Source organism: Pilosibacter sp. NGB245, from assembly GCF_057397225.1.
Window position 1 is genome coordinate 1,984,022 of the sequence record NZ_CM171584.1, and the last position, 56,788, is coordinate 2,040,809.

Here is a 56,788-nt window from a genome sequence, read left to right on the forward strand (position 1 = left end):
TAAAGTGAAGACCTGATGCCTCCTCCACTGCCGGTTTTCCGAACGTGGTGACCACCGCCATCTCCTCCTCGGAAAGAGTATAGAAGCTGTCAAAGGAAAGCACTGCCGCCGCAAGGACGATCACAACCGCAGTCACCGCAAGACCTGTGTGCTTCGGAACCCGGATCCCCGGCCCCTTTTTCTTCTCCTTCTTCCCGGAGCCTTCCTCCGGCTGTTCGTACACCACGCGCTCTGCCTGATTTTCTTTCCGCTTCTTTGCCCCCGCAAAGAGTTCGTCCAGTGTCCCGTTCTGTTTTAACGCCCGGAACACAAACACCGCGATCACAACGAGCCATATGACCATCTCAATCATTCGCCGTCTCCTCCTTTTTCTTCCTTCCGGTCAAGATCCTGCTGGATCCCTTCCAGGTAATGGACATACATGTCCCGGTGGCTTCGGATCCTGTACGCCTCCGGCACCACCTCATCATAGGTAAAGCTTTTTCTTCCGCCCTTTTCCATCCGTTCCCAGAAACGGTTCACCACATCAAAAGGAACATAATAGATCTCGTTCTCCGCTGTAAAGGAGAGGATAATGAAGGCAACTCCGCCCTGGGCTTCAAATTCCTTCATGAACGCGATCTGGTGCGGGTGGATGTTCTGAAGTGGGAACGTCCGCACCGCGCATTCCTTCGCATCAAAGCATACCGGAATCCCCTGAACCGCGCCGATATAGTCGACTGTACTTTTCATATCGAAGTACGCCAATGTGATATGGCGGCTCTTTTTGTCGATCTCGATGGGCGTGATCGGGGTCGGGATCTTCTGGATCAGGGCCAGCTTCTTTTCCCGGTAACTGTCATTGGTCCGGTTGATCAGATCTTCCAACGTGGAACCACGAAGGCCCCTGGTTTTCCATGTTCCCATAGCTGTTCCTTATCATCAATGCAAATATTTTTGAATGATTTACATAAGTTTTTTATGTCAACCATTCGCTTGCCACATTCCTGTCCGGCGCTGCCAAGTTTTACAGCCTGATCCCGGTCTCTTTCAGCACCGAAGCAAAATATCCCGGCATCGGCGCCTCAAATACCCTCCCGGAAAGATAGGCAAACGGTTCCGCAAGCTTCGGAAACTCCAGACGGTAAGAATGCAGGAGCTGATACTTCACGGTCCGCCCTGAGGGGTTCACCTTCGAAACTCCGCCGTACTTGGAATCTCCCACGATCGGATGCCCAAGAGACGCTAAATGGGCGCGGATCTGATGGGAACGTCCTGTCAGAAGTGTCACCTTGAGCAGCGTAAACCTTCCGTCCGTCGCGATCGGCTCATATTTTGTCCGGATCCGTTTCGGCTCCTCGTCTCCGTCTCTTCCTCCAAATCGCTTTGCCTCCGCCTCCGTGAGGATCCGCACCTGATTCTTCTTCTCATCCTTTAAAAGCCAGCCGTCCACCGTCTTCACATCCCGGATCACACCGGATACAAGACACTGATAATACTTGTGGATCGAGCGGTCTTTAAACACGCCGGAAAGCATCTGAAGACCCGCCAGAGACTTTCCTGCTGCCACGATACCGCTGGTATTCCGGTCCAGACGGTTGCAGACCGAAGGGCGGAACGCGCGGAGTCCGTTCTCCGTGAGCTTGCCGCTCCCCAAAAGATAATCGATCAGATACTCCACCAGAGACTCATCGGTCTCCTTAGCCTTCTGCGACAGCATCCCCGCCGGTTTGTTGACCAGAATGATCTCGTCATCCTCATAGAGAATATCGAGATCTACTTTCTTTACCTCCTGCACCTGAACACTGGAAAATTTTTCGATGGTGTCCTCCGCAAGAAACAGCTTCACGACATCGCCTTCGGCGAGTTTTTCATTTCCCTCACACTTTTTCCCGTTCAGCGTGATGTTCTTCTTGCGCATCATCTTATAGAAAAAGCTCTTCGACGCCTCATTCATGTACTTCGCGAGAAATTTATCCAGTCGCTGTCCCGCCTCGTTCTTTTCAATCACGATCTCTCTCATCTTTTATTCCCCTACATGGAAAGACTCTTTAATAACTTTAAAACATGTGGAGCACTTCCGTCATCCTCTTCCTCTGTGACGGTCTTAAGCTCAGAAAGCCTCCGTAGGAACTTTTTCTCCTCGTTCATGACCTTCGCGTTTCCGTCCAGCTTCCAGCCGACTAACATCTCGTTTAAAAATTTCTCCGCTTTCTTCCGGTCCACTTTCGGGTTCGTGCAGTAGAGATACACTCCGGTCGGATGAACGACCGCCGCATCGACCGGCATGATCAGATCGTTGGAGGTGATGACCAGATCATATAAGATCGGGAATTTGTCCTCGTACGGGAGACACGCCTTGTGGAGTTCCTCCGGGACCTCCGGGATCCTCAATGCGACGACAAGCGGTGATGCCAGGTTCGCCATTGGGAGTACCGTGAGGATCGCACTGATCGTGACGAGATTCTTATAGATCTGCTCCGTGACAAAATTTCTTAAGATAAGCTGTGCCACGATCGCCAGGATGAACAGGACAACGAAGAAAAGCTGACGCTTTTTGTAGGCAGTCCTGTATCCATAGGTTCCTTTTTCCAGTCGTAATTTCAAATCTTTTTCCTCTTTTCCGAGAACTGCTCAGATGTCCGCAGTCCCTTTTTCTATTGCTGTATGTGATGCGTAAGACCAGCCCGCATGCGGTGTGCGGTCCGGCAGTTACCAGTTGATAAACCCCATTAAGATCTCGTGGGGAACGATCCGGCAGAGAACGTAAAACGCCTTCATCCAAGGTCCGTACACTGAGATCCGTTTGCCTTTCATGCTGTCCATGAGTGCCTTTTTTACTACCTTTTTCGGCTCCGCCATCGTGATCTTCTTGATCGGAGCGAGTTTTCCCCCGTCCAGGGCGATCCCGAAGAATTCCGTCTCCACCGGCCCCGGACATACTGCCGTCACATAGATATTTTTCTTCTTCAGCTCCACGGCCAGCGCCCGGCTGTAGCTTAACACAAAGGATTTTGATGCCGCGTAGACAGCAAAGCCCGGCTGGGGCATAAACGCCGCCGCGGAGGCAAACTGGATGATCCTGCTGTTCTTTGAGATATACGGAAGCACCATCTCCGTCACGGCAACCAGCGCCTCATCGTTTAAGCGCACCATGCCGACCGAGAGGTCCCGCCGGATCGTTCCGACCGCCCCGGTCTTTCCGTATCCTGCGCCGTTTACCAGGATCTTGACGTTCGGCTGCTCTCTCTTTAAAAGGACGGAGAGTGCGCCGAGGTCCTCCTCACTCGTGAGATCAAGCGGCAGGATCCGAAGACGGACCGGAACCTTTCCGACAAGCTCCTCGAGTCTCTCTTTTCTCCTCGCGACTACCCAGATCTCCTCCAGCGCTGCGAAATGATCCGCGAGAAGATACACCATCTCCCGTCCCATTCCCGATGACGCGCCGGTCACGATCGCAATTTTCTTTCCGCTCATGTGATCTGCCTTTCTGAATGAAATGTTGACCGGTATCTGTTCTGATATGATCCCGGACCGTTCTTTATTTCCTGTTTCTTCCCTGCTGCGGTCTTGGTTTCGGCTTCCTGCCGCCGGTCTGGCCTGCCATCCCTTTCGCCCTGCCTGATACGGTCTGACGGCTGTCATTTCTGGTTTTTCCGGCCTGCGATGCGAAGCGGCTGTCATTTCTGCTCTTCTCGGACCGTGACGCAGCGCGGCCGTTATTTCCGCCATGTCTTTCGCCATCTCTCCGGGCGGAACCGCCTCTGCCGGAAGCCGCTTTTCCCGAATGACCGGAATGGCCTCCGCCCGCCATGTCTTTCGCCATCTTCCGCGGCTTGATCAGGCATTTCTGGTCGAATCCGATCAGATCCTCTCGTCCGGCCTTGATCAGTGCCTCTTTCACAAGATCATAGTTGTCCGGATTCCGGTACTGGATCAGGGCACGCTGCATCGCCTTTTCATGCGGGTTCGTCGGCACATAGACCGGCTCCATCGTCCGCGGATCGAGTCCCGTGTAGTACATACAGGTCGATATCGTCGAAGGTGTCGGGTAGAAGTCCTGTACCTGCTCCGGCATGTAGCCGAGGTCTCTCAGGTGTTCCGCAAGCTCCACTGCCTCTTTCAGCGTGGAACCCGGGTGGGAGGACATGAGATACGGGACAAGGTACTGCTTTAACCCGAGCTTCTCATTCATCTTTTTATATTCCTGCGCGAACTTCTCGTAGACCGCATTTTCCGGCTTTCCGAGAAGGCGGAGGACCTGGTCGGAGACATGCTCCGGCGCGACCTTCAGCTGTCCGCTGACATGGTACATGCAGAGTTCCCGGAGGAAATCCTTCTTTTTATCTGCGAGCACATAATCGAAACGGATTCCGGAACGGATAAAGACCTTCTTGACCTTCGGAAGCGCCCGGAGTTTCCTGAGGAGTGCGATATAATCCGTGTGATCCGCGATCAGGTTCTCGCATGGCTTCGGGAACAGACACTGTTTTCCCGGACATGCTCCGTATTTCAGCTGTTTTTTGCAGGCCGGGAAGCGGAAGTTCGCCGTCGGACCGCCGACATCATGGATATAGCCTTTGAAATCCGGCTCGTTTGTCAGATATTTGGCCTCCTCGATAATAGACTCATGGCTCCGAACCTGGATGATCCTGCCCTGGTGGAAGGTCAGCGCACAGAAGCTGCAGCCGCCGAAACAGCCGCGGTTGCTGATGAGGCTGAATTTCACCTCAGAGAACGCCGGGATCCCGCCCGCCGCATCGTAGGACGGATGCCATTTTCTCATATACGGGAGCGCGTAGACATCATCCATATCCTGGACGGAGAGCGGTTTTGCCGGTGGGTTTTGGACCACATATAAATTGTCGCGGTACGGCTCCACCAGGCGTTTTCCGGAGAACGCATCCGTATTCTTATACTGGATCCCGAAGCTCTCCGCATACCGTCTTTTATCCGTTTTGATCTCATCATAGGACGGCAGGATCACCGCATCGTAGACGGAATCCAGACTGTCCGTTTTATAGACGGTTCCGTCGATGAATGTGATGTCCTTCACATCAAGCCCGGAATTTAAGGCGTCCGCGATCTCAACGATCGACTTTTCTCCCATTCCGTAGGAGATCAGATCCGCCTGAGAGTCCACGAGGATCGAGTGTTTTACTTTGTTTGACCAGTAATCGTAGTGTGCGAGACGACGTAAGCTCGCCTCGATCCCACCGATCACGATCGGGATGTCTTTGTAGACCGAGCGGATCAGGTTGCAGTAGACAACCGCCGCGTAATCCGGCCGTTTTCCCATCACACCGCCCGGCGTGTAGGAATCTTTATCGCGCCTTCTTTTCGAGACGGAATAATGGTTTACCATCGAGTCCATGTTTCCGGCGCTCACGAGGAAGCCGAGTCTCGGTCTTCCGAGGATCTGGATGCTCTCCTTATCCTTCCAGTCCGGCTGGGCGATGATCCCGACTTTATATCCGTAGGATTCCAGCACACGGCTGATGATCGCCGATCCGAACGACGGATGATCCACATAGGCGTCCCCGCACACATAGACGAAATCGCACTGATCCCAGCCTCTTTTTTCCATATCTGCCCGGCATACCGGGAGAAAATCATGTATCATATTCTATGTCCTTCATATATTGTTTCCAGCCACCGCCAGTCTGACATATTTGTTCCGAACTTACCGTGGTCTGCCGTAGGCGGAGAACCCAAACTTTCATCCCCCGCCGTTATTATGTTTTTGTATTTCTTTCTGCATCTCCAGCGAATTTCCAGCTTAGGAAAGTCACTGTTTTCACTGAAATATTTGCAGCTTTATAAAAGTTCTCTGTAATCCGCAATCACCGCGTCCGCGAGTGCTCGTTTCTCGTCCATCAGGTCTTTTGAGAAATCATCCTCCACGGCGATCACCGGCATTCCTGCCGCTTTGCCCGCCATGATCCCGGCCGGGATATCCTCAAATACGAGGCACTCCTCCGGCTTTACGCCAAGGCGCTTCGCCACTTCCAGGTAAATATCCGGCTCCGGTTTTCCGTGAGCCACCTCGCAGGCCGTCACCACCACGTCGAAATATTCCTTCACATTTAAGGAAGTCAGGACCGCGTCCACAATCTCGCTTCCGTTGCTGGTCCCGATCCCCGTGCGGATCCTGTTCTCTCTGCAGTATTTTAAAAACTCCGGCACACCCGGCTTCAGCGGGACCTCATAGCGGTACTTGTCGATCGACATCTGAACCCAGATTGCCTTGATCTCGTCCAGGCTTAACGGAAGCTTAAACCGTTCCTTAAAATACACGGCCGTCTCCGAAAAGCTCATTCCTTCAATGGCTCTCTGAAGATCCTCCGGGCACTCGTAACCATACGCTCCAAGGAATTCGATATCGATGGCTTCCCACATCCACATGGAATCCACCAGGGTCCCGTCGAGGTCAAAAAGCATCGCTTTTTTATGATCCAAAAAATTTTTTATCATAAGTTTTCCAACAACTCCCGTTCTTTATCCGTCAGTTTCCGGTACTCACCGGGTTTTAATGTCGCATCCAGCTTCAATGGTCCCATGGACAGGCGTTTCAGGTGGACAACCGGACAGCCGACTTCCTCCATCATACGCTTTACCTGATGGAATTTTCCCTCATGAAGAGTCAGACTCACCAGACTCTCCGCCTCCGTCCCTGTCTCCGGATCCCCGGCCTTCCTCTCCAGGATCTCGAGTTCCGCCGGCATGCAGGAAAGTCCGTCCGAGAGTTCCATCCCGTCACGGAACTTCTGTACCGCTTCATCCGGGACAAGTCCCTCACATCTCGCCTCGTAGACCTTATCTACATGGTGACCCGGGGCAAGAAGGCGATGGGCAAGCGCCCCATCGTTTGTGATGAGGAGCAGACCTTCCGTATCGATATCAAGACGTCCCACCGGGAAGAGATCTTTCCTCTGCTTTTCATCGATCAGGTCCACGACCGTCTCCCTGCGGCGGTCCTCCGTCGCCGAGATCACGCCCTGCGGTTTATTCAAAAGATAATATTCCAGTTCCACGTACTCCACCGGCGCATTGTCGAGCAGGATCGTATCTTCGCCCTTCCGGATCTTTGTCTCCGGTTTTTTCACGACCTCGCCGTTCACCTTGATCCGTCCTTTCCGGATCATCTCCTTGAGCTCCGTTCTCGTACCTTTTCCCATATCAGCCAGATATTTGTCCAGCCGGATTGCTTTTTCCAAATATTTCTCTCCTTCCGATCACGCGCTCTCCGACATTTCCACAGCCGCACCCGCAGACTTTTCAGGTTTCGGACTTTATCCCGGAAATGCATTTTAAACAGAAAAGCGCACTATATTTATCATATCAAAATTCCGGGAAAAGTACAATGAAAATAATAGAAAGAGTTCTGCAGCATCGGCGGGCAGGTTACAGTACGCGGGCAGTGCTTTTTTCGCAAGATCCGGATGCGGCCATGAATCCTGAAGAAATTCTGTAAAAAGGAGTATTTATGATAAAACGAGCTTTTCTGATCTTGCTCTGCCTGATTTTTATGATCTTTCACGCGGATCTCGTAACAAAAGGGGCTGTGTCTGGACTTCTTTTGTGGTATTCCTCCGTCGTCCCGGCGCTTTTTCCGTTTATGGTACTGTCTTCCGTTCTATCCGCCTCCGGCGGGGTCCAGGCACTCATGCGTCCGTTCCCGGTAGTCTTCCGCTTTGCCGGACTGTCGGCGGACGGCTGGTATGTTCTCCTCACCGGTCTTCTCTGCGGCTGCCCCATGGGAGCAAAGACATGTGCCAATCTTTACGCGGAAGGGCGGATCAGCTCCGGGGAGGCGAAATTTCTCTTTGCACTCTGCAATCATCCAAGTCCCATGTTTCTCGCAGGTTTCGTCTGTCCCATGTTTGCTTCCCAGGTCCCTTTGTCATATTTTGTCTTTTCTATCTACGCGCCTCTGCTCCTTCTCGCGGTCCCGGCCAGCCTGATCTACCGGAGAGAACACGCCCGGACCTCCTTTCCGGCCAGCTTTACCGCAAGGGCACAGACGAAGTATTCCGCGATCACTCTCAACGCCGCGATCATGACTCCTGACGACCCATCTGTCAACAGGCTGAGCAGACCCACGATCACATTCGACGCCGCGATCATAAATTCCGCGGAGATTCTCGTAAAGATCGGCGGATATCTTATCTTTTACTCCATCCTGATCCTCGTTGTCCGGAACACTCCCCGGATCCCTGCCCCGGTCCGGCTGTTTCTCTGCGGCAGTCTGGAGATCACCACAGGGATCCGGACGGTTCATGACTCCCTTCCGTATCCGGTTTCCGCCGTCGCCGCAGCTGCCATCTTTTCCTTCGGAGGCTTTTCCGCCCTGTCGCAGACAAATGCGGTGATCCAAAGTGGGAAGTCCCATCAGAACTTTCCGGCAGATAAAGAAGAAAGTTCTCCGGTGCATGGAAATTTCCCGTTAAACAATAAGCGAATAAAAAAAACTGCCGGACTCTCCATCCGGCAGTATCTTCTCTGGAAAATTGCCCATTCCGCCCTGGCTGCTGCATTTATGGCAGCTCTCACCGGCATTCTGGGATTTCACTTTTTTTAAATATCGGTTCTCATAAAATACCACTCCCGCATCCTCTCGCAGATCCGGTCCGGTCAGGCTGGTACGCCGTCGACAGCGTTTCCGCAATCAAGCCTCAGTGGAATCCTGTTTTTCCGGCTCAGCGCTCTCCTCTTTCTCAGTGATGATCCCGGAGGAAAGCTCCTTTCTGTTGGAGGAGACGATATCGTAGCTGGACTTCATGGAATTCATGAATGCGTCGAAGCGGCCCTGAGCGCCCTCCATCGTGTGGTTCATGATCGTCTGGAGACTCTTTAACATATCATCGGTATACTGGATCGAACCCTGACGGACACTGTTCGCATCAGCGACCGCATTGTCAACGATCGTCTGAGCCTGCGCCTGCGCCTGCTCGATGATCTCATTTGCCTGGGCATAGGCTCTCTGCATGATCTCGTGTTCATTTACAAGCTCGTTTGTCTGAGCAGTTGCCTCTGCGAGCATCGCATCCGCTTTGCTGTGAGCATCGGAAAGGATCGCGTCCTGATTGCTGATGATCTTCTGATACTGCTTGATCTCATCCGGGATTCTTAAACGGAGCTCGACTAAAAGCTCGTCCAGTTCCTCTTTATTTACGATGATCTTTGATGTAGATAACGGCTGAAATTTACAGCTGTCGATGTATTCCTCAATTTCATTGATTAACTGTTCAATTCTGCTCATGTTGTTTCCTTTTCCTTTCCCTTACGCCTGACTGCCCTGTCTCTCACGCAGTCTCTTATGTACTTCATCCGCCACATAAGGCGTTACAAAATTTGAAATATCGCCGCCGTAAGCCGCTACCTCTTTCACGGTACTGGAACTTAAATACGCGTACTCGAGACTTGTCGTCAGGAATACTGTATCGATACTCGTATCCATCACGCGGTTTAACTGGGCGATCTGGAGCTCATATTCAAAGTCAGTGATCGCGCGGAGTCCGCGGACAACGGCGTTCGCGCCGCATTCTTTCGCGAAGTCAACGGTAAGACCCGCAAAACTTTTTACCTCCACGTTCGGAATGTCTTTTGTGACCTCTTTTAACATCTTAACACGTTCTTCCACGGAAAACAATGGCGTTTTCGCACGATTATTAAGAACGCCGATGATCAGATGATCAAACAGCTTTGACGCACGTCTGATCACGTCGATATGTCCCAGTGTAACCGGGTCAAAACTTCCCGGATAAATTGCTTTTTTCATAATTTCTGTCTCACACCGCGAAAACCCGCGGTTTTTCTCCTCGTTTTATATCGTTCCGTTTTTGTATTTTGACCCGGCTTCAGCCTTCAGTCTCTGACCGCCGGATCTGTCTTCCCTTTTTCAGTCCCCTGAACAGATGATTCTTAATTTTTTCTCAGGAATACATGCTTATTCGTCTTATATTCCTTACTCTTCTCAATCTCATACCCGAGCGCTCCGGCCCAGGAAAAATCAGTATCGAGAGCTTCCTCGACGATGATCAGCGTCTCCTCATCCGCAAGAGAAGTGTCCCTCAGCGCTTCCAGCACCTTCTTCGGAAGATCCATCCGGTACGGCGGATCCATAAAGATAAAATCAAACGCCTTTCCTTCCCGGTCAAGCTTCCGGATCGCCTCTGTCACATCCGCGGACATCACACGAGCCCTCTCTTCCAGATGGGTCGTCTTCAGATTATCCCGGATACAGGAAATCTGTCCGTCTCCCTTGTCCACAAAGACCGCTTCCTTCGCCCCACGGCTCAGCGCCTCGATCCCGATCGCCCCGCTTCCCGCAAAAAGATCCAGAAATCTCGCCCCGTAAAGATCATTCTGAAGCATATTAAACAGAGTCTCCTTGATCCTGTCCGTAGTCGGTCTCGTCTCCATTCCCTCGACCGTCTTTAAAAGCAGCCGTCTCGCACTGCCTGCGATTACTCTCATATCTCAACCTCTAACTCATAAAATACCACTGCAATTTTTATTCTCCGCCCCATTATAATCGTATTTTTTCTATTATACAAGTGTTTTCTGAGCCTTTTTCAGACATTGCATAAACCAGCGATAAACTTCCTCCCCGCTGTCACACCCCCACTCTTTTCGCCCCACCATCCCACAGCGGTGAGTTTCCGCCTGGGAGCGCCTTGATCCGGGGATCTGGCTTCCTCTTAGCTCGCGGGTGACTGCGTTGGAAAAAAGATGATACTTGTTTGAGCGCAGCGAGTTGTATCATCTTTTTTCCGCCTTTAGCAATCTCCCGCAAGCTTAGAGGAACCATCCCCGCATCCCCGGGCGCTCCCAGGCGGAAGCTCACCGCGTACCCCTCGCCAACCAATTTTACACAGAAAAAAGCCCCCGCGATCAGATAGAATCTCTGAAATCCCATCCCATCGCGAAGGCCTCTCCCTCAGATGCTCAGGCTCTAACCCTTATTTGCCCGCCATCTTCTTCTCCTGCTCCTCGATCATCTTCTTAACCATATAGCCGCCGACGCTGCCGTTCTGGTAAGAAGTCAGATTGCCGTTGTAGCCGTTTGTAAGCGGCACTCCGAGCTCATCCGCGATCTCCATTTTGAATTTGTCCATCGCTTCCTTTGCTTCCGGAACTACTACACGGTTAGAAGAAGAACTGCTTGTGTTAGACATAAGATACGCCTCCTTTTAGTGTAATGCCTTTCCTGCTCTCGCATCGGGCATGTTTGATGGTACGTTCCTAGTATGATCGTCCTGAAAAATAATACACTGGAAGGTTTTTCGTCAAATGTCATTTTTTGCGAACCCCCGCATTCTCACACGCCTAATTCTCCTTAAGCGCAAGAAACGCGCAGAGATTCCCTCGCTTCTCTCCCATCGCCCGGTGGGAAAACAACTTATCCGGATTGCATCTCGTGCAGATATCAGTGACGGAAATATTTTTTTCCGTGACTCCGGCCTCCAGAAGGATCCGTCGGTTCGCCTCCCAGAGATCCAGCTGCCTCTTTCCGATCATGCCCGTCTTCGACGGCAGAACGATCGCCCTGCAGTCTTCCTTAGAAAACGCGTCATAAAACTTGTCCGCAACATCCTCTCCAACCTCGTAGCAGTCACTGCAGATACTCGGTCCCACACAGCAGACAAGGTCCTCCGGCCGGCTTCCGTATTCCCGCTTCATGGCCGCCACCATCTTTTCTCCCATACGGTTCACGGTTCCTCTCCAGCCCGAATGGGCGAGTCCGATCGCACGATGCTTCGGATCCACAAAGTATAACGGCACACAGTCTGCAAAAAACGTCACGAGCGTCACACCCGGCATATTGGTCAGGAGACCGTCAATATCCCGGTAATCCCGTTCCTTCACAACTCCCTTTCCAAGATCATCTTCCGATACAACGCGGATATTTGTCGTGTGCGTCTGCCAGGTTAAGACCATCTTTTCCCGCTTTACGCCGAGCGCCGCCGCCATCCTGCTGTAATTTTCCAGCACATGTTCCCGGTTGTCACCGCGTGTGAAAGAGAAATTCATGGTCGAATACCAGCCTTCGCTGACACCTCCCATCCGCGTGGAAAACGCGTGAGTGACGATCCCGGTTGCATCAAGTGCCGGGAATGTCAGGTAGGTGACACCGTTATTTGTCACTTCCTTCATATGATCCGCCGCATCTGTTTTTCTGATCCACTGATCCATAATTTTCCCCTTTCCGAGATATCTCATGCAGAATTTTTTCATTCAACGATATGCGCCGTTCTCAGCCATGCGGAAAGTACGCGTGCTTGTTCCGGATACACGATCAAAAGCATAATGGATTTTTGCGAGTCCCACGTACATTCGGCCTGAACCTTAAAATGCATCCCTGATATATGTGATCTCATCCCCATCGATCCCCGCCGCATCAAACCGGCACGGTGTCTCCTCCGGAAGCTGGTGGGAATACAGATAATAGACTGCCGCATTCCGGATCCGAAGAGCCTTTCTGTGGTCGATCGCTTCCAGCGAAAACCCAGCTGAACCACTGGCACGGTATTTCACCTCGATAAACACGAAATAGCTTCCATCTTTCGCAATAATATCGATCTCGCCCTGTTTACAGCGGTAATTCCGCTCCAGGATCACAAATCCGTTCTGTTTTAAAAAGGCAGCGATCTTTTCCTCATAGATGCTGCCCACTGCCCGATTATTTCTTGTCACAAAAATCCCCCATCGATGACTCGCTCAGCTTTGTTTCTCTGATACCGCATTGCTCCGCACTTCGTGCTCCCGCAATGCTCAAAAGCATTCATAATCCGCTCATTTTTCTTCGAAAAATGGCTGCTTATCACACAAACTTCGTAATAAATGTCCGTCTGTGGATCGGGGTCGGTCCGAACTCTTTCAGCGCCGCGATATGTGCGGCAGTTCCGTATCCCTTATGCTTTGCGAACCCATACTCCGGGTATTCCTTATCATACTCTTCCATCATGTGGTCCCTGGTGACCTTTGCGAGGATGCTTGCCGCCGCGATGGAAACGCTCTTCGCATCGCCCTTGATGATCGGCACCTGCGGGATCGCAACCTGCGGGATCGTCACCGCATCGTTTAAAAGGATCTGGGGCGCCGGGTCAAGTTTCGCGATCGCCTGGCGCATCGCCTCATAAGTCGCCTGCAGGATGTTGATCTCATCGATCCGCTCAGGGCCCACAATCCCCACCGACCAGGCGATCGCTTTCTCCTTGATCTCCAGGAACAGTTCCTCTCTCCGGCTCTCAGAGAGCTTTTTCGAGTCGTTTAAATAAAGGATCTGGCAGTCCTTCGGCAGGATCGCCGCACCGGCCGCAACCGGCCCTGCAAGAGGTCCGCGGCCCGCCTCATCGATCCCGCAGATAAACGCACAGTCCTCATACTGTCTCTCGAACTCCCGCATGAGGGAGAGGCGTTCCAGCTCCTTTTCCAGTTTTTCTCCGGTCAGCACACGTCTTGCCATATCTCTTTACTCCTTATCCCTGCGTATTCATGTTCCACACTTTATTCCGCCGGCATCTCCAGCGTGATCCTTCCGAGCTTTCCGCCGCGGAATTCATCAAGAAGAAGTCTCGCCGCCTTTGTCAGATCATTCACGCCTCCCTTTGTCAGGCATGCACGCGCCGTTGCAATCTCATCGAGGAGCTCATACGGCTTCTTTCCTTCCTCCTCGATCCCGTAACGCTCTTTTAAGAGACCAGGAGTGATCTCCTTAAGATATCCCGCAAGTTCGGAAGCCAGTTCATCTTTCTCCAGGATCTCATCGTTGATGGAGCCTAAAAACGCCAGTAAAAGACCAACTTTCTGGTCCTCAAATTTCGGCCATAAGATACCCGGAGTGTCGAGAAGCTCCACCTGCTTATTTAAACGGATCCACTGATTTCCCTTTGTGACGCCAGGTTTGTTTCCCGTCTTCGCAGCTGCTTTTCCGGCAAAGCTGTTGATGAACGTGGATTTTCCGACGTTCGGGATCCCGACCACCATCGCACGCACCGGGCGGTTTAAGATACCGCGCCTTCTGTCGCGCTCGATCTTCTCCTTACATGCCTCCTGGATCAGGGCATTCAGCTGTTTTAACGTCGCTTTCGCTCTTGCATCGATCTTCATGACCTGGAAGCCCTGTCCCTCAAAATAGGAGATCCATGCGGCATTTGCCTTCTCAGAAGCAAGATCCGCCTTATTTAAAAGGATCACACGGCCTTTTCCGGCTGCGAGGCTGTCAATATCCGGATTGCGGCTGGCAAGCGGCGCTCTCGCATCCACAAGCTCGATCACGAGGTCTACAAGTTTCACGTCCTCTTTCATGGCGCGTTTCGCCTTTGTCATATGGCCTGGATACCACTGTATATTCATAGTAATCGTCTCCGTCCTTTCCTGCTACCGGACGAAACCAAGTCTGGAAAATGGCTGAAACCGCAGCCAGACGCGTCCGATGAGATTTTCCCGTTTTATATTTCCAATGCCGGAAAACCGGCTGTCTTCACTTGATTCACGGTTGTCACCCAGGAGAAAATATTCATCATCCCCGAGCTCGACCGGATACTCGGCTGCCCCGGCGATCGTCGCCTCGGCAAGTCCGTTTTCCGCTTTTAAGAGTTCCCCATTGATATAGACGGATCCATTTTTGATCTGGACCGTCTCACCGGGAAGTCCGATGATCCTCTTGATCCCCGGCTGCTGTCCTTCCCGTTCAAAGACGACAACATCAAATCGTATCGGTTTCCCGACATCATATGCGAGCCGGTTTATCAGCACCACATCTCCGGACTCCAGCACGGGTTTCATGGAACTTCCATTCATCTCAACCCTGCTCCCAAAACAAAACACGAGATAGCACGCAAGAGCGATCATGACTGCGCAGTCGACCGCCCATTCCGTGATCCAGTGAAGTCTGTTCGGTTCCTTTTTCTCAAAAAATTCCATGAAGGGACCTCCTGAATCCATGACAGAACATCTGTACTTTATGCAAGGGGAATTCCTGCTGTTTTAGTAAAAACAAAGGGACAATTTTCATTGCCCCTTTGATCTACTGACTCTCTGTACAGTTGTTATGAATTATTTTACTAATTCTTTAACCTTTGCAGCTTTACCTACTCTTGTTCTTAAGTAGTAAAGTTTCGCGCGGCGAACTTTACCTCTTCTTACAACCTCAACGTTCTCAACAGACGGAGAATGAAGCGGCCATGTCTTCTCAACGCCGATACCGTTGGAGTTCTTTCTTACTGTGAAAGTCTCTCTAACGCCGCCGTTCTGTCTCTTGATAACAGTTCCCTCGAAGATCTGGATTCTTTCACGGTTTCCCTCTTTGATCTTAGCGGATACCCTTACAGTGTCACCTACGTTGAAGCTCGGTACAGACTCTTTTAACTGTGCAGCTTCGATATTCTTGATAATGTCGTTCATTGATATGAACCTCCTTAAAGTATTCGATGTTCTTACCCGCATCTTCTTTTCCTGCGGCAGCGGAACATCTCTTATGATTTAAGTCTCCGTATTGACAGGGTTCTCCCGTCTTTCGGATACCACAGTTTTGTATTTTATCATACCGCAAGCCAAAATGCAAGCGGTTTTCTCATATATCGTGCAATTTTTTAGTCACGGTTTTTCGGTCTCCTGCTGTCTCAGCAATTCATCCAGGAACTTCTGCTCCTTTTTCGAAAGGACAGCGTCCTCCAAAAGTTCCGGGCGATTCTTCAGTGTGCGGATGATCGACTGCTCCCTGCGCCATTTCTCGACATTTGCATGATGCCCGGAAAGAAGGATATCCGGCACTTTTTTGCCCATGAACACTTCCGGGCGCGTGTACTGCGGATACTCCAGAAGGTTATCGTGGAATGTCTCGAACTCCGCAGACACATTGTTGTTCAGCACTCCCGGGACAAGTCTTGAAATACAGTCGATCATCATCATCGCCGGAAGCTCTCCTCCTGTGAGGACATAATCTCCTGCGGAGAGGTAATCTGTCGCGATCATCTCCAGAACGCGCTCATCGACCCCCTCATAGTGACCGCAGAGGAACACCAGATCCTCCTCCTTCGCGAGATCTTCCGCAATATTCTGATTGAAAGTCTTTCCCTGGGGAGTCATGTAGATCACACGCGGTTTCTTTCCGATCTTCTCGACAAGTGCCTCATAAGCGCGGTAGATCGGCTCCGCCTGCATGACCATCCCGGCGCCGCCGCCGTAAGGATAGTCGTCCACCTTTCCGTGGCGCTCCAGCGTATAATCGCGGATATTCACCGCCTCAAACGATACGATCCCCTTCGCTGCCGCGCGGCCGAGAATGCTGGTCTCCAGACCGTTCATGATCATCTCCGGGAACAGGGTAAGTACATGAAAATTCATCGTGGCCTCCCCTTACAGATCCAGAAGTCCCGGAAGAACATGGACAAGCATCTCTTCCTTATCAAGATCCACATCGAGAATGCAGTCGTGGATCGCCGGGAGAAGAAGTTCCTTTCCCTCCGGTGTCTTTACACAGTAGACATCGTTTGCTCCTGTCTCCATCACATCCGTCAGCGTTCCGAGCGTATCCCCTTCGTCCGTGACAACAGTAAGTCCGATGAGGTCGGTGATAAAGAATTCGTCCTCCTGAAGAGGCACTGCCTGGTCTCTTGTGATCAGAAGGTCCTTCTGGCGCCATCCTTCCACCTCGTTCATAGTGTCAACCCCGTCGAATTTCAGGATGACCATGTTTTTGAAGAATTTTACCTGACGGATCTTTAACTCCCGGCTTTCTCCTCTTCCGAGGTCCAGGATCACATGATCTAATTTTTTAAAGCGCATCGCGTCATCGGTGGTCGGATAGACCTTCACCTCGCCGCGCACGCCGTGCGGGGAGGTAATGACGCCTACACGAAGATATTTTTCCATATTTGTCTCCTATCGTAACTGTGAGGGAACCCGGGCAGTCAGCTCCTGTCATTCTATCAAGCACGGCACGGCTGATACCTGCCCGCAGAAACCGTCTCTGATAACAGAAAGGGGACTGCAGCCGGGAAAAATCCTGTCCACAGTCCCTCACGATTACTGAATTTCAACAATCACTTTCTTATCCATCTTGGAAGAAGCCGCCTTCACAACGGAGCGGATGGCTTTCGCGATCCTTCCCTGCTTTCCGATCACCTTTCCCATATCGGTCGGGGCAACCTTGAGCTCAATGACGATCTCTTCTTCTTTTTCAGATTCCGTAACAACGACTTCATCTGGATTATCAACCAGCGCTTTGGCGATAACTTCTACCAATTCCTTCATTGAATCCACCTCGATTACTGGATACCGGCTGCCTTTAAGAGCTTAGCAACAGTCTCAGTCGGCTGAGCGCCTGTTCCTAACCACTTCTTAGCTGCTTCCTCGTCGAATTTGATGGTGCTCGGCTCTGTGTTCGGATCGTAGTATCCAACCTCTTCGATGAAGCGACCGTCTCTCGGGGAGCGGGAATCTGCAACGATAATTCTATAGAAAGGAGCCTTCTTCTGACCCATTCTTCTTAATCTCATCTTAACTGCCATGACAATTTCACCTCCTTGGTTTTTTCGTTTATCAGCCATGCGGGAATCGCATTTGCCTTCTTATCATAATGCGGTACTTAGAATGGTAATTTCATCTTTCCAAGCATACCGCCCAGTCCGCCAAGCCCTTTCCGCTTTCCGCCTCCCATCATTCCAGGAAGCTGCTTCATGAGCTTTTTCGACTGTTCAAACTGTTTGACGATCCGGTTCACCTCGGCAATATCTACTCCGGCGCCCTTCGCGATCCTCTGTTTTCTCGACGGATTCAGGAGTGACGGGTTCGCCCGCTCTTCCTTCGTCATTGAGAGAATGATCGCCTCCACTTTATCCATGGATTTCTCGTCTATTTCAACATTTCCCTTCATCTGGGCCATTCCCGGCATCATGTTCAAGATGCTGTTCATTCCGCCCATCTTTTTGATCTGGCGCATCTGATCCAGGAAATCGTTAAAATCAAATTCTGCTTTGCGAAGTTTCTGGCTCATTTCTTTTGCCTTCTCTTCGCTCACCTCAAACTCGGCTTTCTCAATCAGGGAAAGGATATCACCCATTCCAAGGATTCTCGAAGCCATACGGTCCGGATAAAACTGTTCCAGGTCAGAGAGCTTCTCGCCCATACCGACGTAGAGGATCGGTTTTCCCGTCACGGCACGGATCGATAACGCCGCACCGCCTCGTGTATCACCGTCAAGCTTTGTTAAGATCACGCCATCGACGCCGATCTTGTCATTAAAGCTTCCGGCAACATTCACTGCATCCTGACCGGTCATCGCGTCGACAACGAGGATCGTCTGGTCGACATTGACTGCTTCTTTGATGTTGACGAGCTCATCCATCATAGACTCATCGATCTGAAGACGTCCTGCCGTATCGAGGAATACAAGATTCATGCCTTCTTTTCTGGCATGTTCCACAGCGGCTTTTGCGATATTCACCGGATTCTGGTTATCTCCCATTGTGAAGACCGGAACTCCGACTTTCTCACCGTTTACCTGTAACTGCTTGATCGCAGCTGGTCGGTAGACGTCGCAGGCCGCAAGAAGCGGCTTTCTGCCTTTTGCCTTGAACTTTCCGGCAAGTTTTGCCGTAGTCGTTGTTTTACCTGCGCCCTGAAGACCGATCATCATGATGACCGTGATCTCATTCTGGGGCTTTAAGGCAATCTCTGTGGTCTCGGAACCCATCAGTTTTACGAGTTCTTCGTTTACAATTTTTATTACCATCTGTCCCGGAGTCAGGCTCTCTAAGACATCCTGTCCGATCGCTCTCTCCTGTACAGAACTGATAAACTGTTTAACAACTTTAAAACTTACGTCGGCTTCCAGGAGAGCCATCTTGACTTCCTTCAGGGCAGCTTTTACATCCGCCTCTGTCAGTCTTCCTTTGCCTCTTAAGTTTTTAAAGACATTCTGTAATTTATCGGCTAAACTTTCAAATGCCATGAAAACTCTCCCTCTGGCTTACAGCTTCCCGATCTCTTCGGAAATCGCTTCGATCCTGTCGATCAGGGATCGGTCGCCGTCCTTTTTATATTGGCCAGCCAGTTCCTTAATCTCTTCTACCATTTTCTTTGTCTGGTTGAATTTCTCGACAAGCTTCAGTTTTTCCTCGTATCCGGAAAGAATCTTGTCACAGCGCTTCACCAGGTCATGCACGCCCTGTCTGCTGATTCCCTGTTCTTCGGCGATCTCGCTGAGGGACATGTCATTAAATACCACATCTTCATATACACGCCGCTGGTGCTCCGTCAGGAGCTCTCCATAGAAATCATACAGAAGACCCTGTGCTACAATTTTTTCCATATCAGGTCACCTGCGATATCATACTATAAACGGTGATGGTTGTCAAGTGTTTTTGCTTGACATTTTATTTATTTTTTTCGCAGCGTAGAATTTCCGGCTTATAAAACATAAACACCCGCCATCAGGCAGGTGTTTATGTACTCTTACTTATAGGAAGGAGCGATTGTTTTATAATGCTACCAGCACCATATCTTTTGCAGATTCCGGAAGTTCTTCACCATCCATGGATACGCTTAATACAAAGTTTACATGGTACTTTGTACTGATCTGATCCAGCTCTGCGAGAGTTGCAGTGATATCTTCTCCCTCAAGACCGGCGAGCTTTAAGAAACTGTCAAGATACATAGCCTCGAGATCGTGATCCTGGGAAATAATTCCGCAGATGAAACCGATAAAGCCTTCAGCCGTACTTACGGAGAACTCAGCCACGTTGATTAAGCGGATCTTGTTGTTAAGCTCGTACATATGTTTCGAACTTTTATCAAGGTAAACGATTGAACCTTTTGCCTCTTTTACAGCTGTGTTAGCCATGTCAAGTAAATATTTAGTTTTTCCTTTTCCCTTCCGTCCTGCGATGATCTGAACCATAATGCACTCCTCCTTGGATTTTATATATTTTGTATAAAAAATCTCTTGTTTGTAAATTTATTATAGACTATTTGCTGAAAATTTGCAACCATTATTTCTAAATTTCGAAATAATTTCATACAAAAGCAGAATGTACTTCCAACACCGGCAGAATCTGCTGTCGACAGTTCTTTACGGTTGCCCGGGAGTAAAAACAGGACATGAAAACCTTCGGATCCCCCGAAAACTTTCATGTCCTGTTCATTCACGTATTCTTTCTCCTGCTTTCTGCTACCGGTCGATCTTCTCCATGATCGTCGACATATCCGAATAGAGGGCATCGCGGCTGTCCGCATGCATCACGACAGATGCGTACTCTTTCCCGTCCGCGTCCTTCTCCCCCATGATCAGGCAGTAGCCCGCCGCCTGGGTGGTTCCAGTCTTTCCTCCGAATACGGAGAGTCCATCCGGCATTTCCCTCTTTCCGAGCATGTAGTAGTTGCTGACACTCCAGGATGCGGTTTTATCCGATCCGTCCGCCCCTTTATAGGACGCCGTGTATGTCTTCGTTCCGATAATATCCCGGAACTTCTCATACTTTAACGCCTCATGGAACATCAAATAAAGGTCGTAGGCGGTCATATAGTGGTCCTCGTTCGTCAAGCCGTTGGCATTTGCAAAATGCGTCCCTGTGGCACCGATCCGGGCTGCTTCCTCGTTCATCATTTCAACAAATCCTTCGATCGATCCGCCCATATGAACTGCGATCGCGTTTGCCGCGTCGTTTCCCGACGGGATCAAAAGACCATAAAGAAGCTGCTCCAGTGTCAGCTTATCTCCGGGAACAACCCCCGCCATGGAGGAACCGCTCTCCGTGATTACCGACTCCTGAGGAACCGTCACCATATCTTCAAGATTTCCATATTTCAGGGCGACAAGCGCCGTCATAACCTTCGTCGTGCTGGCAGGATTTCTGCGTTCAAAAACATCCTGCGCAAATACGGCATTTCCCCCATCGAGCGGAAATACCCCGGCAGACTGCGCTGTGAGTGTTCCGTCTCCGTCGATCCCATCCGTTACCACCGCCAGGTCTGCCGCAAAGCCGTCCGCCGTTCTTCCGCTGCCTGAAGATGCGAACGTCTCGATCCTCTGATCCAGGGCGTAGGTATTTCCCGTATCTGCAAGTCCGGCGCAGCCAGTCGCGCCAAGGATCAGGCAGAACCCCACGATCCCCGGGATCCATCTTTTCTTCTTACTCATTACTTATACATCTCACGCCACTCAAGATCTCCGCGATCCAGAGCCTTGATCAGAAGCTCTGCTGTCGCAAGGTTTGTCGCAAGCGGGACGTTGTGGATATCGCAGAGTCTCACCGCCTTGTTGACATCCGGCTCGTGGGACTTCGGTGACAGCGGGTCTCTCAGGAAGATCACAAGATCGATATCATTGTTCTCGATCTGTGCTCCCATCTGCTGCTCCCCGCCAAGGTGGCCAGGAAGGAATTTATGGATATTTAAATTTGTGACTTCCTCAATGAGTTTTCCGGTCGTTCCGGTCGCATAGAGGTTATGTTTACTTAAGATCCCTTTATACGCGATACAGAAGTTCTGCATCAGTTTCTTTTTGGAATCATGCGCGATCAGTCCAACATTCATAAGAATACCTCCTAGAATTCCAGTTTATTTTGCTGCAGTCCGACGTTTAAAAGAACGCCGATGCCGATATAAAGACTTACCAGAGAACTTACACCATAACTGATAAATGGAAGCGGAAGTCCGGTATTCGGGAAAATCCCGGTGGCAACCGCAATGTTTGTAAATGCCTGGAATCCAACGAGAGCAGCCATCCCCGTACAGAGGAGCTTTCCGGTCAGATCTCTCGTTCTCCCTGCCATTCGCAGGCATTCAAATACGAAGAGAAGGTAGAGGACCAGCACAAGCATGCAGCCCACAAACCCCATCTCCTCACCGATCACGGCAAAAATAAAATCGGTGTGTTCCTCAGATAAGAAATTTCCGTTTTTTACGGAAATGGCCGTCTCGTTGAGCAGACCTTTTCCATACAGCATTCCCGATCCGATCGCCATCTTTGAGTTATCCTGCTGGACATTTAAGTCTGCGAATTTTCCCGGATTGATGAAGGCGAGGATTCGGTTTACCTGATATCCTGTCAGGAACGGAACAGCGCCCCGCTCAGCAAGAAATACCGTGAGTGCCAGCCCCGGGATCCCAACAGCAGCCGCGCCGATGATCCACTTATAGCTGAGTCCTGCGACAAAGATCAGGCATACAATAATGAACACGATAACGATACTCGTGGACAGGTCCGGCTGTTTCATAATGAGAAGCAGCGGAACCGCAGCAAAAGCCCCGACGATGATCAATGTGCGGGGATCGTTGATCTTCTCCTGATTTCGCTGCAGAAACCAGGAGAAGAAAATGATCAGACCGATCTTAACAAATTCCGACGGCTGGAAGCGTCCGATCACAGGAAGTGTGATCCAGCGTCTCGCACCCGTTCCGGCTCCTCCAAACTGTCCTGCGACAATGATCGCCAGCAGGATCGCCACACAGGCAAGATAAATCACGCCGGTACAGCGCATCAGTTTGTGGTAATCCATCAGAGCCAGGAAGATCATGATCACCAGTCCGCCAAAAAGGCCGATCAACTGGCGGTTGATATAGCTTCTGTCTCCGTTTACCGCACTGTTGATCACAAGAAGCCCGATCACATTTAACGCCAGGGCGTAGAACAACAGACGGAAATTGAAGTTTTTAAAATTGTATTCTGAAAGCATGTATTAAAATGTCCCCTTAACCAGCAGTTCCCGAACCGGAACACTGGCATACAGGACCGGGAGCTTTTCTCCCGCCTTTCTCTGATCCATGTGGATCACCTTGACCTCCAGTTGTTCCGGATCGATCATCATATATCTTGATATGACTTTTATCATGTCGTTTTTTAACATCTCCAGGATTTCCGGCGTACATCCGGCCCGGTCCGCGATCAGCAGAAATTCAAGCCGTTTTTTCGCGATACTTCCGGAATTTCTCCCTGTCAGGATATGGAACAGTCTCTTTTTCATTTATGCCCTCTTTAAGAGGCCGCTAAACATATGGAAGAATCCTTTGTTTTTCTCAAGCCCCATAAGCGGCACCTCCTGACCAAGTATCCGCTTACAGATGTTAAGATAAGCCTGTCCGGCAAAGGAATTCATTCCCACCAGAGGTTCCCCCTGGTTCGTGGAGATCACGATCTCCTCATCGTCCGGGATCGCGCCGAGGATCGGGATTCCAAGGATATCCGTCACATCTTCCATCGACATCATATCCCCCCTCCGGACCATATCCATCCGGATCCGGTTCACGATGAGATCCATCTTTGAGATTTCTTCCGCCTCCAGCAGGCCGATGATCCGGTCTGCGTCACGGATCGCCGATACCTCGGGAGTCGTGACGACAAAAGCACGGTCCGCTCCGGCAATGGCGTTTTTAAATCCCTGCTCGATCCCCGCAGGACAGTCTAACAGTACATAATCACACTCTTCTCTCAGATCATCCACCAGCTTTCGCATCTGACCGGGAGTCACGGAGGACTTGTCCCTGGTCTGGGCGGACGGAAGTAAAAACAGGTTCGGATATCTTTTGTCCTTTATCAGTGCCTGCTTCAGACGGCAATTCCCCTCCACGACGTCCACAAGGTTGTAGACGATGCGGTTCTCCAGTCCCATCACCACGTCGAGATTCCTGAGACCGATATCTGTATCGATCAGGATCACTTTCTCCCCGAGCATGGCAAGTCCTGTACCGACATTCGCTGAGGTCGTCGTCTTGCCAACACCCCCTTTTCCGGATGTAACAACAATGACTTCACTCATAAGAATATCCTCCTGTATTAAGTTATGAATGTACTCGCATCTCCTCTGTTTTCAGAGATTGATACCGGATTGGCAAAAGCTCAAAAATTTTCCTGCGGGCAGAGCTGCACCCGTTTTCTGATCTTTGCCCCTGGTACCACAAGATATATTTTACATGAAAAAAGCAAAAAATTCCAGTAAAAAATAGATTTTATAAAAGCTTTATAAAAGGAAACTGATACGGACCTCTTTTATATAAAATTCAGCGCACTCAGAAAGCTCTTTTTGATCGGTTCTTCGACAACTTTTCCGTTCTCAGAGAGGATCATCATCGGACCGCGCCCAAGATGGCGTCCTTTCTCCGCTTTTTTCAGGGAAAGTCCCGCGATCCGGACCGATATCGGTGCCATCTCAAAAGCAACGATCACCGCATCCTCATTTCCGCAGATCCCCGCATGGGCCGCCCCGCGGAGCGCTCCTAAAATGATGATGTTCCCTTTTGCGCTGACTTTTGCTCCTTTTTCCACATCACCGATCACCACGATGCTGGCCTCTGATTCCAGCTCGTCCCCGTCCCGGAGATTCCCTTTATAAAACTGACCTGTGAGGGAAGACAGCTCCATCAGTCTCTCATTGAGTGCTTTCTCACATTTTCTCGTCCGGTTTCCGTCCGTGTCGAGAAGACACAGCACCTCGATATCGGAATTTTCCGTGATCGTCTGCACAACACGGTACTCTTCCTCCGGAGTCAGGTCCCGTCCCTCCAGGGTCAGCGTCATCTGGGCAGCTCCCCAGAATTTCGCCGTCGCCTTGAACTTCTTTGCAATCGCCTGAAGAACTTTCTCAAAATCCAGGTCTTTCTCCAGATAAACAGTCATTCCGGCTTTATTTCCCTTGATTACGACAGCTTCTTTCATCTTGAAATCCCCCTTTTATGTAACTTTGACAGGTGCGCCAGACCGCCGGTCCGTCAACGCCTTACAGCCCGGCAGTTTCGCCGGGCTGCAGCATTTTGTCTGTGCAGTGCGCAGACTAGTCTCCGATCTCTACGTTCGAAGAGTTCAGCGCACTGTTATTCAGAATGTAATTCAGGTCTGTATATCCGTAGTAGAACCGGTAAATATTTTTCGCCGCCGTCGCCGCGTTGGAGGAAGAATATCCGTATGGGATATTCACCGTCACCGCGATCTCCGGATTCTGGTATGGAGCAAAGGAAACGAAGAACGCGTGGTTGACGCGGTGTCCATTTTTTATCTCCTCGGCAGTACCCGTCTTACCTGCGATATCGACTTCCAGGTCACTGAAGATCTTCCTCGCAGAACCATCCGAGATTACACGGCGCATTCCGGTGTGGACAGCGTTCCATGTGGAATCTTTGACGTCGATGGTCGAACGTACTTCCGGTGTGAAATCTTTTAAGAGATTTCCCTGGGAATCCGTCATCTTGTCGAGCAGACTCAGTTTGAATACCGTTCCCTTATTGGCAACTGCCGTGATATATCTGGAAAGCTGGATATTGGAGTAAGAGTTTTTACCCTGTCCGATCGAAGATGCCTCCGGTTTCTCCGTCGTCATCTGCGGCTCTCTCTCAGCAATCTCGATTCCGGATGTCTCATCGAGTCCGAACATGGACGCATACTTTCGGATCTTCTCGATACCGAATTCCGGTGAATAGTTTCCGTTTTCATCCATGGAGAGGCGGTGTCCCATCTCAGAGAAGAACACGTTGCAGGAGTTCTGGATGCCGTGGACCACATCGAGAGGTCCATGCTGTCCCGGGTAGATCCAGCAGCGCAGCGCCGGTGTGATCTCCTTGTAGATACCGGTACAGTTCACCGTATCATTCAGCCCGATCACGCCTTCCTCAAGAGCCGCCACCGCGATGATTGGCTTGAAGGTCGATCCAGGCGCCTTCTGTGCCTGTGTGGCATTGTTAAAGAGCGGCAGGGACTGATCGTTATTTAACTTGTTGTAATACTCCGCATCCACGGTTCCGGAGAACTTGTTGTTGTCGTAGCTCGGGTAGGTCACGAGTGCCCGCACCTCACCGGTGTTGACGTCCGTGATCACGGCACTGGCAGAACACGGGTCCAGGGCAAGCTGCGCAGGTGTGATCTCGATATCGGAGATCTTGTTTCTGATAAACTGGAATGCGTACTCATCTCCGCCCGCCTCCAGCATCTGGACTTCATTCTCGTCGTAAGCCAGAATATTCTGGTCATAGAGGGCGAGGCAGAGTTCCTTTCCGGACACGGTGCCGTTATTGACAAGGTAGCGGAAGATCTTCTTCGTGAACGCCGCATCGTTCTGCAGGTCATCCATCACATATTCCACGATCGTCTGGTAAATACTGTCCGCATCAGAGTATCTGGACTCGATCTTCAGCTTTGTCGTGTCGATCCAGCTCTCCGCGATCCCGTCGTACAGGTAATCCCTGAGGCTGATGGAATCGTTCTTCCATGCGTTGTATGTGTCAGACTCCTGGTCGATCTTGTCTGTCTGTATGATCCCACGGTCGGAAAGCAACGTATAGATATACTGCATGTAGGCAAACATGTCTTCCGGCAGGTCTGCCATCTTTCTCGCGGATCCATCCGTGAGCTCGCTCCGGATCTGTGCAAGGATCTGTTCTCTCGACTGGCTGTACTTCGCATAGATGTTTTTCTCTGTCTGGGACGCCTCCGGCGCGGAAAACGCTGCAAGGTCCAGGACATTGTTGTTGATCAGCTGGTAGTAGACATCCTTCACAGGGATCGGGATATTTGCCGCCTTCTTGTAATCGTTGTCATCAAGATCACGGTTCACGAGCTTGTCCGTGATGATACCGGCAAGCTGCTGCTCCAGAATATGATACACACCGATCTGGAGATCCCGGTCCAGTGTCAGGTAGATGTCATGTCCTGCCTCCGGCTCTGTTCTCTTAACGACCTCAAGGATCCGTCCCATACTGTCCACATACATAGTCTGGGAACCCTTCTTTCCCTGAAGCTCCGTCTCCATGGATGCCTCGATCCCGGTCTTTCCGACAAGGTCCGTCAGCTCATAGTCCGGATTCGTCTCCCGGAGTTTTTCGAGTTCATCATCCCAGACTTTTCCGATGTATCCGATGATCGGTGCAAAATAAACGCTGTCATTGTATACACGGATCGTTGATTCCTCGATGCCGACGCCTTTTAAGTTCGCGGAGTTTTCGAGAACATCCGTCATCGTCTCCTTGCTGACGTCAGAGGCGATCGTGGTGGACTCATATTTCCGGTACGCGGTGAGTCCCATCGTATAGCGGATATTGATGATCCCGAGAGCTTCCTCATCGGTAAGTTCGATCGGGTTGTCATTGTCATCCTTCAGCTGGTCCAGACCGTAATATTTTACCCTGGCGTCAAAGACTTCCCTGGCCGTCACATCGGACGGATATTTTCCATCCGCGTCATCCAGTTCATCCGTCTTTTTTAATCCGTAATAGTCGCTCAAAAAGCGTTTTCTCGCCGCCTCGCTGGTGGTCGTGAAGATCATATTCCCGGAGGAGTCATAACCCACGGAAAAATCTCCTTCCACGTTCTCGCCGTGACGGTTTAAGATCCGGACAAGCTCCAGGAGCATCCGGTTTCTGTCGTTGGATCTTTTGTAATCTCCGTTATCCTGAAGCGTCACATTGTACGACAGTTTATTATATGCAAGAAGATTCCCGTTTCTGTCATAAATATTTCCGCGGGTACCGGCAAGACTGATCTTTTTTTCCGTCTTTGCCATATAGTTTTCCTGGTACTGCTCTCCTTCCATGATCTGAAGATTGAACAGGCGCATGCCAAGGATCGCGTACAGCCCCACAAATACCACCGCCAGGATCACAAGTCTTGACGACAGCAGCTTTTTCATAAACTCTTTCAGAATTTCAGAAAAATCGTTAAACAATCGTTGTGTCTCTCCTTTTTTCCATCTCTTCCAGTCTGCGGCTGATATAGAGGAACAGCCGGTACAGGATCAGTGTTGTCACCACGGTGAAGATCGTCTCCGGCAGGATAATGTTGATGAAATAATAGCCGAAATGTAATCTTCCCCGCACCAGGAAGCCGAATACATAAAGATAGAAATTATAAAACACTTCGTTCAGCGCTGAAAGCACCAGCGGCAGCGTAATATAGTCCTCATAATAATACTTCGTGCAGATTCCGTTTACATAGCCTATCCAGATAAAGATCAGCGTGTGAAATCCGAGCGGACCTCCGGACGAGAGGTCCATCAGAAGTCCCGCGATCAGTCCGTATCCCATCCCCCAGACACTTCCCCGGATAAACCCGAAGGAAAAGACAAGGATCACCATGAGATTCGGATATACCGCCAGGAACGGCAGCAGCGGGAAAATACAGGTCTGCACGATAAATGCCAGGATCACCAGCAGAAAACTCGCGATGATCCGCTTCATATTGCTATTCATTGATCTCCGGCCCCGCATCCTTTAAGTCTGTGATCACCAGGACCTCCTGAAGTCTGTCGAATCTCGCGGCAGGGATCAGGTATCCCGATTTCGTCAGGTTGTCGTTGTAATCCACCGTGATGTCCGTCGCATACCCCACGAGGATCCCCGGCAGGAATTTTCCGCTGATATTGGAAGTGACGATCATGTCGCCATCCTTGATATCATCGTCCTTTTCCATATAGGAAAGCTTTAACCGGCCGTCTTTAAACAGCTGAAGATCTCCCGCGACGATACAGGAATCCCCGGACTGCTGCGCCATGGCGCTCACACGGCTGGAGTCATCGATGATCGAGCGGACTGTCGCGTAGTTCGCTCCCACATCTGTGACGATACCGACAAGACCGCCTCCGGCGATGACGTTCATATCCTCTTTGATCCCGTCATCGGATCCTTTGTCGATCCGGAATACGGAAAACCAGGAACTCGAGTCTTTTGCGATGATACGGGCACCGATCTTATGGTACTGCATATATTCCTGATCCAGTTCATAGAGACTTCTGAGGCGCTCCAGCTCGAACTGTTCCGAGCGGAGTCTCGTATTTTCCTCCGTCAGCTCATCCACTCTCGTCTTTAAGGTCTCATTCTCTGCCAGAGCCGTCTTCAGTTTTCCGACGCTGCTCAGTTCATTGTAGAGTCCGCCGCCGACCCTGTTCACACCGGACTGGATCGGCACCAGCACATATCCCACCGCGGTCCGCAGCGGATTTAAGATGCTTCCCCTGATCGTCGTAATACCGATCATACAGATACAGAGAAGCGACAGTCCAAATAGAAAATATTTCGTATTGTTTTTCATGTTTCAAAAATTCCCCGTTCTCTCAGGCTCACATAGGAATTATCTCCGATAATGATATGGTCCAGAAGCGGGACTCCCATGAGCTTTCCTGCTTCCATGACACGTTCTGTAAAGAGGCAGTCCTCCCTGCTCGGCGTCGGATCCCCGCTTGGATGGTTGTGGAGCAGAATGATCCCGCAGGCCCTGGACCGCAGCGCCTCGATAAAGATCTCCCGCGGCGTCGCGCAGGAGGCATTCACCGTTCCGATCGAGACTGTTGTATCCTTTAACAGAATGTTCTTTGTATTCAAAAGCAGAAGTTTCAGATTCTCCTGTTCCAGATGGCGCATTTCCTCCATATAGAATGCAGCCACCTTTGACGGCGCATCAAAAACGACCGTCTTTTCTGATGCCGCCGTTTTCCAGATCCTCGCCGAAAGTTCTCCGACGCACGCGAGCTGGATCGCTTTCACTTCCCCGACCCCGCGGATCTCTTTATAATCCTCCACGGCGCCATGGAGGAGTCCCGCCAGCCCCGGTGGATTTCCGGAATTCAGAATCTCCTCCGCCATCTCCCGCACCGGGATATTCTTTGTCCCGGATCGCAGAATCACGGAGAGGAGTTCCGCATCAGAAAGCGACGCCGGGCCTTTCTCCAGCACCTTCTCATAAGGGCGCTCCGAGACCGGCAGCCCCTTCATCGTCTTTCCACATTTCTTTTCCATACTGACATCCCGCCTTTCCGGTCTCTCCAGGTACACGGTGCGGCAGATATCCCCTTTTTGTCATCCGTACATTCCCCGGCTGACAGAAGTTTCCCGGAAAACAGATCTTCCTACAGGAAACGGTAGATCAGGATCGCAACGATCACGCCGATGATGCTCGCCATCGTGATCCGGATGCTGAGTCCGAACGTGATCACAAGGATCCCGAGGTTTAAGACGAGCGGATCGTTCAGTCCGAACGATTCCCCGAAATTTAACCAGGAAAGTCCCGGCACTCTCGCTGTCATCTCTCCGATAAAGCCTCCAAGAACGATCCCGGAAAGCAGAAGGAGAAGCAGGACCCAGGAGCTTTTACTTTTCATACTGTTGATTCCTCCCGATCGCCGGGACCGCATAGCAGTCCCGGCACTTTATGCACAGAAGTTTAGCATATTTCTGGCTCAAAAACAATGAGTTAAGAAAAAGTTCACATTTACAATGTCACGATACCAGCATCGACTAATTTCTGCAGGGACATCAAAATACCGAGTTTTGCGTGGAACCAGGTAAGTCCTCCCTGGAAGTATACCGCATACGGCGGCTTGATCGGACCATCGGCGGAAAGCTCGATGGAGGATCCCTGAACGAAGGCGCCTGCTGCCATGATGACGTCGGAATCGTATCCCGGCATCGCCCACGGTTCCGGAGTCACAAAGCTGTCCACCGGCGCTGCCGCCTGGATGCCCTCACAGAATTTGATCACGCCTTCCGGTGTGCCGAAGGTGATCGCCTGGATGATGTCGTGACGGCTCTCCGTTCCGTTCGGAACGACGCCGAATCCAAGCTTCTCATACACATTTGCAGCAAAGATCGCACCTTTCAGTGCTCCCGCAACAACGGTCGGGGAGAGGAACAGTCCCTGATAGAGAGACTGGCTGACGCCAAGGCTGGCGCCGACCTCTTTTCCGAGTCCCGGAGCTGTCAGACGGTATGCCGCTCTCTCCACACAGTCCTTCCGTCCGACGATATAGCCGCCGATCGGGGCAAGTCCGCCGCCCGGGTTCTTAATTAAGGAACCGACGATCATGTCCGCTCCTACATCCGTCGGCTCCAGTTCCTCGACAAACTCCCCGTAGCAGTTATCGACCATGCAGATCACATCCGGCTTGATGGACTTGATAAAGGAGATCAGTTCGCCGATGCGCTTTACGGATAAGGTCGGTCTCGTCGCATATCCCTTGGAGCGCTGGATCTCGATGAGCTTTGTGCGCTCGTTGATCGCTTTTCTGATGTTCTCGAAGTCGAAATCTCCATTCGGAAGAAGATCCACCTGGCTGTAGGTGATGCCGAATTCCTTTAAGGAGCCGACGGAATCACGGATCCCGATGACTTCCTCCAGCGTATCATACGGCTTTCCGACCGGGGAGAGGATCTCATCGCCCGGGCGGAGATTTCCGGAAAGGGCGATGGTAAGCGCGTGGGTTCCGGAGATCAGCTGCGGCCGCACAAGGGCATCCTCACCGTGAAATGCTTTTGCGTATACTTCTTCCAGCGTGTCACGGCCAAGGTCATTGTAACCGTAACCGGTCGTTCCGGCAAAATGAATATCGCTGACTCTCGCCTCCTGCATGGCTTTGATGACCTTCAGCTGATTGTACTCCGCTGTTTTATCGATCGCCTCAAAGCGGTCATGCAGACTCTTTTCGATCTCTCTTCCGTAATTTAAAACTTTCTCAGAGATTCCAAGCTCTCCGTACATCTTTGTAAGTTCCATGTCTTCTCCTTTTACTTTATCACGATTCCTCTGTCCTGCAGATCTTTTAACATCCACGCGAGGATCTTTTCTCTGTCAAAATCAAAGTTCCCCTGGTCCACCCAGGTCACTTCTTTTTCCCTCTTAAACCAGGTAAGCTGGCGCTTCGCGAAATGTCTCGTGTCGCGCTTGATGATGTAGACGGCCTCATCCAGAGAGATCGTCCCGTCCAGGGCATCCAGGATCTCCTTGTATCCCAGCCCCTGCATGGATACCATCTCCCTCGTGCAGCCCATCTCTTTCAGTTTTTCCACTTCCGCCAGCAGCCCGTTCTTCATCATGAGGTCCACCCGCAGGTCGATCCTCTCATACAGGCGGCCGCGGTCCATGTTGAGCACATAGTAGGCAAAATTGTAGGGCGATTCCTTTTTGCGCTCCGCCTCGTTGTGGGCGGAAATCTTTGTCCCAGTCTTTTTATAAAACTCCAGGGCGCGGATCACACGCTTTACATTGTTCTCATGGATCGCCTCCGCTGATTCCGGATCCACTTCCTTTAACATGTCGTGGAGAGCGGAAGCTCCTTTCTCTGCCGCCAGGCGCTCCAGCTCCTCCCGGTATCCCGTATCCCCGTCGTTTTCCGTGAAGTCGATGTCATTCACCAGCGCCTGGATATAAAATCCAGTCCCTCCGGCGATGATCGGGATATGCCCGGCCGCGTAGATCTCCTCCATAGCCTCTTTCGCGAGTTTCTGGAATACGACAACGTTAAATTCGTCCCACGGGTCCAGAACGTCGATCAAGTGGTGGCGGACACCGTCCATCTCCTCCTTCGTCACCTTCGCGGATCCGATATCCATGTGGCGGTACACCTGCATGGAGTCGGCGCTGATGATCTCCCCACCGATCTTTTTCGCGAGTTCCACGGAGAGGGCGGTCTTTCCGGACGCTGTCGGCCCGGTGATTATGATCAAAGGCTTTTTCATCATACGATCCTCTTGAATTTCTTTTCCATCTCATATTTGCTGATCGCAACGATCGTCGGTCTCCCGTGCGGGCAGTTATATGGATTCTCCAGTTTTAACAGTTCATCGATGAGCTGATCCGCCTCCGCGAAGGACAGCTCGTTGTTTCCCTTTACCGCAGCTTTGCAGGACATGGTGGCGATCCGGTCGTAGACGGACTCCACATTCTTCCCCATGCTGTCGTCGGAAAGGCCATCGATGAGCTCCATCAGGAGATCTTTCTTTGCCAGGGAGAACAGGTTGTCCGGCACTGCGCGCACCGCGTACTCATTTCCGCCGAACGGTTCGATCTCGAACCCAATGTCCGTAAACACCTTCATGTGGCGCTTTAAGAGGTCCGCCTCCTGAAGGGAAAGTGTCAGGATGATCGGCGGGCTTATGAGCTGGGAAGTGTACTCTCTCGTCTTTAATGACGCAAAATTCTTCTCAAAGAGCACTTTCTCGTGGGCAGCATGCTGATCGATGATATAGAGGCTACCGTCATATTCCACGAGCCAGTAAGTCTCAAAGACCTGCCCGATCAGGCGGTGGCGTTTTCTCGCAGATTCCGAGAGGAGACGGTTGTCGAACATCTCCATCTGGGTCGGCTGGAGGTCTTTTGTTTTTTCCGCCCGGGGTGTGATTCCCGGCTGGTCCTGTTCAGACCGTACTTCCTGACTATCTTTTCTGTCCGCAGAGTCAGCACTCTTTGTCACGGCACCGGAAATTCCGGCTCCCGGAGGAAGCGCTCCCACTTTTCTTTCTGCCGGATCCATTCCAGGAAGACCCGCCATGATATGCTCTGCCGTCTGTCCGGTCGATTGTCCGGCCGCCGGCTCCGGTTTCAGTTCCCTCGTGAGCGGCTTCGGAGGCAGGATCCATTTGCTCTCCTGCTTCTTCTCCCCGTAGGTCGGGCGTTCTTCGCGGATGCCCATCGCCTCCATGCGGCGGTGTTCAAACGGCTCCGGTCCATGGGCGTTTTTCGCCACCGGATTCATTCCGCTCCCCGGCACCGGATTCCGTGCCACGGCAGCTTCTTCCTTTGCAAGCTCGCGCTCTTCCTTTTCCGACATAAGACTCACATTCGGGATCAGCTCTTTCCCGGAAAGCGCGTCGAGAACCGCCTGCGAGATCACTCGGTACATATTCTCGCCGTCTTTGAATCGAAGCTCCATCTTCGAAGGATGAACGTTCACATCGATATACTCCGGCTCCACCGTGAGGTGCAGCAGCGTGAACGGGTATTTATGCTGCATCATATAGCTCTTGTACCCATCCTCGATCGCTTTGGAGACGAGTCCGCTCCTGATATAGCGCCCGTTGATAAAATAATTCTCAAAATTCCGGTTTCCCCGGGCGATCACCGGCTTTCCGATAAAGCCCGAGATCTTCACGATCCCGGTCGACACCTCGATCGGAAGAAGGTTTGCCGCGATCTCCCGCCCGTAAACCGTGTAGATGATGTCCTTCAGGTTGTGGTTTCCCGAGGTGTGGAGACGGCTCTGGTTGTTCACGATGAGCCGGATCGAGATCTCCGGGTGGGACAGGGCGATCTTTTCCACGAGATCCGCCACATGAGCGCCCTCCGTGGCCTCCGTCTTCAAAAATTTCCGCCTTGCCGGCGTATTGAAAAAGAGGTTTCTGGAGATAAACGTGGTCCCCTCCGGTGCGCCGATCTCCTCGAGACCTTTCTCCTCACCGCCTTCGATCCGGTATCTCGATCCGGTGAGACTTCCGGAGGTTTTTGTGATCAGTTCCACCTGGGAGACTGCCGCGATACTGGAAAGCGCCTCACCGCGGAATCCCAGGGAAGACACGGTAAGAAGATCTTCTGCCGTCCGGATCTTGCTTGTCGAGTGGCGCAGAAAAGCCAATGGCAGTTCTTCCTTTTTGATTCCGCAGCCGTTATCCGTGATCCTGATAAACCCGATGCCGCCCTGGCGGATCTCCACAGTGATCGCCGTGGAACCGGCGTCGATGGCGTTTTCCATTAACTCCTTCACCACGGAGGCCGGCCGCTCCACGACCTCGCCCGCGGCGATCTGGTTGATCGTACTCTGATCCAGAACCTGAATCGGCATAGTCTCTCTCCCTCTCTTTCTTTTTCAATCCCTGCTACTGCCAGCGGTTTTTCAGCTTCGTCTGCAGCCGGTACAGGGTATTTAACGCATCGATCGGGGTCATGCTGGAAAGCTCCAGATCCCCGAGTTCTTTTATAATGTCATCGTCCTTCACGGTATCAAAGATCGACATCTGGTTGAGATCCACCTCGTCCGGCTTCGCCACCGCCTTATGCTGCGGGGACGCGCTCATCTGGGCAATCTCTTTTGCCTGGGCTGTGATATCGGCGCTCGCGAGCTCCTCAACAAGCTCCTTCGCGCGGGCGATCACCGGCTCCGGAACACCCGCGAGTTTCGCGACCTGGATTCCGTAGCTCTTATCTGCCCCGCCCTTTACGATCTTTCTGAGGAATACGATATCATCCCCCTGTTCCTTGACGGCGATACAATAGTTGTTGACACCGCTGATGGTCCCCTCAAGCTCCGTGAGCTCATGATAATGGGTCGCAAACAGCGTCTTCGCGCCGAGGATCTTCGGGTTGCTGATGTGTTCGATGACTGCCCAGGCGATCGAAAGACCGTCAAAGGTACTCGTGCCGCGGCCAATCTCATCGAGGACGAGGAGACTGTTCTTCGTGGCATTTCTTAAAATATTTGCAACCTCCGTCATCTCGACCATAAAGGTACTCTGTCCGGATGCCAGGTCATCGGAGGCGCCGACTCTCGTGAAGATCCTGTCACAGATCCCGATGTTCGCCTCGTCAGCCGGAACAAAGCTTCCGATCTGCGCCATGAGGACGATCAGTGCCGTCTGTCTCATGTAAGTGGATTTGCCCGCCATGTTCGGTCCCGTGATGACGGCGATCCGGTTCTTTCCGTTATCCAGATATGTGTCGTTCGCGACGAACAGGCTGTCTTTGATCATCTTCTCGACAACCGGATGACGGCCGTTTTTGATGTTGATCAGTCCTTTTTCGTTGATTTTCGGCTTCACGTAGTTATTCCGCATGGACACTGTGGACAGGGAGGTAAAGACATCAATGCCCGCGATCGCTTTCGCAGTGCTCTGGATCCGCAGGACCTCCGCAGCGATCTTATCGCGCACATCGCAGAACAGATCGTATTCCAGAGTGTACAGGCGGTCCTCCGCGCCCATGATGATGTCTTCCAGCTCTTTTAACCGGTCTGTCGTGTAGCGCTCCGCATTTGTCAGAGTCTGTTTGCGGATAAAGTAATCCGGGACCAAGTCTTTGAAGGAGTTTGTTACCTCAAAGTAGTATCCGAACACCTTGTTGTATTTGATCTTTAAGTTCTTGATGCCGGTCTTTTCCTTCTCCTCGGTCTCAAGATCCGCCAGCCATGCCTTTCCTTCCGTCTTTGCCTTCCGGTACTTGTCGGCTTCCTCGCTGTATCCGTCCTTGATGATGTTTCCCTCACGGAGCGAGATCGGCGGCTCATCGACGATGGACCGGTCAATGAGTTCGTAGAGATCCCGCAGCGGATCCAGATCCTCGTTCATTTTCTTTAAAAGCTCACAGGAAAACTCCCCGAGAATATCTTTGATATACGGCAGCATCTCCAGGGAATTCTTAAAGGAAAGAAGGTCCCTCGGGTTTGCCGTCTTATAGCTGATCCGCCCCATCAGGCGCTCCAGGTCATAGACGGAATTCAGGTACTCCCGGATCTCCTCCCTGGAGATATAGTTCATGTTCAGCTCTTCGATCGCCTGCTGCCGGCGCTCGATCTCCGTCTTGTCGATCAGCGGCTGTTCGATAAAGGAGCGGAGAAGTCTCGCCCCCATGGCCGTCTTTGTCTTATCGAGGACCCAGAGAAGGGAGCCTCTCTTCTGTTTTTCACGCAGAGTCTCCACAAGCTCCAGATTTCGTCTTGTGGAGGTATCGATCATCATGAACTGCCCCGTTGTGTACGGTGTAATCTTCGTCAGATGGGACAGGTCATTCTTCTGCGTCTCATAGAGATACTGAAGGACCGCACCGGATGCGATCATTCCATTCTCATAATCTCCGAGTCCAAGTCCCTCGAGACTCATCACATGGAAATGCTCTTTTAAGATCTTCCTGCAGTCATCATCCGAGAAAAACCGGTTCTCCAGTGCCGTCACGGCAAAATGATACCGCTCTTTTAACTCATCCATATCAAGTCCGGACATGAAGAGTGCCTCATTGCACACAAGCTCCGACGGCGTGAACTTGTTGATCTCATCGAGAAGCGCCCGCTCGCTCGTCACCTCCGTGACAAAAAAATCGCCGGTCGTGATGTCGACCGTCGCAATCCCGTAATTGTTTCCGGTATACACAACTGCCATCAGGTAGTTGTTCTTTGTCTCGTCCAGAGCCTGGGAGCTCGTGATCGTTCCCGGCGTCACAACGCGGATGACTTCACGCTTTACAAGACCTTTCGCGAGCTTCGGATCCTCCATCTGCTCCGCGATCGCAACCTTATAACCTTTCTGGACGAGTCTTGTGAGATAGCCTTCCACCGCATGGAACGGGACTCCGCACATCGGAGCCCGTTCTTCCAGACCGCAGTCCTTTCCCGTCAGTGTCAGCTCCAGCTCTCTCGAAACCGTCTTCGCATCCTCAAAAAACATCTCGTAGAAATCACCCAGCCGGTAAAAAAGGATACAGTCCGGATACTGCTTTTTTGTCTCGAGATAATGTGTCATCATTGGTGAAATCTGTCCCACGTCTTTTCTCCTATTCCATAACATGCCCACAGCGCCCGAAGCACTCGGCTCCGGGCGTCACATGTTTTTCATCCTTATTATTTAACCAGGGAACCCATATAGTAGAATCCCTTTGCCTCGTCTAAAGAGACATCCACGATCTTTCCGATCAGGGACGCGTCCCCGGCGAAATGTACGACTGTGTTGTTGGAAAGTCTTCCCGTCACAAAGCCGGACTCGTGGGTATCGATCTCCTCCACAAGGACTTTTTGTACCGTTCCCTCATGGCGCTTTACGACCTCAGCCGCAATATCCTGGACTTCCTTTAACAGGCGGTCAAAACGGTTCTTTACGACATCCTCCGGAACCTGGTTCGGCATGGCCGCCGCCGGAGTTCCGGTGCGCTTGGAGTAGATGAAGGTGAAGGCGCTATCGTAGCGGACCTTGCGCACCACGTCCATCGTCTCCTCGAAGTCTTCCTCAGTCTCCCCCGGGAATCCCACGATGATATCCGTAGTCAGGGAGATATCCGGGATCGCCGCGCGCAGTTTCTCCACCAGTGCGAGGTACTGTTCCTTCGAATATTTCCGGTTCATGCGCTTTAAGATCTCACTGCTGCCGGACTGGAGCGGCAGATGTAAATGGCTGCAGATCTTCTTCGAATCCCGCATCGTCTCGATCAGCTCGTCGGAGAGATCCTTCGGGTGGGAAGTCATGAAGCGGATGCGCTCCAGTCCTTCGATCTTCTCGACTCTTCTTAAGAGCTCCGCAAAGGTGATCGGATGTTCCAGATTCTTTCCATAGGAGTTGACGTTCTGTCCGAGAAGCATCACTTCCACAACACCGTCAGCCACAAGCTCTTCGATCTCTTTGATAATGTCCTCCGGCTCTCTGCTCCTCTCGCGTCCGCGCACATACGGCACGATGCAGTAACTGCAGAAGTTATTGCAGCCGAACATGATATTGACGCCGGACTTGAACGGATATTTTCTCTCGACCGGGAGTTCCTCCACGATCTCATTGGTTCCTTCCCAGACATCCACCACCATCTTCTTTTCCATGAAGCGCTCGTAGAGCAGCTCCGCAAGTTTGAAAATGTTGTGGGTTCCGAAGATCAGGTCAACATGGCGGTAACTCTTTTTGATCTTTGCGACAACCTCCGGCTCCTGCATCATGCAGCCGCAGAGTGCGATCATCATATCCGGATTTTTTCTCTTCACGCCGCTCAGATATCCAAGACGGCCATACACCTTTAAGTTCGCGTTCTCACGCACGGTACATGTATTGTAAAGAACGAAATCCGAGTTCTCATCGGCTCCCTCCACATATCCCGCTTCTTTTAAGATCCCAAGGAGCTTTTCGGAGTCTCTGGCATTCATCTGGCACCCGAATGTATTGATAAAACAGGTGAGCGGACGTCCTTTTTTCGCGCTCTCCGCCTCCACGAGCTTTTTCACCTGTTCCATAAAGTACTGCTGTCTCGCCGGTTCCTCCGTCGGAGCCCCTGCGATGATATTTTTATCTATCATTCTTATGTTTCTCCAAATTTCTAAATTCAATCCTGAATGATTATAACCAAGATTCTCCGAAAATGCAACCTTGTTGTTTCACCTTACTTCCGGATCTGCCCGTCTCCGTAGATGATGTACTTCGTGGACGTCAGCGCAGGAAGTCCCATCGGACCTCTCGCGTGGAGTTTCTGGGTACTGATCCCGATCTCAGCTCCGAATCCGAATTCGAAGCCGTCGGTGAATCTTGTGGACGCATTGACGTAGACAGCTGCCGCATCCACCTCATTCAGGAATTTCTGGGCATTCTCGTAATCCTTCGTGATGATCGCCTCGGAGTGACCGGTATTGTAGTGGTTGATGTGGGCGATCGCCTCGTCCACGGAATCCACGATCTTGCAGGAAAGGATATAGTCCAGGTACTCTTTCCCCCAGTCTTCCTCCGTCGCCGCCGTAAATTCCGGTACGATCGAGCAGGCGTCCTGATCTGCGCGAATCTCCACGTTCTTCTCATCCAGACGCTTTTTCATGAGCGGCAGGAATTCCTTTGCGATCTTCCGGTGCACCAGTGTGGATTCGCAGGCATTGCAGACGCCGATCCTCTGGGTCTTCGCGTTGAAGATGATGTCGAGCGCCATATCGAGATCTGCACTCTCATCCACATAGATATGGCAGTTTCCGGTTCCGGTCTCGATCACAGGCACTGTGCTGTTCTCCACGACCGTGCGGATCAGTCCGGCCCCGCCTCGCGGGATCAGGACATCGAGATATCCGTTCATCCGCATGAACTCGCGCGCCGTCTCATGGCTCGTATCTTCGATCAGGGCGATCGCATCCTCCGGGATATTTTCCTTCTTCAGTCCATTCCGGATCGCTGCGACGATCGCCTTGTTGGATTCCAGCGCGTCGCTCCCGCCGCGGAGGATCACAGCATTTCCTGCTTTAAAGCAGAGAGCGAACGCATCCGCCGTCACATTCGGTCTCGCCTCATAGATGATCCCGATGACGCCTAACGGGACGCGTTTCTGTCCGATCAGCAGTCCGTTCGGGCGTTTTTTCATGGAGATGACCTCACCCACCGGATCGTCCAGTCCGACAACCTGGCGCATGCCTTCCACGATGCCTTCGATGCGTTTATGGTTCAGTTCCAGGCGGTCCACAAGTCCCGGAGCCATTCCTCTCTCCTTCGCTCTCGCAACGTCCGCCGCATTTGCCTTTAAGATCTCGTTCTCCTCATCCAGGATCTCCTGAGCAGCTGCCAGAAGTCCTGCATTCTTTAAATTTGTCCCCATTTTTCCGAGAACATAGGAAGTTTCCTTTGCTTTCTGTCCGATTTCTGTTAACATGGCTGTTCCTCCCTGATCCGTGTTCCGGCATCCCGGTCTTTGCACCGGATCACACGCTTTTCTGTCACGATCAAATCTACATTCTTATCATACGGTCCCACCGGGATCTCCCCGAGGATCTGGAACTCATAGGCCAGCGCGATCGTCATATGACCGGCATGCTGTTCCAGATACCGGTCATAGAATCCGCCGCCTTTTCCCAGACGGGCACCGGTTTCCACAAATCCCATTCCCGGGACCAGGATCGGCGCCGTCCGGAGGATTTCTGATCTGGTCTCATCCGCTTTTCGGCATCCGTTCTTTGGTTCCATGATATGAAATGAACCTTCCGAGAGATCCTGCTCCGACTCCGTCACAAAAAACTCCATCGTCTCCCCGGTAACTTTCGGAAGACAGATGATGTATTTTTGTGCCCGGAGTTCCTCCAGAACCTCCCCGGTTCCCGCCTCCCAGTTCAGGGACGCATATCCATACACGGCTTTCGTTTCTGCAATCTCCGGAAGACCCAGGACGCGTTCCGCGATCTCCCTGTCAAGGATCCTCTTTTCTTCTTCCGGCATCGCTTTCAGACGGCTCCGTATGTCTTTTCTGAGCTCAGCTTTCTGTGTTTCCCACATTTCCGTATTTCTTTCCGAGGTCTGTCACGGAGCCGTCCTTCTCAACGATCGAAATGTTGTTCAGATGGCCTCTGAGACTTGCCTTGATGTCAGCGACATACTGCTTTCTGAGCGCCGCCTGCTCCTCTTTCTCCTCATCCGTAAGTCCTACGGACTGGGATTTATGGTAAAGTTCATTGATTCTGTCGATCTGTTCCTGTTTCATGTAATTTTCTGTCCTCTCTGTTTGTTTCCGGGATCTGCGGTTTCCCCGCTTCCGGAATGCAGGTTCCTGCCATCTGATGCACACTCACGCGAAGATGATGATCGACGCAAGCGACTGCGCAAGGCACCCGAATATGCCGGGATACCTTTTTTACGCGTGAATACTCTGGATATAATCCAGCAGCGCAAATTCGCTGCTCTTATTTGCTTTAAAGAGTGTTCCGATCTCCTCACCCTTTAAGATGCGCCACATGACTTCCACATCGTCTGCGTTCGCGATCACCATGTCGGCACCGCTCTCTGTCGCGATCTTTGCCGCGTGGAGTTTTGTCGCCATTCCTCCGGTTCCGACGTCGCTTCCTGTGGTCCCTTTTCCCATCGCCATAAACTCATCAGTCAGGTCATCCACCTGGCTGATAAACTTTGCATCCGGATTTTTCTTCGGGTCATCCGTGTAGAGCCCGTCGATGTCGGAGAGAAGGAATAACAAATCTCCCTCGACAAGAGCCGCAACGATGGCGGAAAGGCGGTCATTATCACCGAATTTGATCTCATATGTAGATACGGTATCGTTCTCGTTTACGATCGGCACCGTTCCGAGTTTTAGAAGTTCATTGAACGTATTTTTCGCGTTTGCGCGGGAAGTATCGTCCAGGATCGTCGCCTTTGTGATCAGGATCTGTGCCGCCGTCTGGTTGTACTCGGAAAAGAGTTTCTGATATACCATCATGAGGCGTGCCTGACCGACCGCCGCGTAAGCCTGTTTCTCGGCAACCGTCTCCGGCTTCTTTCCGCCGAGCGTCTGGCGCCCCGTCGCGATCGCACCGGAGGAGACAAGGATCACTTCTTTTCCCATTCCTCTCATATCGCTGATGACGCGGACCAGTTTCTCGATCTTTGCAAGGTTCAGGTCTCCAGTCTCCGCATGTGTCAATGAGGAAGATCCGATTTTGATCACGATCCTCTTTTTATCTTTTAATAATTCTCTCTCTGTCATATGAAAGTCCCCTTTCCAACGGAATCAGGCAGTACCGCCTTTTTCTCCGGCGCACTGCCACTTTTACAGTTTAACCTACCGCTGCATACCGCTTGATGATCTCTTCCGCAACCTTCAGGCCGTCCATGGCCGCCGATGTGATCCCTCCGGCGTACCCGGCTCCCTCGCCGCATGGATAAAGCCCCTTTAAACTGCTCTGAAGGCTCTCATCGCGGCAGATCCTGAGCGGTGATGACGTACGGCTCTCGATTCCTGCAAGGACAGCGTCCGCCCGGTCGAATCCTCTGATCCGTCTTCCGAACTGCTCCATCCCTTCAAGAAACGCTCCGTTTAAGGCCTCTGGCATCAGTTCCCGCAGGTTTGCGAAGGAATATCCCCCGCAGAACACAGGTTTCACATCTCCCAGGGCCACCGTCGGTCGGTTTGCGGCGAAATCGCCGTAGAGCTGGACGGGGATCTTTCCTCCGCCGAGCGCGAATGCACGCTCTTCCAGGGTTCTCTGGAATGCGATTCCGCCCAAAGGACCGGCTGTCGGGAAATCCGCCGGAGTGACCGCCACGATCAGGGCACTGTTTGCGATGCCGCTGTCCCGTTTAAAATTGCTCATTCCGTTGACTGCCAGACGTCCTTTTTCCGAGGAGGCGTTCACCACCATTCCTCCCGGACACATGCAGAACGAGTAGACGCCGCGGCCGCTGGTTGTCTTCGCGGTCACTTTATACGGCGCGGCGCCGAGTTTTCCGGCATCCTCCAGCCCATACTGGTTCCGGTTGATCTGCGCCTGCGGATGCTGGATCCTGAGTCCCACCGCAAACGGCTTCGGCTCCATAAAGACCTTCATCCTGTCAAGTTTCTCAAAAAGATCTCTGGCACTGTGTCCCACAGAGAGGATCACCTGCTCCGTCCCGATCACGGTCCCATCTGCGAGCTTTACTCCGGAAACTCTGCCGTTTTCCTCCAGGATCTCCGTGACTTCCGAGCGGAAATGGACCTCTCCGCCTCCGGCGATGATCCTGTTTCTCAAATTTCTGACCACTTCTCTCAGCACGTCGGTCCCGATGTGAGGTGCATGGTCATAAAGGATCGACGGATCCGCCCCCATCTCCACAAAGGTGGAGAGGACTTTTCCGTTCCTTCCCGAAGTATCTTTTACAAGTGTATTTAGCTTTCCGTCTGAGAATGTTCCGGCTCCGCCCTCACCAAACTGGACGTTCGAGCGGATATCGAGCGCCGGATCCCCGTTTTTCCAGAAATCCTCTACTTTTTTCGTTCTCTCCTCAACGGCATCTCCCTGTTCAAAAAGGATCGGGGCATAGCCGTTTTCGGCGAGTGCCAGCGCTGCGAACATCCCGGCAGGACCTGCCCCGATGATCACCGGGCGCTTTCTCATCTCCTGCGTTCCATGTTCCGGGTACGCATATAGTTTCGAGTCTTCTGCCCGGACATTCTGGTTTGCCGCCTTTTTGATGACTGCTGCCTCTTTTTTTCCGCCTGCAAGTGTCACATCCACAATATAACTGAACAGCAGATTCGGCTTCTTTCTCGCGTCGATGGAGCGGTGGACGATCTGGATCTCCCCGATCGCCGATTCATCGATTTTTAAGAGCTTTGCCGCCTTTTTCTTTATCGCCTCTTCCGCGTGATCCACGGGAAGTGTGAGCTGATTGATCCGGATCATATGTATGTTTTTTCCTTTCCTGTCTTCCCCGGGCTCTGTTCCCTTCCGATCCGGAGAATTTCACCTGTTTTTCCTGTCCCCGGACAGTTTTTCTGTATCCTTGGACGACCCCTGCGGCTGCATGAGATCCGGCTGCATATCCGGATGACCATGCCCACTGCAGGTTGTATCCGCCGCAGATCCCATCGACATCCAGAAGCTCCCCGACCATGTAAAGTCCGGGAACGCGTTTTGACTGCATAGTTTCCGCTTCTATCTCTGTTGTATCGACACCGCCTGCACAGATCTGGGCCTGTTCAAAAGGATTTGTCTCCTTCACCGGGATCACAAACTCCCGAATCACAGAAACCAGACTGTTCAGCTCCTCTTTCGTCAAGAGTCCCGCCTGTCTTTCGGGCCGGATCTTTGCCGCTTTTAAGAGCACCGACGCGAGTTTCTTATTAAAAATACCGTTTAAAAATGTCTCGGCAGTTTCCCCCGAAAGGCAGGATCTCTGCTCCTTCAAAAGATCCTGGACTTCTTCTTCATCCAGATCCGGCAGAAAGTTCAGGACTGCAGACACCTTCTGCTTCCGATCCAAAAGCTTCGCCGCATACCTGCTCACCTGGAATACCGGGATGCCCGAGATCCCGTAGTCCGTGATCTGGAGTTCTCCCCGGTCTTTTGCCGCTGTCTTTCCGTCCCCGGTCCGGATCTCCACAAGGCAGTCCGTCCGGACTCCGGAGGCTTTCGGGAGGAGATTTCCTTCGCATTTCAGCTGGACAAGCGCCGGGAGCGGCTTGATGATCCGGTGTCCAAACTGTCTCGCGAGCTCATAGCCGCTTCCGTCGGATCCTGTTCCTTTCGCCGCCATGGAACCGCACGCCAAGATCAGGAAATCACCTGTATAGATCCCACGGTCTGTCTCGACCGAAAAACGGTCTTTCTGTCTTTTCGCGTTCCGGACTTCACATTCCGTAATGATCCGGACTCCCGCACGGTCCGCTCCCCGGAGCAGTGCATCGAGGACCGTCTGCGCCTGACCGGACATCGGATATATATAGCCGCCGCGGTCCATCGTCAGGACACCAAGTTCCCGGAAGAACGCTGTCGCGGCGGACGGTGGAAAATTCCGGATGGCAGCTGTTTCAAATCCGCTCTGATCACTCCTGTAGCAGGAAGGATCCATATAGAGGTTTGTCAGGTTGCACTTGCCGTTTCCCGTTGACAGGATCTTTTTTCCCGGTCGGGCCGTGTGCTCCAGGACCGTCACATCCGCACCCTGTTTTGCCGCAGTGATCGCGGCCATAAGTCCTGATGCACCGCCGCCGATGATGATCCCTTTCCGTCCTCTGAAACTTTCCGCCATTCTATCTCTCCCCTGTACCTGATTTACGGCAACCGTTCATCTGTGCGATGATCCGCGCATGGAACCCGATCACAGATCATCCGGGGATCATCCCGCCGAACGGTTACAATTTATATTAGTATATCGACCTGAACGCAAAATTTCAAGTATCAACTGCTGTAAGATTCCAGATAACTGAATATTTCTGCCATTGTCGGAAACCAGATCCCGGTCATCAGCCGTTCCTGTTCTTCCTCCGGAAATTCTGCGAGCGGCATGTGGGTAAAGAGATCCGTGGTCTCCTTTCCCTTATCGTATACGATCAGATATCCTTCCTCGGCAACAAGAAAATATCGTTCTTCCTCCTCCGCCATCGTCTCATGTTCCACCTGTTCCTGGTTTAAGACCACATGGATCTCCTCCGTCTCCTTCGCGAAGACCGGCTCTTCCACAGACTGCTGCATCTGTACCTCCTCTGTTCCCCGGGCTTCCTCCCCCGCAGTCATAAGGAACAGCGTGATCAGGCTGGCGGATGTCAGAAAGAAAAAGAAAAGAAAGCAGGATACATACTTTTTCATAGGAATATTCCTCCTTTTATGAAAGTATCTGCTTTCTTTTTCTTTTTTAAACATATATTTTTATTTAACAGGAAATTCCGATGGAACTTCCCGTTAAATAAAAATTTTACATTAAATGAAGCTTTCTGAACACCCTGAGAAGTTTCGTTCCGCCCGGCATGGTCTTAAGTTCCGCCGCAGACAGGGCGCCAAGCTTGATCAGGAGCACACCGTAAACGATCACTGCAACCATCATCGCAAACATCGTAGAAAGCGCATTGCTCTTTACCGCGAGATGCACAAGCTGATAGGAGCCAAACGCGAAGAGTCCCATCACTGCAGAAGCGATCACCGGGATCACAACGGTCTTTTTCATCTCCTGCCGGTAACCGAGAAGATTCCGGATGGATCTCGCATTCATCAGGCACATGAACACCGCGAACAGGATATTCGCAAATACCATGCTGTAGATTCCCATATGGAATCCCAGCGCCATGATCTCAAGTGCGATCAGATGGAGGACAAGGGAGATCACCGCGTGAAAGATCGGAAGACGCATTTTGTCGATTCCCTGAAGGATCGCGTTCGTCACCGTAGAGACGGAGTAAAATACGACCGCAAGAGAACCGTAGATCGTCATCCGGATCGCCAGGGTATTATCTCCAGAGAACAGCAGGTTATTCACCGGTCCCGCAAGTACCGTAAGTCCCACAGTGGACGGGATCGCCACAAAGCAGGAGAAACGGATCGCAGATGCCACGCGCTCTCTCACAAGCTTTTTGTCTCCCATCGCCACTGCCCTGGATACGGACGGGATCAGGGAGGACGAAAGGGCATTGGAAATCGCCATCGGCACATTGATCAGCAGATGGTATTTTCCTGTATACACTCCCCAGATGGAGGCAAATTCATCTCCCTGTCCGAGAGTCTTAAAGTTGTATGCGAGGATCCCGTTATCCAGCACGCTGTTTAAGTTGTAGATCGCGGAACTCAGGATAACCGGAACGACCGTGAAGAACAGGACTCTCGTGATCTCCTTATAGCTCTCCACAAATTCCGTCTGATCCCTGCGGATCTGACGTCTGCGGACGTTTCTGCTGATCGCAAAGAGGAAAAGCAGAAAGATCAGCGCCGTGAAGGCGCCCGCACCTGTACCGATCGTTCCTCCGGCAGCTCCCCAGGCGTTGGAATAGCCGGTTCCTGTCTGGTTCTTTAATACTTCTGTCTTTAACGCCTCGTTAAAGAGAAAGCTTCCTGCAGCCACGCTGATGATGGCATTTACGATCTGTTCAAAGACCTGGGAAAAGGCCGTTGGCACCATGGTTCCCTGTCCCTGGAAATATCCGCGGAACACACCGAGATACGCCATGATCCAGACCGTCGGGGCTAATGTCTTTAATGCAAATGCCGCATAAGGCATAAAGAATACGTCTCTCGCAAAGAAATCAGCGCCAAACCAGATCACTGCGGCCGCAAATGCACCAACGATCGTTGCATAGCAGAGTGCCGCGCGCAGGATCCTCGCGGCGTTCCGGTATTGTTTTCCTGCAAGTCTCGCGGAAACCATCTTCGACACGGCGAGCGGCAGGCTGTAGGAGGACAGGAGCAGCGCAATATTGTATACATTAAACGCAGTTCCATAATACCCCATTCCCTCATCGCCGATGATGTTGATCATCGGGATGCGGTACGCGATACCGATGATCCTCACCACGATGGACGCCACCGCCAGGATACTTCCCTGGACGACGAAATTGGATTCCTTCTTCTTTTTCTGTCTGTTACTTTCCATAAATTTCAGCTTTATCGAACCTGTCTGCTCCTACAATGCAGATCCAGGTCTTTCCTTTGTTAAGCATAACTTCCTTTCCTTCAGAGTCATAGTAGCGGGTCGGTCCGAAGTCCCCATCCTTTTTCCAGGAGACCGGAACGCACTTTCCGCCTGTAAAGACATAACCCGCTCCGCCTTTGTGGACGTTGATGTTGAGGTAATCGGTGCTGGCATAATGTCCCCACTCCACGTACTGGAAGATGACATTTCTGACAGCGATCTGTCCGCTGTCGCCGTTGTGTTTTCCGCCGTACTGGAAGCGGTAATATTTTCCATCACTCTCATTGTACTCAAACCGGGGATTGTTCATCGTATAGGACGGATACATCTTATACGCATCCTTCGCGTCGGATTCCGCCGGAACATAAGTGCCTGTCCCTCCCGCGAACTGAAAATGTCCTGTGTAGGTATCGCTGTAGGAGGTCCGGTAACCGAGCTGGCCGATCGTCTTGTTTAACTTTGCCCCGCTCGTATACGCGTTGTGCGGTGCCTTTTTGTCCTTCGTGCGGTAATATGCGTTTCCGCCTGTACCGTCAATTCCGTTGATATTGTCCACATTTTTGAGATACGGAACCGCGAAGGTACTCTGCCCATAGTGGGCATAGATCGCGTCATACTCTCTTGCGAAGTATGTATAGTAAGTACGGCAGCTTCTGACGGAACCGATCCTCTCAAGATCGTCGTAGTCCTCAAAGATCGACATAAACCGGTTCATATCGCCTTCCACCGGTGCCTCATAGACTACATCCGCCCGGTTAATCCCGTACTGGGGCAGAGATGCCTTATCATTGCTCATCATGACCGCGACCGGACGTCTGTTGGCTTTCGCCACATCCACCATCTCACCGGTCAGGTAACTCTGGATCTTTCCGTCGACTTCTTTGCGCTCCTCCGGACCCTGCGGTTCCGTTTCCGCCTCCGTCGTCGGTTCTGTCTCAAGGACGATCGTCTTCGTCTCTTCCGGCGTCTCCACCGACGCCTCCGTTGTCACAGCCGCTTCCTCTGCCTTCTTTCCACAGCCGGAAAGCGCTGCTGCCGCCATCATGATCCCAATACTGATAATAAATGCTCTGCCCCGTTTTCTCATCTCCTGTAACCCCTCCGTTCCAGAATTTCTCTCTGCATATCCTCCATCTGGATCCGCTCTTCGTCCTCCACATGGTCGTAGCCGGACAGATGAAGCATACTGTGCGCGACTAAGAATGCCAGTTCTCTCGTCTGAGAGTGGCCATACTTCTCAGCCTGCTCTTTCACCTTATCCACGGAAATTACAATATCCCCCATAAGTAATTCCCCTGTATCCGGGTCGAAGTATTCCTCCGGCGTCTCTTCCAGATGGGAAAAGTCGCCCGGTGTCTCAAAATCACACATCGGGAACGACAGCACATCGGTCGGGTTGTCGATCCCGCGCATGTCAAGATTGATCTGGTGGATCCCGGCGTTGTCCGTCAGGAGGACATTCACCTCCGCGTCATACGGGCATTCCACGTAATCCAGGGATTCCTCGATCACATTTTTTATGATCTCCTCGTACGGGAGATCCAGCTTTTCTTCCGCTTCGTACTCCACTGTCACTGTCATCTCTGTTCCCGTCCTTCCCGGCCGTCCTTCTGATGTTCCCCGTGAGATCTTCTCTCCGGTTTCTCACGGCCTTCATATTCATCATATGCTTTTACGATCTTCTGAACAAGCGGATGTCTGACCACGTCCTCGTTTGAGAAACGGCAGATCCCGATATCGTCGATATTCTTTAATACTTTAAGCGCCACATCAAGCCCCGACACCTGACCGGCAGGCAGGTCTTTCTGGGACTGGTCGCCGGTGATGATGACCTTGGAACCGAAACCGATCCTCGTCAGGAACATCTTCATCTGGGCCTGGGTCGTGTTCTGGGCCTCATCCAGGATGATGAACGCGTTGTCCAGGGTTCGTCCGCGCATGTACGCGAGAGGCGCCACTTCGATCAGGCCTTTCTCCGAATTGTGGAGGTAGCTGTCCGCGCCCATGATCTGATAAAGAGCGTCGTAGAGCGGGCGCAGATACGGGTCGATCTTACTCTGCAGGTCGCCCGGAAGAAAGCCAAGCTTCTCTCCCGCCTCGATCGCCGGGCGCGTCAGGATGATCCTGCCAACCTCCCCGTTTTTGAAGGCCTGGATCGCCATGGACATGCCGAGGTATGTCTTTCCGGTTCCCGCAGGGCCGACGCCGAACACGATCATCTTTTTCCTGATTAGGTCGATATACTGTTTCTGTCCCAATGTCTTCGGTTTTACCGGTTTTCCGTTTATGGTATGGCAGATGATATCGCGGTCCAGGGAAAGCATTTCCGTATCCTTATCGTCAAAGGAGAGCGCCAGAGCGTAGTCCACGTTCTGTTCCCCGATCTCCTCGCCGCGCTTCGAGAGCTCCAGCAGTGTCGAAAACACGCTCTTTGCGCGCTTTACTGCGTGATCCGGTCCGATGACCTTAATCTCTCCGTCACGCGCCACCATGGATACGTGAAGTGTCCGCTCAATTTTTTTCAGATAACTGTCAAACTGTCCGCAGACTTTCCGTTCATGTTCTGCCGGAATGTCTATGATTGTCTCAATGATGCTCATCTAATGTCTGAATCTCCTCCTGATCTTCCGGGATGGGGGAGCTTTTCGTGATGTCCTCCACCACCGTCAGTGTTCCATGGATCTTCCAGTGGGATCCACTTCTCTCTATTTTAACATCACTACCAAGGATTTGTATACCTTTTTCCGTAAGATTTTGCATATATTCGTTCAAATAACGGTCCGCAGCGTCTGATACTTCCGTTTTTGTGAGGACTTTTTCATAGGGGACATATTCCCTGGCGGTGAGGATCCCGACGTAGACCGGAAGGTAAAAATTTTCCGAAAGTCTGAGCTGGGTCTCCTCCATAAAAAGTTCCCAGGTGCTTTCTTTTTTTAAGTCCGGCATCAGAAAATAAAATTCTGCGCCGGCAAATTTCAAAAAGAGTCCCCGGCGCTTCTTTCCCGTCGCTGCACGGATCTCCTCCGTCTCCGGGATCGTCCACCCGGCAGTCTTTGTCGTCTCAGCATATATTTCCGCATCCGCATGCACCTTATTTGTCTTTACGAGCGTCTCCGAGTCGTCGTAGATCGGAAGTTTCCCCGATACCAGGATATCACCAGCCGCCACCGTGTCACCGACTTTCACGCACGCGATCCCGTTTCGCACGATCATTTTTATCACGGTACCGTCCGCTTTCGCCGCAAGATTACAGGGCGTCTCCGGCTCTTTTTCTGCTTTCAGGATCCCGTCATTTTCCCGGATATGGACGGTAAGTCTTGTGCCGGTGAGTTCCGCGGACACCCAGCTGATCTCCGGAAAAGCGTTCCGGATCCTGTTTTCCAGGTCCGCACAGGAGATTTCGCTCTTTCTCATCCCGCACCGGACCGGGACTGCGTCTATGAAGTGCAGCAGTGTCTCATCCGTAAACCGGCAGTTTCCGTCAAAGGAGATGTCCCACACATAAAAAGATGAGACGAAGATCAGCAGAAAAAAAGCAGCAAGTCCTCCGACCCAGAGGCTCCGGCGGCGGCCGGTGATCATCCAGAAGGGAAGTCCGTGTTTCTCTGTGATCCTCAGGCGAACCCCGGTCTTTTCGGCAATAGATTTTAAGTGTTTAAAATCCCGAGGCATGATCTTAAAGTACACGGACCGTTTTCCTCCGCACTTCTTCTCTCTTTCTTCAGTCTCGATGTCCCAGATCTCAATTTCTCTCTGGGCCGCAATATTAAAAAAGCGCTCCATCCCTCTCCCCTCGATCCGGACTTTCACGCTTCCCTCCCGCATATCTCTGATCTTATTCAAACCGGATCACCTCCAGGCGGCCGGATATTTTCATCTCATCCTTATCATAATAGCAGATCTTTAACTTCTTTCCCGAAACAAAGAGAATATAATGCCTGCACTGGATCCGGATCTCCGTATCCGTGTATACAAGAATACTCCTGTAATTTTCAATATGTACCGCCCGCGTCCCGATGAATGTCAAAAGCGTCTCCCCGCCCACCGCGTCTGCAAACACCCCGGCGGAGTCCATCCGGGGAAAATCATCCTTTTTCTGCCCTCTCATGCTATGCTCCGCCGTATCATGCCTTGTTAAATTTTATGACTGCCGCACTTCATGTATGCATAGTCATTCCTGATCAGATGCCAGAAAACCTTCCCCATATACTTCCCGTGCCTCACTGACGATCAAGAACGCTTTCGGATCGATCTGATAGATCAGTTTTTTCGCTTTATACATCTGTTTTCTGTCCACAACACACAGGGTAACGCCGCTCGCCTTCTTTGAATATGCTCCCCTACATTCCAACAAAGTGCAGCCACGATCCAGATATTCCATGAGTACATCTGCGATTTTATCAGAAAATGGAGTGACGACCGTCATCATCGTACTCCGGTTCAAGCCGTATAACGTCATATCGATCACATAGCTTGTAACCACCATGGAGATCATCCCATATAACCCCGACTCTACATTTCTGAACATTAGAATCGATGTCCCGATAATAATAAGATCAAGTACCATCAGCGCCGTCCCTGTCTGGATATGAGGAAAATATTTTTGTATCAGCTTTGCTCCTATGTCACTTCCTCCCGTTGTAGATCCACTCATAAAAACGATTGCCATCCCTATCCCAACCAAGACACCTCCAATAATGCATGCCATAAACCGGTTCCCTGTATATACCGGCAAATATGGTGTCACTGCCAGATCTATGATCGCATTGCAGATCAAAACTGTCTTGACTGTTTTTACTGTTCTTGATCGTCCTAGCAGAATCCAGGATGCCACCATCAGTGGAAGATTGATTCAGATCGTCAACATTCCGATTGGCAGACCGGTTATTCGATTCAGCAGGATCGACAAACCTGTCGCTCCTCCAGGCGCTGCGTCGATTCCGCCGATATAGCAGTGAACCCCGATTCCCTGCAGAAAACCACTTACAATATCGCACAGCACGTCTCCTGCAATCGTAACGCTCATATTCTTTTCCATTTTTGTCTCCTATTCCTCCACATTGCTGCTGTCATAAAAAGACACGGACCAACAAACTGCCAGTCCGTGTCTTTTTATGTTGCCATGCATCCGAAAGATGCTGCCAGTGGCAGGTTCTGTAGGTTACATGTTTTTTAACCGTGCTTTATTTTCACGAAATTCATTTTTCACCGTTTCCATGTGCTCATTGTCACTCAAAAGATCCCACGCCGTTCCGGCCAGGATTTTGGCAGCATATAAGATTGCCTGATGTGCCTCTTCCGTCAATCCCATGTCAAGAAACATCTGCGAGTGGGACGAAGTTCCCTCCGGCACAAACGCTATTCGGATACAACAGCCCGGGACTTCATACATAACATTTCCAAAATCTGAAGATCCTGTTTTTTCCCTGGGGGCTCTTATCCGCGGGGCACCAACCAGCCTTGCATTTTCCATCACGATCTCATTCAGACTGTATGCCGGAACTTTTCCCTCAAGGATTCGTTCCGTCTTTATCTCATAACTCGTCCCCGTCATGATTGCAGCTCCCCTCATCACGTCACCGAAGCGAGGCAGGAGTTCATCATGAAGATATACAGAATTGTAAGAGCGGACACTGAACGCTCCTACAGCCTTCGCCGGAACAATGTTGGCCGGTCCCGGAAGTTCCTGCATGGTATAATGGATTCTCGAATCTTCCCGAACATGTTCCCGGAGGAATTCCAATCCATTGAATGATAAAAGCAATGCATCAAACGCGCTTCTTCCTGCCTCCGGTTTCAAAGCAGCATGTGCTGATTTTCCGTGGAATGTCACTGTCACGGATGCCGCTGCCATCGATTTGACATCCACACATGTTGTCGGAGAACCATGGAGCATTAAAGCCACATCGATATCCTTCAGATAACCGTCCTCCAGTAAGATGATCTTTCCTCCGCCGCTCTCTTCCGCTGGTGTTCCATATACAATGATTTTTCCATTGCACTTATTATCCAGAATTTTTTTCAGAGCCACGGCTGTTCCGCAGATTCCTGGGCCCTGCATATGATGTCCGCAGGCATGTCCCAGTCCCTCTAGCGCATCATACTCGCACAGAAGTCCAATCGACGGCCCATTGCCATTTCCAAGCGTCTGTTCCGCCCGAAATGCTGTTTCCTGCCGTCCGAGCCCCCGCTCCACCTGAAATCCCTCTTTTGTCAGGAAATCACACAGCAAACTGCTGGCAAAATATTCATTGTGAGCCGTCTCTGGATGCGTAAAGATCGCATCTGCCATCTCATTCATTTCCTGGCTTCGTGTATCCAGATATGCAAATAATTGTTCCTTCATTCTTTTCCCTCTCTTACATCGGTCCAAAATGGATCATCTGTGCAATGATCATCAGAACAGATCCCACCACCATCCAGATCAGGAATAATTTCCACATAAATTTCATCCACCGATCATATGGTACATTTCCCATACTTAAAATTCCCATCAGTGCTGATGATGTCGGAAGAATATAGTTGCAGAAACCATCCCCGAAGTTGAATGCCAGTACAGCAGTCTGTCTTGTAATTCCGATCATATCCGCGAGCGGTGCAACGATCGGAATTACTACTGCGGCCTGTCCGCTTCCAGATGTAATAAAAATATTTATAACGATATTGATCATGTACATCGCCGGTCCCTGAAGGATCGTCGGAACTGCTTTCAGAATAAAGCTCAGTCCGTAAATAATCGTATCAATGATCGTTCCCGCTGTGAGAATCGAGGAGACAGCTTTCGCAACACACACAATACTGGCCGCCATGAGCATTGTCTTCATTCCCGCAATAAACTCGTTTACTGCCTGATTCGGAGACATTCTGAGTGTGATCGCCATGAGCACTGCCATCCAGATATAAATAGCCGCCATATCCATCATTCCCCATCCAAAAGTTAGGGAACCACCGACCATAACTAACAGGCAGGCCGCCATAATAATCAAAATAAGGCTTTTTGTCTTTGTCATAGGTCCAAAATCATCTAGGGACTTTTCTTCAGATTTCTGAGTGCCTGCAGTATATCCGTACATTGGGCTCAATTCCGGATTTTTCTTGATCTTCATCGCATACCGAACAAGGTAGATATTCGTCACAACCGCAAATACCACAAGGCATACCATCCGGTAGCCGATTCCTGAGTACAATGGAAGTCCTGCCAGTTCCTGCGCCACGGTTGTTGTTGATCCATTTAATGGTCCGGTACTGAAGCCTACTGCGCCGCCGAGAAGAATGATTCCGACACCGACGATTGCATCAAGTCCCATCGCCTGGGCGATCACCACAAGAATTGGGGCAAACGGTATAAATGTGTTTACTCCCTTCACTGTGCAAATCAATGTGAAAATACTGGTAAGTAACGGAATCAGGACCCATATCGTATTGGAATATTTCTTTACGACCTTTGCAATTGCCGACTGCAGCGCCCCACTGACATTCACAAAGCGAAATGCTCCGCCAGAAAATACAATACACAGAAACAGAGCCACACCATCCTTAAAACCTTTGGCAATGTGGTTCGGTATCGTCAGGGGATTCACCGGCGTACGCGCCACAAAAGAAAACTGATTCGGATCAATTACAGAAGTTCCCGCCTCGTTTTTTACCCTCACATACTCTCCAGCCGGTATGATCCAGGTCATAATACAGGCTGCTAAAATGATCAGTAATATGATTACGATCGTATTTGGAAGTTCCCGTTTCTTTTGTTCGTTCTTCATATGCGTTCCTCCTATGCATTTGTGATACAATTATCATAAATCACATGAGTTTCACAAACAACTTTCACATTTTTATACTTTGTGTACATCTATAAATTTTCTTTATATTTTATTTGTCGCATGTGTTTTTTATATGCTATACTAAAAGCAATTAAAGGGGGAATCTGATATGTATTCAAAAGAACTGGTCTATGTTACAACGATTGCAGAATCCGGCTCACTCTCTGCTGCGGCAAAAAAATTGTCCATGACCCAGCCTGCTCTCAGTATCTTTCTGTCAAATCTTGAAGTAGAACTGGAAGCACCTTTATTTACTAGAAATGGCCGGCGCATGGTGCCCACAAAAGCCGGGGAACTCTATTTAAGCACGGCAAAAAAGATCTTAGATCTTGAGGAGCATTTCCATATTCAACTGGATTCTCTCCTCCACTCTGAAAACTGTACTTTACGCATCGGTCTTCCCTGGATCCAGGCTCCTTTCCTGATCCCGCCGATCATGGACCATTTTTCGAAAATGTACCCTGGCGTTTCTCTGCGTTTTTCTAAGAGTGTTCTTGAGGATCTCACAAAAAAGCTGGAAAATGATCAGTTGGATATCGTTTTTATGAGTAAAGTTTCTCCTCATCTGAATAAAGATATTTTTCAATCTTTAACTGTAACGAAAGATTATCTTCTCCTTGTCGTTCCTAAGAATACAAATTGGCGTTTTCCAGTTTACAAATGCGAAATTTCTCCTTATCAGTATGTTGAGCTCTCTGATTTTCAAGATATCCCATTCATCACGCAGTTCCCCTCTGAGACTATCTATTATCTGGAACAAAAAGCATTTCGCCGCTGGAACTTAACGCCTTCTAACCTTCTGTCAGAAGGCAGCCTGGAAACTGCTCACCAAATGACCCAGCACCACATGGGCTGCAGTTTTACAATGCGAAGGTACCTATCTCATGATATCTCCCCGGATCTCAATTATTACCTGATCGGAGATCCGCCGATCTCAGCCCCCATCTCCCTCGTGTTTCGGCAATGTGATTTTATTCCACCATATATTCACGAACTCGCATGTTTTCTGAAAACAATTATACAATAATCAAAAAGCCGCATCTGTTTTCCAGCTTAGAACCAGAAAGCAGACGCGGCTTAAAAATCCACAGTTTTTAATTTGTTTTCTTCTTTAACTGTCCGCGGATCGCGCCAAACAGGGTGAACGCGATCAGGGCCAGGAAGAACCAGCAGATCGGGGTGTTGAAGAATACGACCGGATTACCGCTGGACTTTAAGAGTGCGGTACGAAAGTTCTTCTCCGCCATCGGTCCAAGGATCAGACCGAGGATCGCCGGGCTTGTCGGGATCTTTACTTTACCCATGAGCCAGCCGATCACGCCTGCAATTAACATCGTTCCCACATCGTAGAAGTTGCTTCTCATCGCATAGCTTCCTACGACGCAGAGGATGAAGATGACCGGTGTAAGGATCGTCTTCGGAACGCTAAGTACCTTTGTGAAAAGGCGGATGCAGGAGAATCCGAGGAGTACCATGATGGTGTTTGCCACAAACATTCCAAGGAAGATCGTGTATACAAGAACCTTGTTTGTCTTAAAGAGCATCGGTCCCGGGGTAAGACCCTGGATCGTCAGTGCGCCGATCATGATCGCTGCTACGGCATCACCAGGAACACCGAGTGTCATCATCGGGATCATTGCACCGCCGGTAACACCGTTGTTTCCGCCCTCGGAAGCAGCAACGGCCTCCGGGCTTCCTTTACCGAACAGTTCCGGATGTTTTGA

61 protein-coding genes (2 of these 61 cut by a window edge) are annotated in these 56,788 nt (G+C 51.1%); 2 read left to right on the forward strand and 59 right to left on the reverse strand.

Annotated elements, in window-relative coordinates; translation table 11 throughout:
• The 8 genes from hflK to ACXMYH_RS08915 all read right to left on the reverse strand — a co-directional run.
• On the reverse strand, positions 1 to 352 hold the 5' portion of the coding sequence (hflK, locus tag ACXMYH_RS08880; protein ID WP_486554720.1) for an FtsH protease activity modulator HflK. The gene continues 812 nt to the left of window position 1, outside the view; 352 of the gene's 1,164 nt are visible here — the first part of the coding sequence; the start codon lies at positions 350 to 352; its stop codon lies off the left edge, out of view.
• A complete protein-coding gene (locus ACXMYH_RS08885; protein ID WP_486554721.1) occupies positions 349 to 906 on the reverse strand; it encodes a Holliday junction resolvase RecU in 558 nt (185 codons plus the stop codon). The genes hflK and ACXMYH_RS08885 overlap by 4 nt, the downstream gene beginning before the upstream one ends.
• 100 nt (positions 907 to 1,006) lie before the next feature.
• Positions 1,007 to 2,002 (reverse strand): RluA family pseudouridine synthase, encoded by a 996-nt coding sequence (locus tag ACXMYH_RS08890; RefSeq protein ID WP_486554722.1) that lies wholly within the window; start codon positions 2,000 to 2,002, stop codon positions 1,007 to 1,009.
• Positions 2,003 to 2,013: 11 nt separating this feature from the next.
• On the reverse strand, positions 2,014 to 2,586 hold the full coding sequence (locus tag ACXMYH_RS08895; RefSeq protein ID WP_486554723.1) for an O-linked GlcNAc transferase-like protein: 573 nt from the start codon (positions 2,584 to 2,586) through the stop codon (positions 2,014 to 2,016).
• A gap of 105 nt (positions 2,587 to 2,691) precedes the next feature.
• A complete protein-coding gene (locus ACXMYH_RS08900) occupies positions 2,692 to 3,456 on the reverse strand; it encodes an SDR family NAD(P)-dependent oxidoreductase (protein ID WP_486554724.1) in 765 nt (254 codons plus the stop codon).
• A 64-nt stretch (positions 3,457 to 3,520) separates the two neighbouring features.
• Complete coding sequence (locus tag ACXMYH_RS08905) at positions 3,521 to 5,602, reverse strand: YgiQ family radical SAM protein (protein ID WP_486554725.1); 2,082 nt, start codon at positions 5,600 to 5,602, stop codon at positions 3,521 to 3,523.
• Between the two features lie 194 nt (positions 5,603 to 5,796).
• Positions 5,797 to 6,453 carry an HAD family hydrolase gene (locus ACXMYH_RS08910; RefSeq protein ID WP_215703018.1) on the reverse strand — a complete coding sequence of 219 codons (657 nt, stop codon included), beginning with the start codon at positions 6,451 to 6,453 and terminating at the stop codon, positions 5,797 to 5,799.
• Positions 6,450 to 7,157 (reverse strand): pseudouridine synthase, encoded by a 708-nt coding sequence (locus ACXMYH_RS08915; protein WP_243016363.1) that lies wholly within the window; start codon positions 7,155 to 7,157, stop codon positions 6,450 to 6,452. The genes ACXMYH_RS08910 and ACXMYH_RS08915 overlap by 4 nt, the downstream gene beginning before the upstream one ends.
• A gap of 308 nt (positions 7,158 to 7,465) precedes the next feature.
• Here ACXMYH_RS08915 and ACXMYH_RS08920 point away from each other — a divergent pair, with 308 nt between their 5' ends.
• On the forward strand, positions 7,466 to 8,560 hold the full coding sequence (locus ACXMYH_RS08920; RefSeq protein WP_486554726.1) for a hypothetical protein: 1,095 nt from the start codon (positions 7,466 to 7,468) through the stop codon (positions 8,558 to 8,560).
• 87 nt (positions 8,561 to 8,647) lie between these two features.
• Here ACXMYH_RS08920 and ACXMYH_RS08925 read toward each other — a convergent pair whose 3' ends face one another.
• The 50 genes from ACXMYH_RS08925 to ACXMYH_RS09170 all read right to left on the reverse strand — a co-directional run bounded on the left by ACXMYH_RS08925 (position 8,648) and on the right by ACXMYH_RS09170 (position 55,004).
• Complete coding sequence (locus ACXMYH_RS08925; protein ID WP_118297966.1) at positions 8,648 to 9,241, reverse strand: ATP synthase subunit B family protein; 594 nt, start codon at positions 9,239 to 9,241, stop codon at positions 8,648 to 8,650.
• 21 nt (positions 9,242 to 9,262) lie between these two features.
• Entirely contained in the window at positions 9,263 to 9,760 is a 498-nt protein-coding gene (coaD, locus tag ACXMYH_RS08930; protein WP_118322729.1) for a pantetheine-phosphate adenylyltransferase, read from the reverse strand.
• Positions 9,761 to 9,903: 143 nt separating this feature from the next.
• Positions 9,904 to 10,458 carry a 16S rRNA (guanine(966)-N(2))-methyltransferase RsmD gene (rsmD, locus tag ACXMYH_RS08935; RefSeq protein WP_118322725.1) on the reverse strand — a complete coding sequence of 185 codons (555 nt, stop codon included), beginning with the start codon at positions 10,456 to 10,458 and terminating at the stop codon, positions 9,904 to 9,906.
• 485 nt (positions 10,459 to 10,943) lie between these two features.
• On the reverse strand, positions 10,944 to 11,159 hold the full coding sequence (locus ACXMYH_RS08940; protein ID WP_118297964.1) for an alpha/beta-type small acid-soluble spore protein: 216 nt from the start codon (positions 11,157 to 11,159) through the stop codon (positions 10,944 to 10,946).
• 151 nt (positions 11,160 to 11,310) lie between these two features.
• Positions 11,311 to 12,177, reverse strand: coding sequence for a peptidoglycan editing factor PgeF (pgeF, locus tag ACXMYH_RS08945; protein ID WP_486554727.1), 867 nt, complete (start codon positions 12,175 to 12,177; stop codon positions 11,311 to 11,313).
• Positions 12,178 to 12,330: 153 nt separating this feature from the next.
• The gene (locus tag ACXMYH_RS08950; protein ID WP_118322637.1) at positions 12,331 to 12,678 is read right to left on the reverse strand and encodes a YraN family protein; all 348 of its coding nucleotides are present in this window, start codon (positions 12,676 to 12,678) and stop codon (positions 12,331 to 12,333) included.
• 127 nt (positions 12,679 to 12,805) lie between these two features.
• Entirely contained in the window at positions 12,806 to 13,450 is a 645-nt protein-coding gene (locus ACXMYH_RS08955) for a ribonuclease HII (protein WP_118297962.1), read from the reverse strand.
• Positions 13,451 to 13,491: 41 nt separating this feature from the next.
• The gene (gene ylqF / locus ACXMYH_RS08960) at positions 13,492 to 14,340 is read right to left on the reverse strand and encodes a ribosome biogenesis GTPase YlqF (protein ID WP_118297961.1); all 849 of its coding nucleotides are present in this window, start codon (positions 14,338 to 14,340) and stop codon (positions 13,492 to 13,494) included.
• A 24-nt stretch (positions 14,341 to 14,364) separates the two neighbouring features.
• Entirely contained in the window at positions 14,365 to 14,910 is a 546-nt protein-coding gene (lepB, locus tag ACXMYH_RS08965) for a signal peptidase I (protein ID WP_486554728.1), read from the reverse strand.
• 132 nt (positions 14,911 to 15,042) lie between these two features.
• Positions 15,043 to 15,390, reverse strand: coding sequence for a 50S ribosomal protein L19 (gene rplS / locus ACXMYH_RS08970; protein ID WP_118297959.1), 348 nt, complete (start codon positions 15,388 to 15,390; stop codon positions 15,043 to 15,045).
• A 192-nt stretch (positions 15,391 to 15,582) separates the two neighbouring features.
• Complete coding sequence (trmD, locus tag ACXMYH_RS08975) at positions 15,583 to 16,332, reverse strand: tRNA (guanosine(37)-N1)-methyltransferase TrmD (protein WP_118297958.1); 750 nt, start codon at positions 16,330 to 16,332, stop codon at positions 15,583 to 15,585.
• Positions 16,333 to 16,344: 12 nt separating this feature from the next.
• The gene (rimM, locus tag ACXMYH_RS08980; protein ID WP_118297957.1) at positions 16,345 to 16,860 is read right to left on the reverse strand and encodes a ribosome maturation factor RimM; all 516 of its coding nucleotides are present in this window, start codon (positions 16,858 to 16,860) and stop codon (positions 16,345 to 16,347) included.
• 153 nt (positions 16,861 to 17,013) lie between these two features.
• Positions 17,014 to 17,241, reverse strand: a complete 228-nt coding sequence (locus ACXMYH_RS08985; protein ID WP_015554337.1) for a KH domain-containing protein — start codon at positions 17,239 to 17,241, stop codon at positions 17,014 to 17,016.
• A 14-nt stretch (positions 17,242 to 17,255) separates the two neighbouring features.
• Positions 17,256 to 17,498, reverse strand: coding sequence for a 30S ribosomal protein S16 (gene rpsP / locus ACXMYH_RS08990; protein ID WP_015554336.1), 243 nt, complete (start codon positions 17,496 to 17,498; stop codon positions 17,256 to 17,258).
• A gap of 77 nt (positions 17,499 to 17,575) precedes the next feature.
• On the reverse strand, positions 17,576 to 18,940 hold the full coding sequence (ffh, locus tag ACXMYH_RS08995; RefSeq protein WP_486554729.1) for a signal recognition particle protein: 1,365 nt from the start codon (positions 18,938 to 18,940) through the stop codon (positions 17,576 to 17,578).
• 18 nt (positions 18,941 to 18,958) lie between these two features.
• The gene (gene ylxM, locus ACXMYH_RS09000) at positions 18,959 to 19,300 is read right to left on the reverse strand and encodes a YlxM family DNA-binding protein (RefSeq protein WP_015554334.1); all 342 of its coding nucleotides are present in this window, start codon (positions 19,298 to 19,300) and stop codon (positions 18,959 to 18,961) included.
• 168 nt (positions 19,301 to 19,468) lie between these two features.
• Positions 19,469 to 19,888 carry a twitching motility protein PilT gene (locus ACXMYH_RS09005; RefSeq protein ID WP_118297955.1) on the reverse strand — a complete coding sequence of 140 codons (420 nt, stop codon included), beginning with the start codon at positions 19,886 to 19,888 and terminating at the stop codon, positions 19,469 to 19,471.
• Positions 19,889 to 20,158: 270 nt separating this feature from the next.
• The gene (locus ACXMYH_RS09010; protein WP_215703013.1) at positions 20,159 to 21,127 is read right to left on the reverse strand and encodes a D-alanyl-D-alanine carboxypeptidase family protein; all 969 of its coding nucleotides are present in this window, start codon (positions 21,125 to 21,127) and stop codon (positions 20,159 to 20,161) included.
• On the reverse strand, positions 21,127 to 21,522 hold the full coding sequence (locus ACXMYH_RS09015; RefSeq protein WP_118297952.1) for a methylglyoxal synthase: 396 nt from the start codon (positions 21,520 to 21,522) through the stop codon (positions 21,127 to 21,129). The genes ACXMYH_RS09010 and ACXMYH_RS09015 overlap by 1 nt, the downstream gene beginning before the upstream one ends.
• A gap of 11 nt (positions 21,523 to 21,533) precedes the next feature.
• Positions 21,534 to 22,664, reverse strand: coding sequence for an FtsW/RodA/SpoVE family cell cycle protein (locus ACXMYH_RS09020; protein ID WP_118529795.1), 1,131 nt, complete (start codon positions 22,662 to 22,664; stop codon positions 21,534 to 21,536).
• A 3-nt stretch (positions 22,665 to 22,667) separates the two neighbouring features.
• The gene (gene minE / locus ACXMYH_RS09025; RefSeq protein ID WP_118297950.1) at positions 22,668 to 22,952 is read right to left on the reverse strand and encodes a cell division topological specificity factor MinE; all 285 of its coding nucleotides are present in this window, start codon (positions 22,950 to 22,952) and stop codon (positions 22,668 to 22,670) included.
• Positions 22,953 to 23,744 (reverse strand): septum site-determining protein MinD, encoded by a 792-nt coding sequence (gene minD, locus ACXMYH_RS09030; protein ID WP_118297949.1) that lies wholly within the window; start codon positions 23,742 to 23,744, stop codon positions 22,953 to 22,955. It abuts the gene before it with no gap.
• A gap of 230 nt (positions 23,745 to 23,974) precedes the next feature.
• Entirely contained in the window at positions 23,975 to 24,640 is a 666-nt protein-coding gene (locus tag ACXMYH_RS09035) for a septum site-determining protein MinC (protein ID WP_329751389.1), read from the reverse strand.
• A 115-nt stretch (positions 24,641 to 24,755) separates the two neighbouring features.
• The gene (locus tag ACXMYH_RS09040; RefSeq protein ID WP_486554730.1) at positions 24,756 to 27,635 is read right to left on the reverse strand and encodes a penicillin-binding transpeptidase domain-containing protein; all 2,880 of its coding nucleotides are present in this window, start codon (positions 27,633 to 27,635) and stop codon (positions 24,756 to 24,758) included.
• Entirely contained in the window at positions 27,628 to 28,158 is a 531-nt protein-coding gene (mreD, locus tag ACXMYH_RS09045; protein WP_486554731.1) for a rod shape-determining protein MreD, read from the reverse strand. The genes ACXMYH_RS09040 and mreD overlap by 8 nt, the downstream gene beginning before the upstream one ends.
• Complete coding sequence (mreC, locus tag ACXMYH_RS09050) at positions 28,151 to 28,996, reverse strand: rod shape-determining protein MreC (protein WP_118297945.1); 846 nt, start codon at positions 28,994 to 28,996, stop codon at positions 28,151 to 28,153. Before mreC ends, mreD begins: the two co-directional genes overlap by 8 nt.
• The gene (gene radC, locus ACXMYH_RS09055; protein WP_118297944.1) at positions 28,993 to 29,700 is read right to left on the reverse strand and encodes a RadC family protein; all 708 of its coding nucleotides are present in this window, start codon (positions 29,698 to 29,700) and stop codon (positions 28,993 to 28,995) included. Before radC ends, mreC begins: the two co-directional genes overlap by 4 nt.
• A gap of 110 nt (positions 29,701 to 29,810) precedes the next feature.
• Positions 29,811 to 30,062, reverse strand: a complete 252-nt coding sequence (locus tag ACXMYH_RS09060) for a DUF4321 domain-containing protein (protein WP_118297943.1) — start codon at positions 30,060 to 30,062, stop codon at positions 29,811 to 29,813.
• 110 nt (positions 30,063 to 30,172) lie between these two features.
• Positions 30,173 to 31,453 carry a methionine gamma-lyase family protein gene (locus ACXMYH_RS09065; protein WP_118529789.1) on the reverse strand — a complete coding sequence of 427 codons (1,281 nt, stop codon included), beginning with the start codon at positions 31,451 to 31,453 and terminating at the stop codon, positions 30,173 to 30,175.
• A gap of 11 nt (positions 31,454 to 31,464) precedes the next feature.
• Positions 31,465 to 32,415: a tRNA (adenosine(37)-N6)-dimethylallyltransferase MiaA gene (miaA, locus tag ACXMYH_RS09070; protein ID WP_118529787.1), complete on the reverse strand. Its 951-nt coding sequence runs from the start codon at positions 32,413 to 32,415 to the stop codon at positions 31,465 to 31,467.
• A complete protein-coding gene (gene mutL / locus ACXMYH_RS09075) occupies positions 32,415 to 34,514 on the reverse strand; it encodes a DNA mismatch repair endonuclease MutL (protein WP_118529785.1) in 2,100 nt (699 codons plus the stop codon). Before mutL ends, miaA begins: the two co-directional genes overlap by 1 nt.
• A 34-nt stretch (positions 34,515 to 34,548) precedes the next feature.
• Positions 34,549 to 37,182 (reverse strand): DNA mismatch repair protein MutS, encoded by a 2,634-nt coding sequence (gene mutS / locus ACXMYH_RS09080; protein WP_182426750.1) that lies wholly within the window; start codon positions 37,180 to 37,182, stop codon positions 34,549 to 34,551.
• A 95-nt stretch (positions 37,183 to 37,277) separates the two neighbouring features.
• Complete coding sequence (gene miaB, locus ACXMYH_RS09085) at positions 37,278 to 38,708, reverse strand: tRNA (N6-isopentenyl adenosine(37)-C2)-methylthiotransferase MiaB (protein ID WP_486554732.1); 1,431 nt, start codon at positions 38,706 to 38,708, stop codon at positions 37,278 to 37,280.
• Between the two features lie 83 nt (positions 38,709 to 38,791).
• Positions 38,792 to 40,033: a glutamate-5-semialdehyde dehydrogenase gene (locus ACXMYH_RS09090; RefSeq protein WP_486554733.1), complete on the reverse strand. Its 1,242-nt coding sequence runs from the start codon at positions 40,031 to 40,033 to the stop codon at positions 38,792 to 38,794.
• Complete coding sequence (locus ACXMYH_RS09095) at positions 40,027 to 40,650, reverse strand: 5-formyltetrahydrofolate cyclo-ligase (protein ID WP_486554734.1); 624 nt, start codon at positions 40,648 to 40,650, stop codon at positions 40,027 to 40,029. Before ACXMYH_RS09095 ends, ACXMYH_RS09090 begins: the two co-directional genes overlap by 7 nt.
• A complete protein-coding gene (locus ACXMYH_RS09100; protein WP_118297935.1) occupies positions 40,628 to 40,855 on the reverse strand; it encodes a DUF896 domain-containing protein in 228 nt (75 codons plus the stop codon). Before ACXMYH_RS09100 ends, ACXMYH_RS09095 begins: the two co-directional genes overlap by 23 nt.
• A gap of 150 nt (positions 40,856 to 41,005) precedes the next feature.
• Positions 41,006 to 41,851 (reverse strand): glutamate 5-kinase, encoded by an 846-nt coding sequence (proB, locus tag ACXMYH_RS09105; protein ID WP_118297934.1) that lies wholly within the window; start codon positions 41,849 to 41,851, stop codon positions 41,006 to 41,008.
• A 70-nt stretch (positions 41,852 to 41,921) separates the two neighbouring features.
• On the reverse strand, positions 41,922 to 43,529 hold the full coding sequence (locus tag ACXMYH_RS09110; protein ID WP_215703006.1) for an NAD(P)/FAD-dependent oxidoreductase: 1,608 nt from the start codon (positions 43,527 to 43,529) through the stop codon (positions 41,922 to 41,924).
• Positions 43,441 to 44,877, reverse strand: coding sequence for a BaiN/RdsA family NAD(P)/FAD-dependent oxidoreductase (locus tag ACXMYH_RS09115; protein WP_215703005.1), 1,437 nt, complete (start codon positions 44,875 to 44,877; stop codon positions 43,441 to 43,443). Before ACXMYH_RS09115 ends, ACXMYH_RS09110 begins: the two co-directional genes overlap by 89 nt.
• A gap of 149 nt (positions 44,878 to 45,026) precedes the next feature.
• Positions 45,027 to 45,434, reverse strand: a complete 408-nt coding sequence (locus tag ACXMYH_RS09120) for a hypothetical protein (RefSeq protein WP_118529771.1) — start codon at positions 45,432 to 45,434, stop codon at positions 45,027 to 45,029.
• 106 nt (positions 45,435 to 45,540) lie between these two features.
• The gene (locus tag ACXMYH_RS09125) at positions 45,541 to 47,205 is read right to left on the reverse strand and encodes a polysaccharide biosynthesis protein (protein ID WP_329751396.1); all 1,665 of its coding nucleotides are present in this window, start codon (positions 47,203 to 47,205) and stop codon (positions 45,541 to 45,543) included.
• Positions 47,195 to 48,331: a DUF3048 domain-containing protein gene (locus ACXMYH_RS09130; RefSeq protein WP_486554735.1), complete on the reverse strand. Its 1,137-nt coding sequence runs from the start codon at positions 48,329 to 48,331 to the stop codon at positions 47,195 to 47,197. Before ACXMYH_RS09130 ends, ACXMYH_RS09125 begins: the two co-directional genes overlap by 11 nt.
• Positions 48,328 to 48,825, reverse strand: a complete 498-nt coding sequence (gene ybeY, locus ACXMYH_RS09135; protein WP_329751398.1) for an rRNA maturation RNase YbeY — start codon at positions 48,823 to 48,825, stop codon at positions 48,328 to 48,330. Before ybeY ends, ACXMYH_RS09130 begins: the two co-directional genes overlap by 4 nt.
• A complete protein-coding gene (locus ACXMYH_RS09140; RefSeq protein WP_486554736.1) occupies positions 48,822 to 49,844 on the reverse strand; it encodes a PhoH family protein in 1,023 nt (340 codons plus the stop codon). The genes ybeY and ACXMYH_RS09140 overlap by 4 nt, the downstream gene beginning before the upstream one ends.
• Positions 49,831 to 51,087, reverse strand: coding sequence for a sporulation protein YqfD (locus tag ACXMYH_RS09145; RefSeq protein WP_486554737.1), 1,257 nt, complete (start codon positions 51,085 to 51,087; stop codon positions 49,831 to 49,833). The genes ACXMYH_RS09140 and ACXMYH_RS09145 overlap by 14 nt, the downstream gene beginning before the upstream one ends.
• Positions 51,080 to 51,352 (reverse strand): YabP/YqfC family sporulation protein, encoded by a 273-nt coding sequence (locus tag ACXMYH_RS09150; protein ID WP_118529763.1) that lies wholly within the window; start codon positions 51,350 to 51,352, stop codon positions 51,080 to 51,082. The genes ACXMYH_RS09145 and ACXMYH_RS09150 overlap by 8 nt, the downstream gene beginning before the upstream one ends.
• A gap of 63 nt (positions 51,353 to 51,415) precedes the next feature.
• Positions 51,416 to 52,081: a YitT family protein gene (locus ACXMYH_RS09155; RefSeq protein WP_486554738.1), complete on the reverse strand. Its 666-nt coding sequence runs from the start codon at positions 52,079 to 52,081 to the stop codon at positions 51,416 to 51,418.
• A gap of 15 nt (positions 52,082 to 52,096) precedes the next feature.
• Positions 52,097 to 52,282: a hypothetical protein gene (locus ACXMYH_RS09160; protein WP_486554739.1), complete on the reverse strand. Its 186-nt coding sequence runs from the start codon at positions 52,280 to 52,282 to the stop codon at positions 52,097 to 52,099.
• Between the two features lie 123 nt (positions 52,283 to 52,405).
• On the reverse strand, positions 52,406 to 53,590 hold the full coding sequence (locus ACXMYH_RS09165; protein ID WP_486554740.1) for a M20 family metallopeptidase: 1,185 nt from the start codon (positions 53,588 to 53,590) through the stop codon (positions 52,406 to 52,408).
• 13 nt (positions 53,591 to 53,603) lie between these two features.
• A complete protein-coding gene (locus ACXMYH_RS09170; RefSeq protein ID WP_118529760.1) occupies positions 53,604 to 55,004 on the reverse strand; it encodes a YfcC family protein in 1,401 nt (466 codons plus the stop codon).
• 169 nt (positions 55,005 to 55,173) lie between these two features.
• Between ACXMYH_RS09170 and ACXMYH_RS09175 the strand changes: the two genes are divergently transcribed.
• Complete coding sequence (locus tag ACXMYH_RS09175; RefSeq protein ID WP_486554741.1) at positions 55,174 to 56,091, forward strand: LysR family transcriptional regulator; 918 nt, start codon at positions 55,174 to 55,176, stop codon at positions 56,089 to 56,091.
• 67 nt (positions 56,092 to 56,158) lie between these two features.
• On the opposite strand, the gene ACXMYH_RS09180 is transcribed toward ACXMYH_RS09175, so the two are convergent.
• Positions 56,159 to 56,788 carry the 3' portion of a tripartite tricarboxylate transporter permease gene (locus ACXMYH_RS09180; RefSeq protein WP_486554742.1) on the reverse strand. 399 nt of this gene lie beyond the right edge of the window, so the window shows 630 of its 1,029 coding nt (coding positions 400-1,029); its start codon lies off the right edge, out of view; the stop codon is at positions 56,159 to 56,161.

Coding starts and splice junctions, on each gene's coding strand:
- ACXMYH_RS08885 (WP_486554721.1), bottom strand. CDS start 906: ATGGGAACATGGAAAACCAGGGGCCTTCGTGGTTCCACGTTGGAAGAT.
- ACXMYH_RS08890 (WP_486554722.1), bottom strand. CDS start 2,002: ATGAGAGAGATCGTGATTGAAAAGAACGAGGCGGGACAGCGACTGGAT.
- ACXMYH_RS08900 (WP_486554724.1), bottom strand. CDS start 3,456: ATGAGCGGAAAGAAAATTGCGATCGTGACCGGCGCGTCATCGGGAATG.
- ACXMYH_RS08905 (WP_486554725.1), bottom strand. CDS start 5,602: ATGATACATGATTTTCTCCCGGTATGCCGGGCAGATATGGAAAAAAGA.
- ACXMYH_RS08910 (WP_215703018.1), bottom strand. CDS start 6,453: ATGATAAAAAATTTTTTGGATCATAAAAAAGCGATGCTTTTTGACCTC.
- ACXMYH_RS08915 (WP_243016363.1), bottom strand. CDS start 7,157: ATGGGAAAAGGTACGAGAACGGAGCTCAAGGAGATGATCCGGAAAGGA.
- ACXMYH_RS08920 (WP_486554726.1), top strand. CDS start 7,466: ATGATAAAACGAGCTTTTCTGATCTTGCTCTGCCTGATTTTTATGATC.
- ACXMYH_RS08925 (WP_118297966.1), bottom strand. CDS start 9,241: ATGAGCAGAATTGAACAGTTAATCAATGAAATTGAGGAATACATCGAC.
- coaD (WP_118322729.1), bottom strand. CDS start 9,760: ATGAAAAAAGCAATTTATCCGGGAAGTTTTGACCCGGTTACACTGGGA.
- rsmD (WP_118322725.1), bottom strand. CDS start 10,458: ATGAGAGTAATCGCAGGCAGTGCGAGACGGCTGCTTTTAAAGACGGTC.
- ACXMYH_RS08940 (WP_118297964.1), bottom strand. CDS start 11,159: ATGTCTAACACAAGCAGTTCTTCTTCTAACCGTGTAGTAGTTCCGGAA.
- pgeF (WP_486554727.1), bottom strand. CDS start 12,177: ATGGATCAGTGGATCAGAAAAACAGATGCGGCGGATCATATGAAGGAA.
- ACXMYH_RS08955 (WP_118297962.1), bottom strand. CDS start 13,450: ATGGCAAGACGTGTGCTGACCGGAGAAAAACTGGAAAAGGAGCTGGAA.
- ylqF (WP_118297961.1), bottom strand. CDS start 14,340: ATGAATATACAGTGGTATCCAGGCCATATGACAAAGGCGAAACGCGCC.
- lepB (WP_486554728.1), bottom strand. CDS start 14,910: ATGGAATTTTTTGAGAAAAAGGAACCGAACAGACTTCACTGGATCACG.
- rplS (WP_118297959.1), bottom strand. CDS start 15,390: ATGAACGACATTATCAAGAATATCGAAGCTGCACAGTTAAAAGAGTCT.
- trmD (WP_118297958.1), bottom strand. CDS start 16,332: ATGAATTTTCATGTACTTACCCTGTTCCCGGAGATGATCATGAACGGT.
- rimM (WP_118297957.1), bottom strand. CDS start 16,860: ATGGAAAAATATCTTCGTGTAGGCGTCATTACCTCCCCGCACGGCGTG.
- ACXMYH_RS08985 (WP_015554337.1), bottom strand. CDS start 17,241: ATGAAGGAATTGGTAGAAGTTATCGCCAAAGCGCTGGTTGATAATCCA.
- rpsP (WP_015554336.1), bottom strand. CDS start 17,498: ATGGCAGTTAAGATGAGATTAAGAAGAATGGGTCAGAAGAAGGCTCCT.
- ffh (WP_486554729.1), bottom strand. CDS start 18,940: ATGGCATTTGAAAGTTTAGCCGATAAATTACAGAATGTCTTTAAAAAC.
- ylxM (WP_015554334.1), bottom strand. CDS start 19,300: ATGGAAAAAATTGTAGCACAGGGTCTTCTGTATGATTTCTATGGAGAG.
- ACXMYH_RS09005 (WP_118297955.1), bottom strand. CDS start 19,888: ATGGTTCAGATCATCGCAGGACGGAAGGGAAAAGGAAAAACTAAATAT.
- ACXMYH_RS09010 (WP_215703013.1), bottom strand. CDS start 21,127: ATGAGTAAGAAGAAAAGATGGATCCCGGGGATCGTGGGGTTCTGCCTG.
- ACXMYH_RS09015 (WP_118297952.1), bottom strand. CDS start 21,522: ATGAATGTTGGACTGATCGCGCATGATTCCAAAAAGAAACTGATGCAG.
- ACXMYH_RS09020 (WP_118529795.1), bottom strand. CDS start 22,664: ATGCTTTCAGAATACAATTTTAAAAACTTCAATTTCCGTCTGTTGTTC.
- minE (WP_118297950.1), bottom strand. CDS start 22,952: ATGAAAAAGAGACTGTTCCATATCCTGACAGGGAGAAATTCCGGAAGT.
- minD (WP_118297949.1), bottom strand. CDS start 23,744: ATGAGTGAAGTCATTGTTGTTACATCCGGAAAAGGGGGTGTTGGCAAG.
- ACXMYH_RS09035 (WP_329751389.1), bottom strand. CDS start 24,640: ATGAAAGAAGCTGTCGTAATCAAGGGAAATAAAGCCGGAATGACTGTT.
- mreD (WP_486554731.1), bottom strand. CDS start 28,158: ATGAATAGCAATATGAAGCGGATCATCGCGAGTTTTCTGCTGGTGATC.
- mreC (WP_118297945.1), bottom strand. CDS start 28,996: ATGAAAAACAATACGAAATATTTTCTATTTGGACTGTCGCTTCTCTGT.
- radC (WP_118297944.1), bottom strand. CDS start 29,700: ATGGAAAAGAAATGTGGAAAGACGATGAAGGGGCTGCCGGTCTCGGAG.
- ACXMYH_RS09060 (WP_118297943.1), bottom strand. CDS start 30,062: ATGAAAAGTAAAAGCTCCTGGGTCCTGCTTCTCCTTCTGCTTTCCGGG.
- ACXMYH_RS09065 (WP_118529789.1), bottom strand. CDS start 31,453: ATGGAACTTACAAAGATGTACGGAGAGCTTGGAATCTCTGAGAAAGTT.
- miaA (WP_118529787.1), bottom strand. CDS start 32,415: ATGAAAAAGCCTTTGATCATAATCACCGGGCCGACAGCGTCCGGAAAG.
- mutL (WP_118529785.1), bottom strand. CDS start 34,514: ATGCCGATTCAGGTTCTGGATCAGAGTACGATCAACCAGATCGCCGCG.
- mutS (WP_182426750.1), bottom strand. CDS start 37,182: ATGATGACACATTATCTCGAGACAAAAAAGCAGTATCCGGACTGTATC.
- miaB (WP_486554732.1), bottom strand. CDS start 38,708: ATGATAGATAAAAATATCATCGCAGGGGCTCCGACGGAGGAACCGGCG.
- ACXMYH_RS09090 (WP_486554733.1), bottom strand. CDS start 40,033: ATGTTAACAGAAATCGGACAGAAAGCAAAGGAAACTTCCTATGTTCTC.
- ACXMYH_RS09095 (WP_486554734.1), bottom strand. CDS start 40,650: ATGTGGGAAACACAGAAAGCTGAGCTCAGAAAAGACATACGGAGCCGT.
- ACXMYH_RS09100 (WP_118297935.1), bottom strand. CDS start 40,855: ATGAAACAGGAACAGATCGACAGAATCAATGAACTTTACCATAAATCC.
- proB (WP_118297934.1), bottom strand. CDS start 41,851: ATGACAGAGAGAGAATTATTAAAAGATAAAAAGAGGATCGTGATCAAA.
- ACXMYH_RS09110 (WP_215703006.1), bottom strand. CDS start 43,529: ATGATCCGGATCAATCAGCTCACACTTCCCGTGGATCACGCGGAAGAG.
- ACXMYH_RS09115 (WP_215703005.1), bottom strand. CDS start 44,877: ATGGCGGAAAGTTTCAGAGGACGGAAAGGGATCATCATCGGCGGCGGT.
- ACXMYH_RS09120 (WP_118529771.1), bottom strand. CDS start 45,434: ATGAAAAAGTATGTATCCTGCTTTCTTTTCTTTTTCTTTCTGACATCC.
- ACXMYH_RS09125 (WP_329751396.1), bottom strand. CDS start 47,205: ATGGAAAGTAACAGACAGAAAAAGAAGAAGGAATCCAATTTCGTCGTC.
- ACXMYH_RS09130 (WP_486554735.1), bottom strand. CDS start 48,331: ATGAGAAAACGGGGCAGAGCATTTATTATCAGTATTGGGATCATGATG.
- ybeY (WP_329751398.1), bottom strand. CDS start 48,825: ATGACAGTGACAGTGGAGTACGAAGCGGAAGAAAAGCTGGATCTCCCG.
- ACXMYH_RS09140 (WP_486554736.1), bottom strand. CDS start 49,844: ATGAGCATCATTGAGACAATCATAGACATTCCGGCAGAACATGAACGG.
- ACXMYH_RS09150 (WP_118529763.1), bottom strand. CDS start 51,352: ATGAGAGGGCAGAAAAAGGATGATTTTCCCCGGATGGACTCCGCCGGG.
- ACXMYH_RS09155 (WP_486554738.1), bottom strand. CDS start 52,081: ATGGTGGCATCCTGGATTCTGCTAGGACGATCAAGAACAGTAAAAACA.
- ACXMYH_RS09160 (WP_486554739.1), bottom strand. CDS start 52,282: ATGGAAAAGAATATGAGCGTTACGATTGCAGGAGACGTGCTGTGCGAT.
- ACXMYH_RS09165 (WP_486554740.1), bottom strand. CDS start 53,590: ATGAAGGAACAATTATTTGCATATCTGGATACACGAAGCCAGGAAATG.
- ACXMYH_RS09170 (WP_118529760.1), bottom strand. CDS start 55,004: ATGAAGAACGAACAAAAGAAACGGGAACTTCCAAATACGATCGTAATC.
- ACXMYH_RS09175 (WP_486554741.1), top strand. CDS start 55,174: ATGTATTCAAAAGAACTGGTCTATGTTACAACGATTGCAGAATCCGGC.